A 44,923-nucleotide genomic window follows, 5' to 3' on the forward strand; every position below is an offset into this window, starting at 1 on the left:
GTCAAAGCGGTTATGGTCATATGAGGATGGCGATTCACGTAGCTTACAAGCTCTGCGCCCGCATAACCGCTAGCGCCCACAATCAGCGTATTCAACATCGGGTTCCTTTATGCTCAACGTTAATGTATTTTTATTCACATTTACTGCATGAATATTGATACTATCACGACCTAAGGTGTGTCAACAATGAAAATGAATTTACCGCCATTTATCGAGATCTACCGCGCCCTGATAGCCACGCCATCGATCAGCGCCACGGAAGAAGCGCTGGATCAGAGCAATGCGTCTTTAATCAATCTGCTGGGCGGGTGGTTTGGCGACCTCGGGTTTAACGTAGAGATCCAGCCGGTGCCGGACACGCGCAATAAATTCAACATGCTGGCCAGCATTGGCCAGGGTGCAGGTGGCCTGCTGCTGGCCGGACATACCGATACGGTGCCTTTTGACGATGGCCGCTGGACCCGCGACCCCTTCACTTTGACCGAGCACGACAACAAGCTCTACGGCCTCGGCACGGCGGACATGAAGGGCTTCTTCGCCTTTATTCTTGATGCGCTGCGTGACGTGGACGTAACGAAGCTGAAAAAGCCGCTCTACATCCTCGCGACTGCCGACGAAGAGACCAGCATGGCGGGGGCGCGCTACTTCTCTGAAAACACCGCGATTCGTCCGGACTGCGCCATTATTGGCGAACCGACGTCATTGCAGCCGATTCGCGCCCACAAGGGCCATATTTCCACGGCGGTACGGGTGCTGGGTCAGTCGGGCCACTCCAGCGATCCGGCGCGCGGCGTCAATGCTATCGAGCTGATGCACGATGCCATTGGCCGCCTGATGCAGCTGCGCGACGCCCTGAAAGAGCGCTATCACTTTGAGGCCTTCACGGTACCTTACCCGACGCTGAACCTCGGCAGCCTGCACGGCGGCGATGCCTCAAACCGCATCTGCGCCTGCTGCGAGCTGCATATGGACATTCGTCCGCTGCCGGGGATGACGCTAAACGATCTCAACGGTCTGGTGAACGACGCGCTGGCACCGGTGAGCGAGCGCTGGCCGGGGCGTCTGAACGTCGCCGAGCTGCATCCGCCCATCCCGGGCTACGAATGCCCGCCGGATCACCAGCTGGTGCAGGTGGTGGAGAAGCTGCTCGGCACAAAAACCGACGTAGTGAACTACTGTACCGAAGCGCCGTTTATCCAGACGCTCTGCCCGACTCTGGTGCTCGGCCCTGGCTCCATTAATCAGGCACACCAGCCGGATGAGTATCTGGAGACGCGTTTTATTAAGCCTACCCGGGAGCTGATTACCCAGGTTGTGCACCACTTCTGCTGGCACTAACGCGCTGCCCTCTCCTGCGGGAGAGGGTAAAAAATCGCTCTTACCATAAGTTCTACTTATTTACTTCAAAGCGAATTAAATTTCGTAAATTACGCACGTTTATTCGTTTGCTGAACCGATTTCGCCGCAATTGACGCACGGGTTTTTACGTGGCTTTATAAAGAACAACTGAGAAAAATGTCCGGCAGGTTTCAGATACAGGGCATTTAAAATTGAGATGGGGTGTCTGGGTTAACATGAACGAACAATATTCCGCTTTGCGTAGTAATGTCAGTATGCTCGGCAAGCTGCTGGGAGAGACCATCAAAGAGGCGCTGGGAGAGAACATTCTCGATCGCGTTGAAACGATCCGTAAGCTGTCTAAATCCTCACGCGCTGGCAACGAAGCTAACCGCCAGGAGCTGCTCACCACGCTGCAAAATCTGTCGAATGACGAACTGCTGCCGGTGGCCCGCGCCTTTAGCCAGTTTCTGAATCTGGCAAATACTGCCGAGCAGTACCACAGCATTTCGCCGCAGGGCGAAGCGGCCAGCAACCCGGAAGTGATTGCCCGCACCCTCAGGAAGCTGAAGGATCAGCCCGATCTCAATGAAGCCACCATTAAAAAAGCGGTGGAGTCGCTGTCGCTGGAGCTGGTGCTGACCGCGCACCCGACAGAGATCACCCGCCGCACTCTGATCCACAAGATGGTCGAGGTCAACAACTGCCTTAAGCAGCTGGATAACAAAGAGATCGTCGATTACGAGCGCAACCAGCTGATGCGCCGCCTGCGCCAGCTGATTGCCCAGTCCTGGCATACCGACGAGATCCGTAAGCACCGCCCAAGCCCGGTTGACGAAGCCAAGTGGGGTTTTGCGGTGGTGGAAAACAGCCTCTGGGAAGGCGTGCCGAACTACCTGCGCGAGCTGAACGAGCAGCTGGACGAGAACCTCGGCTATAAGCTGCCGGTGGATTTTGTCCCGGTGCGCTTTACCTCCTGGATGGGTGGCGACCGCGACGGTAACCCGAACGTCACTGCAGAGATCACCCGCCACGTGCTGCTGCTGAGCCGCTGGAAAGCCACCGATCTGTTCCTGAAAGATATTCAGGTGCTTATCTCCGAGCTGTCGATGGTGGAGTGTACCGATGAACTGAGCGAGCTGGTTGGCGAAGCGGGCGCAAGCGAGCCGTACCGCTATCTGATGAAGGGCCTACGTGGCCAGCTGATGGCGACCCAGACCTGGCTGGAAGCGCGCCTGAAGGGCCAGCGCCTGCCGAAACCGGCTGGCCTGATTAGCCAGAACGAGCAGCTGTGGGAGCCGCTCTACGCCTGCTATAAATCACTCCAGGCCTGCGGGATGGGCATCATCGCCAACGGCGAGCTGTTGGATACCCTGCGTCGTGTGAAGTGCTTTGGCGTGCCGCTGGTGCGTATCGACGTCCGTCAGGAGAGCACCCGCCACACCGAAGCGCTGGGCGAGCTGACCCGCTATCTCGGCATTGGCGACTACGAAAGCTGGTCTGAAGCCGACAAGCAGGCATTCCTTATCCGCGAACTGAACTCTAAGCGTCCGCTACTGCCGCGCAGCTGGGAGCCAAGCAACGAAACCCGCGAAGTGTTCAACACCTGTAAAGCGATCGCTGATGCGCCGCAAGGCTCCGTTGCCGCCTATGTCATCTCAATGGCGAAAACCCCGTCCGACGTGCTGGCCGTGCATCTGCTGCTGAAAGAGGCCGGAATTACCTTTGCTCTGCCGGTTGCGCCGCTGTTTGAAACCCTCGACGACCTGAATAACGCCAACGATGTGATGACCCAGCTGCTGAATATCGACTGGTATCGCGGCTTTATTCAGGGCAAGCAGATGGTGATGATCGGCTACTCCGACTCGGCGAAAGACGCGGGCGTGATGGCAGCTTCCTGGGCGCAGTATCAGGCGCAGGATACGCTGATCAAGACCTGTGAAAAAGCCGGCATTGAGCTGACGCTGTTCCACGGTCGCGGCGGGTCCATCGGCCGCGGCGGCGCACCGGCCCACGCGGCGCTGCTCTCTCAGCCGCCGGGCAGCCTGAAAGGTGGCCTGCGCGTAACCGAACAGGGCGAGATGATCCGCTTTAAGTACGGTCTGCCGGAAGTCACCGTCAGCAGCCTGTCGCTCTACACCAGCGCCATTCTGGAAGCCAACCTGCTGCCGCCGCCGGAGCCGAAAGAGGAGTGGCGCCACATCATGGACGAACTGTCGGATATCTCCTGTGAGATGTATCGCGGCTACGTACGTGAAAATGAAGATTTCGTTCCCTACTTCCGTTCCGCCACCCCGGAGCAGGAGCTGGGCAAGCTACCGCTCGGCTCGCGTCCGGCGAAGCGCCGTGCCACCGGCGGCGTTGAATCTTTACGCGCTATTCCGTGGATCTTCGCCTGGACGCAGAACCGTCTGATGCTGCCTGCCTGGTTAGGCGCGGGTGCCGCGCTGCAAAAGGTGATGAAAGAGGGTAAACAGAGCGATCTGGAGACCATGTGTCGTGACTGGCCGTTCTTCTCCACGCGTTTGGGGATGCTGGAGATGGTCTTTGCCAAAGCCGACCTCTGGCTGGCCGACTACTACGACCGCCGCCTGGTTAAACAGGAGCTCTGGCCGCTGGGTAGCGAGCTGCGCCAGCTGCTGGAAGAGGATATCAAGGCGGTGCTGGCCATCGCCAACGACTCGCATCTGATGGCCGATCTGCCGTGGATTGCCGAGTCTATCCAGCTGCGTAACATCTACACCGATCCGCTCAACGTGCTGCAGGCCGAGCTGCTGCACCGCTCGCGCCAGGCAGAAGAGGAAGGTAAAGAGCCGGATCCGCGCGTGGAGCAGGCGCTGATGGTGACCATTGCCGGCGTTGCGGCCGGTATGCGTAACACCGGTTAACGCCTGCCCTCTCCGCTTCCCCTGCAATCGGGTGGGGGAAGCGGCTATTTTGTTATCCCCGCCTCGTTAAGGTTAACTTAAGCAACGCTGCTTAATCTCTGCGCGCTACTCCAGCGACTTTGATAAGGCACGTTTTTGTTATGCTCCCCACATCCTCTCCGGCGAAGGCCGCTTTTAGCTGGGCTGCCCTGTTATGGGCCTTGCTTTACGTCTGCTACTTCTCTTCCGTCCTGCAGGTAGCCATTATCATCACGGGTTATAGCGGCACCACGGGTCTGCGTGACTCGCTGCTCTTTAGCTCCCTGTGGCTTATTCCGCTGCTGCTTTTCCCCCGACAGATCCGCATCACGGCGGCCGTCATTGGCGTGCTCCTGTGGCTTCCTTCGCTTGCTGCGCTGGGCTATTACGTTATTTACGGCCAGGAGTTCTCTCAGAGCGTCCTGTACGTCATGTTTGAGTCCAACGCCAGCGAGGCCAGCGAGTTCCTGAGCCAGTACTTTAGCCTGAAGCTGGTGCTGGTGGCGCTGGGCTATACGGCGGTGGCTATCTTCCTGTGGACACGCCTGCGCCCGGTCACGGTTCCGACGCCGTGGCGCTGGCTGGTCTGCGTTGCCATCCTCTATGGGCTGATCGTTAACCCACTCGCACATAAGGTGCTGGTTCAGAAGAAGAGCGTCAAACGCGCGTTGATCAGCCTCTCGGGCCGTCTTGAGCCCGCCGCCCCATGGCAGTTTGTCTCGGGCTACGTTGAATATCGCCACCAGCTGGCGAGCCTGACCAGGCTGTTAACCAGCAACAGCGCCCTGCCGCCGCTGGCGAACCTGCAGGACAGCTCCGGCAACGCGCCACGTACGCTGGTGCTGTTGATTGGCGAGTCAACGCAGCGTAACCATATGAGCCTCTACGGCTACCCGCGTGAAACCACGCCGGAGCTGGATAAGATGCATAAAACCGACAAGAACCTGACGGTCTTCAATCACGTAGTGACGTCGCGCCCCTACACCATTGAGATTTTGCAGCAGGCGTTGACCTTTGCCGACGAGAAAAACCCGGATCTCTACCTGACCAAACCGTCGCTAATGAACATGATGAAGCAGGCCGGGTACAAGACGTTCTGGATCACCAATCAGCAGACCATGACCGAACGCAATACCATGCTGACGGTGTTCTCACAGCAGACGGACAAGCAGTTCTATATGAACCAGCAGCGCACCCAGAGCGCGCGCGAGTACGACACCAACGTGCTGGATCCGTTTAAGAAGGTGCTGGCCGATCCTGCACCGAAGAAGTTCATCATCGTGCATCTGCTGGGTACCCATATCAAATACGCCTACCGCTATCCGCAACAGTGGAACACTTTTGATGGCAAAACCGAGGGCGCACCGGCAGGCCTAAGCCCGGAGCAGCTGGCGTCGTATAACGACTACGACAACGCTAACAGCTTCAATGACCACGTGCTGGCCAGCCTGATCGACGACTACAAAGCCACCGATCCCAACGGCTTCCTGCTCTACTTCTCCGATCATGGGGAAGAGGTCTACGACACGCCGCCGCATAACATTCAGGGGCGTAATGAAGAGGCCCCGACGCGGCATATGTACACTATCCCGTTTATTCTGTGGACCTCGTCGTCCTGGCAGGAGGCGCACCCGCGCGACCTGGCCGCCGACGTTGACCGCAAATACAGTAGCTCGCAGCTGATCCACACCTGGTCCGATCTGGCAGGGCTGCGCTACGACGGCTTTGATCCCACCCGGTCGATCGCCAGCCCGCAGTTTGTGCAGGCCACGCGCTGGATTGGTAATCCGTATAAGAAAAACGCCCTACACGACTATGATGCCCTGCCGTTAGACGTACAGCAGAGTAATTAAAAAGGCACACAACCAATGGTTGAATAGCGCTGTATTGTACAATACACTGGATACTGTAATGAGTGACGCATGGAAAATCGCCGATGCCATGCAGACCGCCGTAAGGCGGACCGATGAGGAGAACGCTGGACAAGGGATTTATTCGCATTGAGTTGCGGAGAGTCGTCCAGGGTGGCGTACCTCCATTTATTACATGCTATTTTTTCTTAATAGCTTTGATCTTGGCCTCGGTTGCGTGATACGCAGTTACCGGGGCCAAATCATTTTCAGAGACCTGTAAAATTGCCATGCCGTAGTATGCCTGCCCTTTAATACTCGACAGCCTTTTGGAAGCGTTCAACATCACGCTCTGCATGTTTCGGTCTTTATTCAGAGCAATCTCGCTGCACGTGCTAAACGATGCGCTAATTAGCTCTGCTACCTGTACCCAGTTCAACCCATCTCCAGCGCGCGATGCCAGTATATGCTGGATGTGACGCGGATAGATCGTGATACCCTGACATGTCTGGTGCGGCCATCCGTTTACCTTGCAAATGACATTAAGCTGGTTGAATTGCTTTCTGGTTAGCAGATAGGTAAACAGCGGACGATCCCATTCCTCCTGCATGATTTTCTTGCCAGCACTGGCGATACGGTAGATCTGCTGAGTGTAAAACCCGATCGCATCCTGCAAGGCGTCATCTCCCTTCGCCATAAGACTCTCCATCGAAAATGATGGGCATATCTTAATTTCCCGAGGGGTCTTTCTTTTAGATGCAGCGCAATAAGATGAAGAAGAAGGCATTCACAGAGGAGGGTTTCTTTTGTAGGCCCGTGCCAGCGTAGCGCCGCCGGGCAAAAAAATCCCCGCTTTTGCGGGGATTGTCATACGTAGCGTTTAGCGCAGATCGAAACGGTCGAGATTCATCACCTTCACCCATGCGGCGACAAAATCCTTCACGAACTTCTCGTGGCCGTCGTTGCTGGCATACACTTCCGCCAGCGCCCGCAGAATGGAGTTAGAACCAAACACCAGGTCGGCACGGGTAGCGGTATGTTTCACCTCACCGCTCAGGCGATCGCGCCCCTCAAACAGCTCAGAGCTATCATCGGTCGCCTTCCACTCGGTGCGCATATCCAGCAGGTTAACAAAGAAGTCATTGGTGAGAACGCCTACGCGCTGGGTAAAGACGCCGTGCTGGCTGCCGTCGAAGTTAGCTCCCATCACGCGCAGGCCGCCTACCAGCGCCGTCAGCTCCGGCGCGGTCAGCGTCAGCTGTTGCGCTTTATCAATCAGCAGCGACTCCGTGGTCGAGGTGTCGAGCGCCGTGCGGTAGTTACGGAAACCGTCGGCAATCGGCTTCATCAGCTCAAACATATCGATATCGGTCTGATCCTGGCGAGCATCCACGCGACCCGGTGCGAACGGCACATCAATAGCAACGCCTGCCTCTTTTGCCGCCAGTTCAACGCCGACCACCCCAGCCAGAACGATAATATCCGCCAGCGACGCCTTGTTTGCCGTGCGCTGAATCGCCTCCAGTACCGGCAGGACACGAGCCGCCGTTGCGTTGACTTCCCAGTCACGCTGCGGAGCCAGCGCCAGACGCGCACCGTTCGCACCGCCGCGCTTATCGCCACCGCGGAAGGTCGAGGCAGAAGCCCAGGCAACCGACACCAGCTCGCTTACCGAGAGGCCAGAGGCGGCAATCTCAGCCTTCAGGCTGGCAATATCGTCCTGTGAAGGGTTAAAGATTGCCTGCGGCAGCGGGTCCTGCCAGATCAGATCTTCTTTTGGCACTTCCGGGCCGATGTAGCGCGCTTTTGGCCCCATATCACGGTGCGTCAGCTTGTACCAGGCCCGGGCAAAGGCTTCGTTGAAAGCCTGCGGATCGTTCAGGAAGCGACGGGAGATCTTCTCGAACTCGGGATCGAAACGCAGCGTCAGGTCGGTCACCAGCATGGTGGGCTTACGCTTTTTCGCCGGGTCGAAGGGATCGGGAATAATTTCCGGGGCATCCACCGCTTCAAACTGGATCGCGCCCGCCGGACTGCGGGTCTGCACCCACTCATACTTGAACAGGTTCTCAAAGAAGTAGTTGCTCCACTGAGTTGGCGTCTGCGTCCAGACCACTTCCAGCCCGGAGGTGATGGCATCCGCACCGCTGCCGCTGCCGTAGCTGCTGCTCCAGCCCAGACCCTGCGCTTCGATAGGCGCGGCTTCAGGATCGACATCGACGTGCGTGGCCGCCGCCGCACCGTGGGTTTTGCCCAGCGTGTGACCGCCTGCAATCAGCGCCACGGTCTCCTCGTCATTCATCCCCATGTTGCCGAAGGTGGCACGAATGGCCGCAGCGGCCGAGATCGGCTCGCCGCTATGGTCCGGACCTTCCGGGTTAACGTAGATCAGACCCATCTCGGTTGCGCCCAGCGGCGCTTTTGCCAGCGCTTCGGGGTGACGATGCTTCAGCCAGGTTTTTTCATCGCCCCAGTTAACGTCCAGATCCGGCTCCCATACATCTTCACGCCCGGCACCGAAACCAAAGGTGCGGAAGCCGGAGTTCTCCAGCGCCACGTTACCGGCGAGGATAAAGAGGTCGGCCCAGGAAATTTTCTGGCCATACTTCTGCTTAACTGGCCACAGCAGACGACGGGCCTTGTCCAGACTCACGTTATCAGGCCAGGAGTTGAGGGGTGCAAAACGCTGCTGGCCCCGGCCTGCGCCGCCGCGACCGTCGATAGAGCGGTAGGTTCCCGCGCTGTGCCATGCCATACGAATAAACAGGCCAACGTAGCTACCCCAGTCCGCAGGCCACCACGGCTGTGAATCGGTTAGCAACGCTTTGAGATCGCCTTTTAGCGCGGAGTAGTCGAGTTTGCTGAACTCGTTGCGGTAGTCAAAGTCTTCGCCCAGCGGATTAGAGCGGTTTGAGTGCTGACTCAGAAGGTCAACGCGGAGCTGTTTCGGCCACCAGTCGCGGCTGGTTGTCCCCGCCCCGGCGCTGCGATCGGCGCCGCCCTGGTGAAACGGACATTTGCCTGTGGAAAGTGTGTTGTGGATATCGTCTGATGCACTCATCTATCTGCTCCCAATATGGTTTTACCGTTACGATATACACCACTCTTGATGAGAGATAGTTGAATTCATCCACAGATTTGATAGTTAAATCCGACTGTTTTTATTAGTAATTAAGTGGCAGATATGGATGCTGACAATAGCATTCATCACCCATATCAATTGGACAATAAAAAACCGCCGAAGCGGTTTTTACAGTGCCGGACGCACGCCCAGCGTGTGGCAGATAGCGTAGCTCATTTCGGCGCGGTTTAGGGTATAAAAGTGGAAATCCTTCACCCCTTCGCGGCTGAGGATTTTCACCATGTCCATGGCGATGCTTGCCCCTACCAGCTTGCGGGTTTCGGCATCGTCATCGAGGCCATTAAACATCTGCGCCATCCAGGAAGGGATACGCACGTTGGTCATGTCGGCAAACTTCTTCGCCTGCTTGAAGTTAGAGACCGGCAGAATGCCTGGAATGATCTCGACATCAATGCCGGTTGCCGCGCAGCGGTCGCGAAAGCGCAGATAGCTCTCAACGTCGAAGAAAAACTGGGTGATCGCCCGACTCGCACCGGCGTCGACTTTACGTTTCAGATTCAGCAGATCCGCCTGGGCGCTTTTTGCCTCCGGATGCACTTCAGGATAGGCAGCCACAGAGATATCAAAATCGGCGACCTCTTTAAGCAGGGCAACCAGATCGGCAGCGTACATATCCGGTTTGCCGCCGTTTGGCGGCAGATCGCCGCGCAGAGCCACAATATGGCGTATACCGTTGTTCCAGTAGTCCTGGGCAATAGCGCGCAGTTCGTTACGGGACGCGTCGATACAGGTCAGATGCGGCACGGCCTCAAGCCCGGTACGATCTTTAATGCCCTTGATGATGCTATGCGTGCGGTCGCGCTCGCCGGAGTTTGCACCGTAGGTCACCGAGACAAACTTCGGCTTCAGGCTGCTTAAGCGATCGATGGAGTGCCATAAGGTCTGTTCCATTTCACTGGTGCGCGGCGGGAAAAATTCAAAGGATACGTTAATCTGCCCCTGCACTTCTGCCAGGCTCTGATTCAGGGCTTCCCGCTGGTTGGCGTGAAAAAAACTCATACCTTACCTCATCAATCGCGTGTCTTGGTTGTTGCGTTGTAAACATCTATCCATTTAGACGTCTGGATGTAAAAATGCCGCAAAAGCGGGCAGGCGTCAACAGAAAAATCAGCACAAAAAGTGAGTAATAATCAGGAGAGGTGAAAAAAATTCAACTTATGCTCTGAGCGCATTTTGCCTAATGCCTGACCATTTATGACCTGTATGGCTCCAGATATTTGTTTGAATAATGTGGAAACCAGCGGGGCAGCATCTCTCTCAGCCCTGTCTTTACCGACCACACCATTAAACAAGGATCTATTATGTCTACTGTAAGAAGGTTACGTTCTGATATTGCTCCACATAATAATCAACTTTCAGCGCTTATCTATTATGTAGCTGATACCGACCTGATGGTTAGCTATACGGTTCACGGTAAAACAGAAGATGCCAGCGGAGATTTTAATTACGTTGGTAATACGCTCTATAACCATACTAAACCCATAGAGGTTCCTGTTATCGGCTTATACCCACAGTGGAACAATCAGGTAACCTGCCGCTTCTATGATGAGAGTGGCAATCTTATTGCTACAGATGAGATCTCTATCAGTACCGAGCATCAACACTATCGCGATGATACTGTCTTTAATATTACCTTGCAGGAGCAATCGGCCGGAGCGATTAATAACGTCTGGGGTAATAGCTGGATGGTCACGTCTGAATTTAACGCCTACGACAGAAACGGCGATCTGCGTATGTATTTTATGCAGCCCTACAGCAACGAGATGCTCCAGGCCATTGATGGTTACCTGTATATCGGCAGCCATGAGGATGAGGCGTGGTATGGCCGTCGATTCTTTAAAATTGATATCCTTGGCCGTATTGTTTACGAATTTAACCTCTCTGATAGCGATGGTAATCGTTATGCCAATACCCATGAGGTGATCAATGATACAGAAGGGTTTATCTATATGCTCGCCACTGATAACCCTAATCGTTCAACCAATACCGCGAAGCAGGATGCCAGCCTGCTTAAATACAATAACTACACGGGTGAGATAGTCTGGAGCCGTAATTACAGTCAGCAGTTTATGGGAACCACCATCATCGATAATGGCTATACCAACGATGTGCATCTGAACTCACTCAGCTATCTTCCCGAGCTGAATCAAATTGTGGTCCATTCACGCGCCTGTAGCGTAACGTTTGGCGTTTCGCCCGATAACGGCGATATTTTATGGACGATCAACTCATCCTACAACCCTGACTTTGGCGGGATCGTGCCCCATTTAGCTTGGCCAACGGACGGCTCTTTAGAATATGAAAACGGGGCGCATACGGTATTCCTGACCACTAACGCTGCATTTAGTGAATATACCGATCTGGCAAAGGGCAAATTTGTCCTATCGATGCTCAATAATAAAGCCAGCCTCGACGCCAACGGCAACCCTGTTGTTCGCCTGATGGAAGCTCCTGAAGATAAAAACACCTGGGAATATACGCCTCTGGACGTTCTGTTTTACGCCGTCGATCTTCAGGCGCAAACCGTTAGCCAAGTGGCGAAATACAGTTTCGGTGAGGATCAGGTCACTCAGTGGATGGGAGGCGTTTTTGAGTATGGTGATAACTACACGCTATTCACGAACGAATCAAAAACATTTTTTGTCTTCACCCCGTCGGGAGAGATACTTATTAAGGCCAATGATACGCTTGCCGCAGGCGTATTAAGCTATCGCGCCCGCCTATTTAGCTCAGACGAGCTTACCTGTCTTATCGCGACAGCCCAACGTTAGCGAGAAAAAAGCCGGCCTCTTTTCAGGCCGGCAACCTATCATGATTTTTTTATATCTTTGACGCGCATACCTTTGAGCTGCTCGTCAGTCACCGTGTGGCCTGCTTTAAAGTAGTCTACGACGGCATTAGAGACGTAGTAGCCTCCAGATGTATTCCGCGCTTTGCCCTCGGTAAATGCTGCGAAGCCGTCGCCGCCGTCGGCCAGGAAGCTATTGGTGGCAATATGGTAGACGGCGGCATCCTCTATTGGCTTGCCGTTTAGCGTCAGAGCTGTTACCCGCTGACCTACCGGTTTACTGCTGTCGTACTGCACCTCCAGCCCTTTAGAAACCTGTAATATGCCGTTGCTCAAACCAGCGCCGTGCTCCATTAAACTGCGCAGTTGTTGTCCGGTTAGATCCATTGTTACCAGCTCATTAGGGAATGGGAAAGTGCTAATAATGCCTCCCATCGTTACCGCGCCCGCTGGAATTTCGTTGCGTATCCCACCCGAATTGGTTAATGCCAGTTGGGTATTTTTGCCAGCAGCATCCATAAGCGCGTCAGCGGCCAGGTTGCCCAGAGACGAGGACTCGCCATAGGCTCGGGTCAGTTCAACCGGCGCCTCGGCTACCGTCTGCTGTACAACGTTATCAAGCTGTTTATTCCAGCCATCAATGACCTGCTTCGTTTGTGGATCCGGCGTCCACTCATCAGCATAGATAGTCTTTAGCGTAAAATCCTTCACCGTAAACTGATGTGGCTTCTCTTTGTAATCCAGCACCAGCTTGCCGACATCAATCCCCCCACTATCGGTTGAAAGGATCAGCGTCTTGCCGACTTTTATCGGCTCAGGCGTTCCGACGTGGGCATGTCCGGTAATAAGAATGTCCAGCCCTTTCACCTGACCTGCGGTCTGAACGTCTTTATCCAGTGCCCGACGCACATCGGTGCTGCCATAGCTGGATTGGCGCGCTGGTACGCCTTCATGAATCAGTGCCACGGTGAGATCGACTTTACCCTTCAACTCATTCAGATAACGCTGCAGATATTTAATCTCATCCCTCGCTTCAATGCCGACGCGCGTTGAAGCAGACACCGTATCGTTAAATGCAAATTTACCGTGCAGGCCGATAACGCCTATTTTCACGCCATCTTTTTCAATGATGGTATAAGGTTTATCCCACAACATCTTACTGCTGTTCTGATAGAAGATATTACCCTGCACCACCGGGAATTTCGCCTGGCTAAGCTGTAATAGCGTGTTGTCCCAGCCATGGTCAAATTCATGATTGCCCATTGTAACGGCATCAAACTGCATGGTATTCATTATATCGATAATAGCCTTGCCCCTGGTCAGGCTGCTGATATACGGGCCGGTAAAATAGTCGCCAGCATCAAAGAACCATGTCGCTCTGTTTTTGGCTTTCTCCTGCTTAACCAGCGTAGTGATATTAGCCCAACCACCAATATCACGTTGACCATTGGCAATCCACGGTACTTTATAGGGTTCGACATGAGCATGGAGATCGTTGGTATAGATAATGGTGACATCTTTAGCGCATGCCCACAGGGGCAGCGTCAGCAAAACACCGGCAGCAATTACGTTGACTTTCATAAACAGCTCCTTTCTGTCATATAAAGCACCGCTACATTACGTTGTGAAGCGCTTTTTTATGTGAAAGCAGTCACACCCATTCTTGATAGTTACGCGAGAAAATCAACAATGCTTTTAAATCGTTGGTGGCGCTATGTTCTCTTTATTTACTATTAATACCTGTAAAACCGCTGGCTGTCGTAATTTAGGGCTGGCATCCTCGCCGGATTATATTTGGCCTGATTATCGATTGGGTTATCCCGCTCTCCATTGCCGGGCATGCGGGAGTTACTCTCCGTTATTTAACGGTAACGCATTCCAACGCTGGGTATCAGTCTGTTTATCGCGATATGCCAAAGAGCACGGCCATTTTTGCCCGCGCTGCTATCAAACCGCTATTATTCACTATGGGCATAACCCCAAAGGGACACAGCGCATTCAATGCCAACACTGTAAAAAAGTCTGGACGCCTAAAAAGCAGCGTCTGAAATCAGCGCCTGCGCCAGAAGCCATATGCACCATTCCGCTTATCGTCCCTTTTCAGGGCGCGCGCGCCAATCAACAACTCTATTTTTTGTTAAGCTTCGATTCTGTAAGCGGCAACGTTATTCATACTTCCAGTAATTTCACTCCCCATCAGGCAGGCTTATCCCTGCACTACCGCTGGCAAGGGACCCTATGCGCTCAGCCTGAATATAAAGATATTATTCAGCGCGTTTCGCTAAGAGAAAGGCAATTTTTACAGCGCAGCCAGTTTGATGAAATCCAGTACGGAGCAGCATCCATGAAGCGCAATGCTCATGGCGCCATCCTCCGCCCGGTTATTACTGCGCATGGTCATTTTCGTGTCTTACGGCTCCTGTTTCCGGACGTTAAAACACACCTCGTTGCCCACGAATGTTTTTTGCGCGGCGCAGCGATCACCGCATGGGCAGAGCTGTTTCGTTATCGTCTCGCATCGCTGTGGTTTATTGATGAGGAGATAGATGACGAGGCGTGTCCGGCATGTTGGCAGCTATTGGGCAAAATAAATCAAGGATGGTGGCAAAACCAGTGGCAGATCTGGGGGCAGGAAAATAATCGGAAAATGGTCTGCCTGCTGGCAGGTGGCGCTCAGGATAAGGGCGCGACGCTAAACCTGGCGGCCAGCCGACGTTTTACTGCCTGGCTACAGCAGCAGCCGGCGTTTCAGCAGAGCGCTCAGTTCTCTGCGGCCCGCGTCACCGACATCATAAGCGTTTTGGCCAGCAAATATAATTCACTCCTGCGTTGAGTGCGGTAAAACTTCGTTTCACCGCATTCAACGATTAATGACTACAGCAGCTGCGCCAGACGGTTAATGTCCGACTGAATAGCGCCCGCAGTGACGTCACGACCCGCACCCGGCCCACGGATCACCAGCGGGTTGTCGCGGTACCAGCGGCTCTCAATGGCGAAAACGTTGTCGCACGGCAGCAGCGCCGCCAGCGGATGTTCGGGACGCACCGCCTCTACGCCGACGCGCGCTTTGCCGTTGGCGTCAAAGCGTGCCACGTAGCGCAGCACCAGGCCCATCTCCCGTGCCGCTTCCAGACGCTGTACCATCTGCTCGTTCAGTACATCGCCGTTTTCAAAGAAGTGATCCACCGACCCCTCTTCACACCCGGCAGGCACCAGCGACTCAACGCGCACCTGATCCGGCTCGATATCGTACCCCGCCTCGCGGGCGAGGATCACCAGCTTGCGCATCACGTCCTTGCCAGCAAGGTCGACACGCGGATCCGGTTCGGTCAGCCCCTGCTGCCAGGCCTGATCGACCAGGTCAGTGAAGGGCACCGTGCCGTCAAACTGCAGGAACAGCCAGGAGAGCGTGCCGGAGAAGATGCCGCTGATAGAGAGAATCGAGTCACCGCTGTCGATCAGATCGCGCACGGTGTGGTTCACCGGCAGGCCTGCGCCCACGGTAGCGTTATAGAGCCAGCGGCGGCCTGTTTTCTCGAAGGCATCGTGGATCTGGCGATACTTGTCGCTGGTGCTCGCGCCGGCCAGCTTGTTAGCGCTGATAACGTGGAAACCGTGGCTGGCAAAGTCGAGGTACTGATCGGCCAGCTGCTCGCTGGCGGTGACGTCCAGCACCACCAGATCGTCATAGGGATGCGCGCGCATCCACAGGAAAAGGGATTCCTCTTCATGCGCCACCGCCTCGTCATTAAAGAAGGCCAGCGCACGGCTGGCGTCCAGCCCATCATAGCTCAGCAGACTGCGGCGGCTGTCCACTACCCCGGCCAGCACAAACTCAAAGCCGGTGCGGGCGGAAAGCGCACTCTGCTCGCGGGCAAACAGCTCCAGCCAGCGTGAACCAATGTTGCCCTTGCCGAACAGCACCAGGCCGATACGCTTCTCGGCGCGGAACAGCGACTGGTGCAGGCCCTGGATCAGGCTTTCGGTGGGGCCAACGCGCAGCACCGCCACCAGGCTGATGCTGTCATCGGACTGCCAGATAAACTCCACCGGCTGACCCTTGAGCTGCTGCCAGAAGCGGTGGCTGTGCAGCGGATTACGGCATACCCCCGCGCCAACCAGCGCCACCAGCGCTAATCCCTGGCGCAAGCGCAGCTCGCCCGGCAGCCCGGCTTCGTCGAGCAGCTTAAGGGCGCTGTCGACCACTTCCGAGGTGTAGCAGAGCTGAAGCAGGTTGCGGTCGGTATGCACGCCTACCGCTAACGGACGCAGCTGGGCGCGCTTCAGGATCAGGTCGATCTCCTTATGCGCCAGCTTGAAGTCCTGGCTCGGCGGCACCTGAAACTCAATCAGGCAGACGTCATCATGGCTGGTGACGATGCGTGCGCCCGTTCCGGATGCCAGCACGCGCTCGATGCGGGTAGAGCCTTGCTCCGGGTTGTAACTACAGCGCAGCTGAAGATCGATATCGCTTCCGGAGACCGGCTGGAGCGTGCGGGCATGGAGTACCGGTGCCGCCAGGCGGGCCAGCTCGCTGGCTTCGTCCAGACGCAGCAGCGGCAGCAGACAGGCATCTTTGACCTTACGCGGGTCAGCGCTGTAGACCCCGGCCACGTCGCTCCAGATAGTCACGCGGGAGACACCGCCCAGCGCGCCAATCTGCGTCGCCGAGTAGTCGGAGCCGTTACGGCCCAGCAGTACGGTTTCGCCCGCATCATTGCGGCAGATAAAGCCGGTCACCACCAGCCGTTTGCCAGGGTGCTGCACCATCAGCTGTTGCAGCAGCGGATAAGAGAGGCCTTCGTTAACCTGCGGCTGAGCAGAGCGCTCGGCGCGCAGAAACTCCCGCGCATCCAGCCAGGCGCCATTCAGCCCCTGCTGATTAAGCACGGCGGACATCAGGCGCGCGGACCAGATCTCGCCGTGCCCTACTACCTCGGCATAGACCGCATCGGTAATGCCGCCGTCGAGCAGGCCTGCAAGACGCTCCAGATCGTGGATAAACTCGCTTATCAGCCCATCCGCCTGCTCCGGCGGCAGCAGGCCACCGATCAGCTCGGACTGGTAGCGGCGCAGCGCCTGTTGAACCTGATGCGCAGAGAGCCTGTCGGTCTGGCTGAGCTTCAGCCAGCTGATCAGCTGGTTGGTGGTGCTGCCGGCGGCCGAGACCACCATCATATCGCCAGGCTGCGAATACTCCGCCATGATACCGGCGACACGCAGGTAACACTTCACATCCGCCAGACTACTACCACCAAACTTATGCAGTTGACGACCCTTCGCCCCTGCCTGCGCAATCACACTCATGTTTACCCCTTGGCTGCGATCCGGAATGCATTTTCCAGATCGGCAATTAAATCTTCACCATCTTCAATACCGGTCGAGATGCGTAGCAGCGTCTCGGAGATGCCAGCAGCAGCGCGCGCTTCGGCGGCCATGCCCGCGTGCGTCATGGTGGCAGCATGAGAGATCAGGCTCTCAACCCCGCCCAGCGACTCCGCCAGCGTAAACAGCGACAGGCCGCTTAAGAAACGACGCAGCGTCTGCTCATCGCCGTCCAGCTCGAAGCTCAGCATCGCGCCGAAGCCTTTCTGCTGGCGGGCTGCAATCTCGTAGCCCTGGTTCTCCGGCAGCGACGGGTGATAGAGCTTCTTCACCAGCGGCTGCGTCTTCAGGAACTCGACGATCGCCTGGGCGTTACGCTGGGCCACTTCCATGCGCGGCGACAGCGTACGCAGACCGCGCAGCAGCAGGTAGCTATCAAACGCGCTGCCGGTTACGCCAATATTATTCGCCCACCATGCCAGTTCGGTGACGGTCGCTTCCTCTTTGGCAATCACCACACCCGCTACCACATCGGAGTGGCCGTTGAGGTACTTGGTGCAGGAGTGCAGCACCAGATCCGCCCCCAGCGCCAGCGGGTTTTGCAGCGCCGGGCTGAGGAAGGTGTTATCCACCACGCTCACGGCACCGGCTTCACGAGCCAGCTGACAGATTTTCGCAATATCCACGACGCGCAACAATGGATTACTTGGACTTTCGATCAGCACCAGCTTCGGCTGCTCAGCCAGCGCCGCCTTCAGGGCCTGCTCATCGTTCTGATCGACAAAGAGAACGCGGTAGCAGCCGCGCTTCGCCAGGCTGTCAAACAGACGGTAGCTACCGCCGTAGCAGTCGTGCGGGGCCACCAGCAGATCGCCAGGCTTCAGGTAGACCGTGGTCACCAGGTGGATAGCGGACATGCCGGTATTGGTCAGCACCGCACCCGCACCGCCTTCCAGCTCCGCCAGCGCACGCTGGACGACATCGCGCGTCGGGTTGCCACGGCGGGAGTAGTCATGAGCGCGCGGCTCGTTGAAATCAGTGAAATTATAGGTGCTGGAGAGATGAATCGGCGGGACAACGCAGCCGTACTGCTCGTCATCATTCAATCCGCTACGCACTGCAATGGTGGCCTGTTTACGCGTCATGTGAAGGCTTCCTGGCTTAATGGATGAAAAATCAGGCCACAGAATAGCATTGTGACAATGGACGTCAATACATCTGGACATCTAAACTTCTTTGCGTATAGATTGAGCAAACCGGGAATAGCCGTTAAAATTATCTGCATTAGCGCACATCTACGGAGCCAATACTCCGTGTCACGGTGGCGTCTCTACGGTAAACTACGCGAGATTACGGCCCTGTCCCTGCGTTTAGTCGGGTTTTGGCCATTTATTAATGAGAAAGAGGATTAAGGTATCTCATGGCTGAATGGAGCGGCGAATATATCAGCCCCTACGCTGAGCACGGTAAGAAGAGTGAGCAAGTAAAAAAAATTACGGTTTCCATTCCTCTGAAGGTGTTAAAGATCCTCACCGATGAACGCACCCGTCGTCAGGTCAACAACCTGCGTCACGCCACGAACAGCGAGCTGCTGTGCGAAGCGTTCCTGCATGCGTTCACCGGCCAGCCTTTGCCAAATGATGAAGACCTGCGCAAAGAGCGCAGCGACGAAATCCCAGAAGAGGCAAAGGTTATCATGCGCGAGCTGGGCATCGACCCGGACACATGGGAATACTAATAGCATGATACGCCGGGTGGCGGCTGCCGCCTGACCCGGCCTACAAAATCACACTCTCTCTTAAGCCCGGCAAGTGGAATGCCGCCGGGCTTATGTCGGCTGCAACAGCACCTTGATTAAGGTATCAATATCCGCCAGCGCCTGCTGACGGCTGCGCGCATTGGGTTCAAGTGAGACCATATCGGCATAGCCGTTAATGGCGCCGCCAAGCAGCCGGGCTGTCTGCGCCACGCTGTGGCAATGAAACACGCCTACGTCACATCCCCGGGTAATAACCTGCTCAATCAGGCTATTCCACTCCACGGTGACTCTTTGCGCCAGCGCCTTGTACGCCTCGTCGCGGGCAGCAATTTGCCAGGCATCGCCATAGATCAGCCAGTCGGGATCAACATCGTCCGGTAAAAACCACTCGGTGAGTCGTTTCAAAGCAGCTTCCGGTTGCATTGCAGCAAGCTCCGCTTCCGCCTCATGCAGATCCTGGCGCATATAGTGCTCCAGCGCGGCCAGACACAGCGCCTGCCAGTTAGGGAAGTAGTGATAGATATGGCTGCGTGAGATCCCCAGCGCCTCGGTCAGGTCCCGGGTCGATGTTTGCAGCAATCCTTTGCTACGAAAAAGCGCGATAGCCGTAGAGAGAATTGCCTCACGTCGCTGTTCAGTTGGTTGTCGGGTCATACTCACCTTGTTGACTTTGAGCGACTGCTCAAGTAAGTTTGTCGCAAATAGAGCGATCGCTCTATTTCCTATGTTATCCGAGAAACGCCATGCTGCAAACATCATCCTCAACGGCCTGGGGCACCCTGCGCCAGCTCACCGTTCTCCATGCGAAAAAGCTGATCTGGACCTTTTCCCTTGTGCTCGCCGAGAACATCTTACTCATCACCTATCCGCTGTTTGCTGGCTTTGCCATCAATGCCATGATGGCGGGCAACCTGCATAAGGCGCTGGTCTATGCCCTCATCGTACTCGGCATGTGGGCGGTGGGCGCGGCCCGGCGCAGCGTGGACACGCGCACCTTCTCGCGTATCTACGCCCAGCTTGCCGTGCCGGTCATCTTGCATCAGCGCAGTCATCAACAGGCGCACTCCACCGTAGCGGCTCGCGTCACCCTCTCCCGCGAGTTTGTGGATTTCTTTGAGACCCATATGCCAGTGCTGGTGACCTCGGCGATCTCTATCGTCGGCGCGGCGCTGATGCTGTTCGCCCTGGAGCCCGTGGTAGGCGCTGGCGCACTGCTGATGGTGGCGCTGTTTGCTGCGCTGCTTCCCCGCTACGTTGAGGTTAACGATGCGCTCTGGTTCCGGCTCAATAACCGGCTGGAAAAAGAGGTGGGGTTTGTCGGGGTGGCGAAAGAGCAAACGCTAACGCGCCACTATCTATTGATGGCCCGGCTACGCATTCGCCTTTCAGACCGGGAAGCCTGGGGCTACCTTGCTATCGGTATCGGCAGCGCGGTGCTGTTCGGGATGGCGATAACCATGTTAACCCTCAGACCCCATCTTGAAGCGGGCCACATCTACTCGGTGATGACCTACCTGTGGATGTTCGTGATGAGCCTGGACGACGCGCCGCAGCTGCTTGAGAAGTACTCGAAGCTGAGCGATATTGGGAAGCGGGTTAACACGGGGCTGGTTTGATCTATGATAAATGAGGGGCTTGCGCCCCCTTTTATTAAACCGTTGGCCTTGCATTCCATGCATCTGTATATTGAATATTTCCGTCTACGATTTTCCAGGTGATTTTTTCATAGCGTAACGCTACGCTTTCAATATGCCCCGTGCCAGGACTATTTCGGGTATCAAACATCATAGGACTTATAGAAATAACTTTTACCCCTTCAAGAAGGATATTAAAGTACTCAGCCTCCTGCCCAGCATAATTAATGTGATACCATTTAAATTCCGCACTCTTTAACGTTTTTCCTGTAGCAACAGCTTGATAAAGGTAAGGAGACGAAGAATCAATCTCTTTTTCAAACTGAAATGGGGCATGCTGCCTCGTCCCAGTAAGTTTTCCTGTGCTATCGTCAGTGGGAATAGTCAAATTATGATGTATAGACCTAAGTTCAATGCTTCCTTCGCGATCTTTAACATCGGATGCGCCATTGATAGCAGCACCCCCATCGTCTTTAAGCCATAAATGTACAGGAACAGACATAATACTACCCCTTTTTTTTAACTATAAATCCAGCGGCCCGCCTTTGCAGACGCTATTAACATCCCAAGCGTAAAATCTGGGATATCGATAATCTTTTTCTTGAAGGGATTAAATGAAACAGGAAAATCAGGGTAATAACTTTCAATATTAAACGTACCTCGCAGCACCTTCAATTCAGTAAAGAAATCATCCATTAGATCTTCTGCTTCATCACGATCAAGCTGTAAATCAAAATAGATGCTAGATTCTGGCGTTAACTCTCTATTCTTGAGTAGATAAAACCCATCGTGCCGCTTCGCCAACGCCAGCACTTTTCTCTCAATATCATCTACCATAATTTATCCTTGTTTCTTGCTATAATATTATAATCACGAATGCTACGGTAAGTAATTTGAGATACGTCTGAAGCCAGAATCAACCACCCAAATACGGGGACAGTACGTCCGACAAACGTACCAATTCTGGCTACCATGCGGATTTTTATAGTAGAAGGTGTATAACCTCCAATAAAAGTTGGTAATCTAATATTGAATGGGAATTTGGCCTGTTTGAATATTTTTCTGGCTGCTTTAGATGAATAAGATGTTCCTTTAATTGCCCCCTGGGGTTTAGTACGTGTCGTTAAATTATTCACCCCAGAAAAAAGAGCAACAACGGCACCGAAATCTACTACTCCAAGACCCAATTGAGAAACTACGTTCTCACAAAATATCATAAAGAATAATTCGCTGGCTGTCAGGTTAGATTTTCCAGCATAAAAGTATGTCCCATTTAACTCCTCTACCGTATCCATATAATCCTCAGGGTTTGCTCTCGACACACCTGAAGATTACAACCTATTGGCATTTATCAGTATCCGAAATGTACTATTAAGCCTCTGAAATAATGTGCTTTATTGATTTGCATCATTTTATATAGACGGGAGCGCTTTTTATTATAAGTAATATTAATGAATTATAGTAATTTATATAAACATATATAATGTTGTTGCCTATAAAAGGGCACAAAAAAACCGCCCGGAGGCGGTTTTTTCTAAGCAGCGACTTACTTGCTGCCTGGGATGCTGAAGCGCTTGTTGAAGCGGTCAACACGGCCACCGGTAGCAACGTCACGCTGCTTGCCAGTGTAGAACGGGTGGCATGCGCCGCACACGTCCAGGTTCAGATCGTGACCCACGGTGGAGTGAGTTTTGATCACGTTACCGCAAGAACAGGTTGCAGTAATCGCAGTGTAATTCGGGTGAATACCTTTTTTCATGGGAGAAACCTCAGTTAAGGCCGCATCGCTCTTCCGACCCTAACGCCGGACACCATGCGAGATAATTAATTTTAGCTTTGGCGGCAGAATGCAACACCAAAGGCGGCGAATCATACAGAAATTAACCGCCGGATGCAAACAGATCCGCATCTGCCTTCTCACAATGTGTATACTATCCCGCCAGTTTCAAGTGCATGGATAAAAAAATGCCCGTTGCTCACGTTGCCCTACCCGTCCCGCTGCCCCGCACCTTTGACTATCTGCTGCCCGCCGATCTGTCTGCCCGTGCGGGCTGCCGCGTGCGCGTGCCGTTCGGCAAGCAGCAGCGGGTGGGCGTCGTGGTCTCGGTAAGCGACAGCAGCGAATTGCCTCTGGCCGAGCTAAAGAGCGTGGTGGAGGTACTGGACAGCGAGCCGGTGTTCTCTCCTTCGGTCTGGCGACTGCTGCTGTGGGCGGCGGAGTATTACCATCATCCGCTGGGCGACGTGCTGTTTCACGCCCTGCCCGTGCTGCTGCGCCAGGGGAAACCCGCCAGCGCCGCACCGCTCTGGTACTGGTTCGCGACAGAGCAGGGCCAGGCGGTGGATATCAACAGCCTCAAGCGCTCGCCAAAGCAGCAGCAGGCGCTCTCCGCCCTGCGCCAGGGGAAGATCTGGCGGCATCAGGTGGCCGAACTCGAATTTAACGACGCGGCGCTACAGGCGCTGCGCAGCAAAGGACTGTGCGAGCTGAACAGCGAAGCGCCCGTCCCCCGCGACTGGCGTGAAGGCTATGCCGTCAGCGGCGAGCGCCTGCGGCTCAACACCGAGCAGGCCACGGCCGTGGGAGCCATTCACAGCGAGGCCAACACCTTCTCCGCCTGGCTGCTGGCGGGCGTTACCGGCTCCGGGAAGACCGAGGTCTACCTGAGCGTGCTGGAGAATATCCTTGCCCAGGGCAAACAGGCGCTGGTGATGGTCCCGGAGATCGGCCTGACACCACAAACCATTGCCCGCTTCCGGGAGCGGTTTAACGCCCCGGTAGAGGTGCTCCACTCCGGGCTGAACGACAGCGAACGCCTGAGCAGCTGGCTGAAGGCCAGCAACGGCGAAGCGGCGATTGTGATTGGTACCCGCTCGTCGCTGTTCACGCCGTTTAAAAATCTTGGCGTCATCGTGATCGATGAGGAGCACGACAGCTCCTACAAACAACAGGAAGGCTGGCGCTACCACGCCCGCGATCTGGCGGTCTACCGCGCCCACAGCGAGCAGATCCCGATTATCCTCGGCTCGGCTACTCCCGCGCTGGAGACGCTGCACAACGTGCGGCAGAAGAAATACCGCCTGCTGCGCCTCACTCGCCGGGCAGGCAACGCCCGACCGGCCAACCAGCACGTGCTCGATCTCAAGGGCCAGCAGCTGCAGGCGGGCCTCTCCCCGGCATTAATTAGCCGGATGCGCCAGCACCTGCAGGCCAATAACCAGGTGATCCTGTTCCTCAACCGTCGCGGCTTTGCTCCGGCGCTGCTCTGCCACGACTGCGGCTGGATAGCCGAGTGCCCGCGCTGCGATCACTACTACACGCTGCATCAGGCCCAGCACCAGCTGCGCTGTCACCACTGCGACAGTCAGCGTCCGGTGCCGCGCCAGTGCCCCGCCTGCGGCTCCACGCATATGGTCCCGGTGGGGCTGGGCACCGAGCAGCTTGAGCAGGCGCTAACCCCCCTCTTTCCCGGCGTGGCGATCTCACGTATCGATCGCGACACCACCAGCCGCAAAGGGGCGCTAGAGCAGCATCTGGCAGAAGTGCATCGCGGCGGCGCGCGTATCTTGATCGGCACGCAGATGCTGGCAAAGGGACACCATTTCCCGGACGTCACCCTGGTGGCGCTGCTCGACGTCGACGGAGCGCTCTTCTCGGCCGACTTCCGCGCTGCCGAGCGTTTCGCCCAGCTCTACACTCAGGTCTCCGGGCGTGCCGGACGGGCGGGCAAGCAGGGCGAGGTGATTTTACAGACGCACCATCCTGAGCACCCGCTTCTGCAAACGCTGCTTTATAAAGGCTACGACGCCTTTGCCGAGGAGGCGCTGGCAGAGCGGCAGACGCTCCAGCTGCCGCCGTGGACCAGCCACGTCATCATCCGCGCGGAAGATCATAACAACCAGCAGGCCCCGCTCTTTTTGCAGCAGCTGCGCAATCTGCTCCAGGCCAGCCCGCTGGTGGATAGCCACCTCTGGTTGCTCGGTCCGGTGCCTGCCCTTGCCCCGAAGCGCGGCGGCCGCTACCGCTGGCAGCTGCTGCTTCAGCACCCCTCGCGTATTCGCCTGCAGCATATCGTCAGCGGCGCGCTGGCGCTGATTAATACGCTGCCGGAGGCGCGCAAGGTGAAGTGGGTGTTAGACGTGGATCCCATTGAGGGTTAACGGGGTCAGGGATGCGAGTGGGATCGAAAAATTTAGCCTTCATCACAATTTTCCTGAAAATACTGTAACCGTACTGATAAACGATCTGCTAAAAATGTGGGTAATGTCGCACATAAGGGATGCGCCTGCGCTTATGCCAGGCATGCGAGGAGAAAAGGTGAAGGTTAAGAAAGAGGTTGCTGCGGCGACCATGAAAGATGTTGCCCAGAAAGCGAAGGTTTCGACGGCAACCGTGTCCCGGGCGTTGATGAACCCGGATAAAGTCTCCCAGGCGACCCGTAACCGCGTTGAGCAGGCGGCGCTGGAGGTAGGCTATTTGCCGCAGGCGATGGGGCGCAACATTAAGCGCAACGAGTCGCGCACGCTGCTGGTCATCGTGCCGGACATCTGCGATCCCTTTTTCAGCGAAATCATTCGCGGTATTGAAGTGACGGCGGCCGAGCAGGGTTATCTGGTTCTGATTGGCGACTGCGCCCACCAGAATCAGCAGGAGAAGACGTTCATCGATCTGATCATCACCAAGCAGATTGACGGTATGCTGCTGCTCGGGTCGCGTCTGCCGTTCGACGCCAGTATTGAGGAGCAGCGTAACCTGCCGCCGATGGTGATGGCCAACGAGTTCGCGCCGGAGCTGGAGCTGCCTACGGTGCACATCGATAACCTGACGGCATCATTTAACGCCGTTAACTACCTGCTGGAGCAGGGGCATCAGCGGATTGGCTGCATCGCCGGGCCGGAGGAGATGCCGCTGTGTCACTACCGTCTGCAGGGTTACGTCCAGGCACTGCGCCGCTCCGGTATTACCGTCGATCCGCACTATATCGCCCGGGGCAACTTCACCTACGAGGCGGGAAGCAGCGCCATGGAGCAGCTGCTGGCGCTGCCGAAGCCGCCTACGGCGGTATTCTGCCACAGCGATGTGATGGCGCTCGGTGCGCTCTCCTGCGCAAAACGGCAGGGTCTGAAGATTCCTCAGGATCTGTCTATCATTGGTTTCGATAATATTTCGCTCTCCCAATTCTGCGATCCGCCGCTGACGACGGTCGCCCAGCCGCGCTTTGAGATTGGCCGCGAGGCGATGCTATTGCTTCTGGATCAGCTACATGGCCAGACAGTGAGCAGCGGATCCCGCCTGCTGGAGTGCGAATTAATCGTCCGAGGGTCGACACAGGCGCTTACGTAACAGCGTCGGCTTTCAGACTTCCGTGTCTGGTCAAAGTCCCGTCGCTTAAGTAACATGACGGACCAATAAACGAATGAATACAGCGAAACGATAGTGGCACAACGAGATTATGTACGCCGCAGCCAGTCGGCTCCTTCGCGGCGAAAAACGAGCACCTCAAGGAAGAAGCAACGTAATACGCCTGTTGTGCTGGTCGCCTTTCTCGGTGGCCTGTACTTTATTACCCATCATAAAAAAGAGGAGTCCGAGACCCTGCAAAGCCAGAAGGTCCCGGGCAACGGCCTACCGCCGAAGCCGGAAGAGCGCTGGCGCTATATCAAAGAGCTGGAGAGCCGTCAGCCAGGCGTGCGTGCGCCAACCGAACCTTCTGCGGGCGGCGAGGTGATGAACCCGGATCAGCTGACTAACGAGCAGCGTCAGCTGTTAGAGCAGATGCAGGCCGATATGCGCCAGCAGCCGACCCAGCTCAACGAGGTGCCCTGGAACGAGCAGACGCCAGCCCAGCGCCAGCAGACCCTGCAACGCCAGCGTCAGGTGCAGCAGCTCCAACAGCAGCAAACTCAGCAGCAGCAAGCCCAGCCGCGTCTGACGGAGCAGCCGCAGACCCGCACGGTGCAGAGCGCGCAGGCACCGCGCCAGAGCCAGCAGCCGAAATCTGCCGCCAATAACCAGCCGTATCAGGATCTGCTGCAAACCCCGGCACATACCGCCGCCGCGCCGAAAACGCAGCAGGCTGCCCCCGTCACGCGTGAGCCGGAAGCGGCGAAACCTGCCGCTGAGAAAAAAGATGAGCGTCGCTGGATGGTGCAGTGCGGTTCGTTTAAAGGCGCAGAGCAGGCGGAGACCGTTCGCGCCCAGCTGGCGTTCGAAGGCTTTGATTCGCGGATCACCACCAACAATGGCTGGAATCGCGTCGTGATTGGTCCGGTCAAAGGCAAAGATAACGTCGATGGCACCATCAATCGCCTGAAGCTGGCCGGCCACGCAAACTGCATTCGTCTCGCCTCCGGGGGTTGAAACCCCCAAAATCTCCCCCATCTATAATTGCATTCTGCCCCGTACACCGTGCGGGGCGACTCATCTGATTGCAACAAAGGGGTCTGCTCGTGACAACAATTGTAAGTGTTCGCCGTAACGGTCAGGTAGTGATTGCCGGTGATGGCCAGGCCACGCTGGGCAATACCGTAATGAAAGGCAACGTGAAAAAAGTACGCCGTCTGTACAACGATAAAGTTATCGCAGGTTTTGCCGGCGGTACCGCAGACGCCTTCACGCTGTTTGAACTGTTTGAGCGCAAGCTGGAGATGCACCAGGGCCACCTGGTGAAAGCCGCCGTTGAGCTGGCAAAAGACTGGCGTACCGATCGCATGCTGCGCAGGCTCGAAGCGCTGCTGGCTGTGGCGGATGAAAACGCCTCGCTGATTATCACCGGTAACGGCGACGTTGTGCAGCCTGAAAACGACCTGATTGCTATCGGCTCCGGCGGCCCGTATGCCCAGGCCGCCGCCCGCGCTCTGTTGGAAAACACCGAGATGAACGCGCGCGACATTGCGGTGAAGGCGTTGGATATTGCAGGTGATATCTGCATCTATACCAACCATAACCACACCATTGAAGAATTAAACTCTAAAGCGTAAGGATCTCCCATGTCTGAAATGACCCCACGCGAAATTGTCAGCGAACTGAACAAACACATTATCGGTCAGGACAATGCCAAGCGCTCTGTTGCGATTGCCCTGCGTAACCGCTGGCGTCGTATGCAGCTCGACGAAGAGCTGCGCCATGAAGTCACGCCGAAAAACATTCTGATGATCGGCCCAACCGGCGTCGGTAAAACTGAAATCGCCCGCCGTCTGGCGAAGCTTGCCAATGCACCTTTCATCAAGGTGGAAGCGACTAAATTCACCGAAGTCGGCTATGTCGGTAAAGAAGTTGACTCGATTATCCGCGATCTGACCGATGCCGCCGTGAAGATGGTGCGTATGCAGTCGATCGAGAAGAACCGCTACCGTGCGGAAGAGATGGCGGAAGAGCGCATTCTCGACGTGCTGATCCCGCCAGCGAAAGATAACTGGGGCCAGTCTGAACAGTCTCAGGAGCCATCTGCTGCCCGCCAGGCGTTCCGCAAGAAACTGCGTGAAGGCCAGCTGGACGACAAAGAGGTAGAGATTAACCTCGCCGCTGCGCCGATGGGCGTGGAGATCATGGCACCTCCGGGCATGGAAGAGATGACCAGCCAGCTGCAGTCGATGTTCCAGAACCTGGGCGGCCAGAAGCAGAAGGCGCGTAAGCTGAAGATCAAAGACGCTATGAAGCTGCTGATTGAAGAGGAAGCGGCCAAGCTGGTGAACCCGGAAGAGCTGAAGCAGGACGCTATCGACGCCGTTGAACAACACGGTATCGTGTTTATCGATGAGATCGATAAAATCTGTAAGCGCGGCGAATCCTCCGGCCCGGACGTCTCCCGTGAAGGCGTACAGCGCGACCTGCTGCCGCTGGTGGAAGGCTGCACCGTATCCACCAAGCACGGCATGGTGAAAACCGATCACATCCTGTTTATCGCCTCCGGTGCGTTCCAGGTAGCGAAGCCGTCGGATCTGATCCCTGAACTGCAGGGTCGTCTGCCGATCCGCGTTGAGCTGCAGGCGCTGACCACCGAGGACTTTGAGCGCATCCTGACTGAGCCAAACGCCTCCGTAACCGTGCAGTACAAGGCGCTGATGGCTACCGAAGGCGTCAACATCGACTTTACCGACGACGGTATCAAACGTATTGCCCAGGCTGCATGGCAGGTGAACGAGACCACGGAAAACATTGGTGCCCGTCGTCTGCACACCGTTCTGGAGCGTCTGATGGAGGATATCTCCTATGACGCCAGCGATCTGAACGGCGAATCGGTGACAATCGATGCCGCTTATGTGAGCAAGCACCTGGATGAGCTGGTAGCAGATGAAGACCTGAGCCGTTTTATTCTATAATCGCGCTCAGCACGTTTTCATTACTGTTGATGGGGCTATATAGCCCCATTTATATTGGCAGAATCCTATGACTGAATATACCCTGACGCGTACTCAGGCCTGGCTGGAAAGCCTGCGTCCGAAGACCCTTCCCCTTGCGTTTGCCGCGATTGTGGTCGGCACCGCCCTCGCCTGGTGGCAAGGCCACTTTGATCTGCGGGTGGCCGTGCTGGCCCTCGTTACCGCCGGACTGCTGCAGATCCTCTCCAATCTGGCTAACGACTACGGTGACGCGGTTAAGGGCAGCGACAAACCGGACCGTATCGGGCCGCTGCGGGGAATGCAGAAAGGGGCCATCAGCCAGAGGCAGATGAAACTCGCCCTGATGGTGACCGTCACGCTCAGCTGCCTCTCTGGCCTGGCGCTGGTACTGGTTGCGTATCAGACGGTAGCGGATTTTATTGGCTTCATGGCGCTGGGCGGACTGTCGATTGTCGCCGCCATCACCTACACCATTGGCCGCCGCCCGTATGGCTATCTCGGCCTTGGGGATATTTCGGTGCTGCTCTTTTTTGGCTGGCTCAGCGTAATGGGTAGCGGCTACTTGCAGGCGCATACCCTGATCCCGGCGATGTTCTTACCGGCTACCGCCTGCGGTCTGCTGGCGACGGCGGTGCTCAACGTCAACAACCTGCGCGATATCGACAGCGATCGCGCCAACGGCAAAAACACGCTAGTAGTGCGTCTGGGACCGGTGAACGCCCGCCGCTATCACGCCTGTCTGCTGCTCGGCGCACTGCTCTGCCTGGGGCTGTTTAACCTGCTCTACCTGTACAGCCTGTGGGGCTGGCTGTTCATTCTGGCTGCACCGCTGCTGGTGCGTCAGGCGCGCTATGTGCTGCGGGAGCAAGACCCTGCCGCGATGCCGCCGATGCTCGAACGCACCGTTAAAGGCGCGCTGCTGACTAACCTGCTGTTTGTGGTCGGGATTGTGCTCAGCAAGACGCTGCTTTAGCTGACAAATATCAATTAACAATTGATGATTTTGCCAACAATGCATTATGCGCGATATACTGTGAGTTCTCGCAGCAACTAAACGTAAATCCTATGAAATACGATACTTCCGAGCTTTGTGACATCTACCAGGAAGATGTCAACGTCGTGGAACCGCTGTTCTCCAACTTTGGTGGGCGGTCGTCGTTTGGCGGACAAATCATCACGGTGAAATGTTTCGAGGATAACGGGTTGCTTTACGATCTGCTCGAACAGAATGGTCGTGGTCGCGTTCTGCTGATTGACGGCGGCGGTTCCGTTCGTCGCGCACTGATCGATGCTGAACTGGCACGCCTTGCCGCCCAGAACGAATGGGAAGGCATTGTGGTCTACGGCGCGGTGCGCCAGGTGGACGATCTTGAAGAGCTGGACATCGGTATCCAGGCGATTGCCGCGATCCCGGTGGGGGCAGCAGGGGAAGGCATTGGGGAAAGCGATATCCGCGTTAACTTTGGCGGCGTCACCTTCTTCTCTGGCGACCACCTCTATGCCGATAACACCGGCATCATCCTCTCCGAAGATCCGCTCGATATCGAGTAATAAAAAGCCGGGTAGCGCTTCGCTTACCCGGCCTACTTAATATTGATCATTACGCGAAAGATAAAGCGTAATTAGACTTCTTCCATGCGGCCTAAGAGCGCCTGGAGGCGATCCTGCCAGCCGTTCTGCTGTTCGCGTAGCTGATGATTTTCACGCTCCAGCTCTTCGCGGTGGTGGTGCGCATTCTGCACTTCCTGCGACAGGCCGTTGTTTTTCTCTTTCAGCTCTTCGATTTCCATCTGCAGCAACGTGATGGTGTCAATCGCCTGCTGTACTTTTGCTTCCAGTTTCTCAAATACTTCTAATGACATGGTCATACCTCTCCTGAATTGCAAGGCGACGCTTTAATATAAACGCGCACAACATAGCCCCGATTGTATGAAGCCCCGTCGCCCCTGTCCAGCGCCAGGGCACGTAGTTTGCGGTTTGCAACACTTTTCATCCTTCGCCTGGTTTACACCCTTCCGCAGCGTATGATTTGTTAATCGATTCGTTAAAGAAATGATTCATCCTCAAATTATCCCCTGGAAAAAATCTGCGCTCTATGGCGCGAAAACGCTCATTTTATTGACACAGTACACACATTTTGATTTCGATATTTCTCGTTTTTGCTCGTTAACGATAAATTAACACTATGTCTACAGACATCATGGCTGTCTCTGCTCGCCATGCTAACAATAACCATTACACACACTTTAGGATCCGATTATGAGTCAAACATCGACCTTAAAAGGCCAGTGCATCGCCGAGTTCCTCGGTACCGGGTTGTTGATTTTCTTCGGGGTTGGCTGTGTTGCGGCGCTGAAGGTGGCTGGAGCCTCCTTCGGCCAGTGGGAGATCAGTATCATCTGGGGTCTGGGCGTGGCGATGGCCATCTACCTGACCGCCGGGGTCTCCGGGGCGCATCTCAACCCGGCGGTGACCATTGCCCTGTGGCTGTTCGCCTGCTTTGACGGGCGCAAAGTCGCGCCGTTTATCGCCTCGCAGTTTGCCGGCGCGTTTTGTGCCGCCGCGCTGGTCTACGGCCTCTATTACAACCTGTTTTATGATTTTGAACAGACGCATCACATGGTACGCGGCAGCGTCGAGAGTCTGGATCTGGCCGGAATATTTTCAACCTATCCGAATCCGCACATCAATTTTGTGCAGGCCTTCGCGGTTGAAATGGTGATTACCGCTATCCTGATGGGCGTGATCATGGCGCTCGGCGATGATGGCAACGGTATTCCACGCGGCCCGCTGGCTCCGCTGCTGATTGGCCTGCTGATTGCGGTAATTGGTGCCTCTATGGGGCCGCTGACCGGTTTTGCGATGAACCCGGCGCGTGATATCGGGCCAAAAGCCTTCGCCTGGCTTGCAGGCTGGGGCGACGTCGCCTTTACCGGCGGCAAAGAGATTCCTTACTTCCTGGTGCCGCTGTTCGGACCGGTAGCAGGTGCAGCGCTCGGCGCGTTTGGTTATCGTAAGCTGATTGGCCGCCACCTGCCCTGCGATATCCGCGAGGAAGAAGTGAAAGAGCCAGCTGCCACTGCCGCACAACACAAAGCGTCGCTGTAATGTGACTACGGGAAAAAATGATGACTGAGAAAAAATATATCGTTGCGCTGGACCAGGGGACGACCAGCTCTCGCGCCGTGGTAATGGATCACGACGCCAATATCATCAGCGTTTCACAGCGCGAATTCGAACAAATCTATCCTAAGCCAGGCTGGGTCGAGCACGATCCAATGGAGATCTGGGCCAGCCAAAGCTCAACGCTGGTGGAAGTGCTGGCGAAAGCCGACATTAGCTCCGATCAGATTGCCGCCATCGGCATCACTAACCAACGTGAAACCGTGGTGATCTGGGATAAAGAGACCGGCAAACCCATTCACAACGCCATCGTCTGGCAGTGCCGTCGTACCGCCGATATCTGCGAGCACCTGAAGCGCGACGGCCTGGAAGATTACATCCGCGCCACCACCGGTCTGGTGATCGACCCCTACTTTTCCGGCACCAAGGTGAAGTGGATCCTCGACCACGTTGACGGCTCCCGTGAGCGCGCTAAGCGCGGCGAGCTGCTGTTCGGCACCGTCGATAGCTGGCTGATCTGGAAGATGACTCAGGGACGCGTCCACGTTACTGACTACACCAACGCCTCTCGTACCATGCTGTTTAACATCCACACCCTCGAGTGGGATGAGAAGATGCTGGAGGTGCTGGATATTCCGCGCGCCATGCTGCCCGAGGTGCGTAAATCCTCTGAGGTCTACGGCCAGACCAACATTGGCGGCAAGGGCGGCACGCGTATTCCTATCGCCGGGATCGCCGGTGACCAGCAGGCGGCGCTCTTCGGCCAGCTCTGCGTCAAACAGGGGATGGCGAAGAATACCTACGGTACCGGCTGCTTTATGCTGATGAACACCGGCGAGAAAGCAGTGGCCTCCGAGCACGGCCTGCTGACCACCATCGCCTGCGGTCCGCGTGGCGAGGTGAACTACGCCCTGGAGGGCGCGGTATTTATGGCGGGGGCATCCATTCAGTGGCTGCGCGACGAGATGAAGCTGATCAGCGACTCGTTCGACTCCGAGTATTTTGCCACCAAGGTGAAAGATACCAATGGCGTGTACGTGGTACCGGCCTTTACCGGCCTCGGCGCGCCCTACTGGGATCCCTACGCCCGCGGCGCAATTTTCGGCCTGACCCGTGGCGTCAACTCGAACCACATTATCCGCGCGACGCTGGAATCTATCGCCTATCAGACCCGTGACGTGCTGGAAGCCATGCAGGCCGACTCCGGCATTCGTCTGCATGCCCTGCGTGTGGACGGTGGCGCGGTAGCCAACAATTTCCTGATGCAGTTCCAGTCCGATATCCTTGGTACCCGCGTTGAGCGTCCGGAAGTGCGCGAAGTCACGGCCCTGGGTGCAGCCTATCTGGCTGGCCTGGCGGTGGGCTTCTGGCAGAACCTCGACGAACTCCAGGAGAAAGCGATTATCGAGCGCGAGTTCCGTCCGGGCATCGAAACTACCGAGCGTAACTACCGCTATAGCGGCTGGAAAAAAGCCGTGAAACGCGCCATGGCGTGGGAAGAACACGACGAGTAATAAAATTATAGCGGCCTATAAAAATTATATTATAGGCCGCTACTTATATTATCCTATTTCAGGGAAAACCTTTCCAATATATGCTTGTGAAACTTTGTCTTCGATTTCTTGATAGCTATCAAGAAATTGGATATCGACATGATTATTATATTTTGTTGTGAACTTTAAAGCGTTACCAGAATTATCTTTCCGATCTGCCGTTGAAAAAAAGAATTTAGTGTACCTCCGTGGAGAGATGCCCTCAAACTGAATAAAATTAACTTTTAAACCATCACTTATGTTTACATCACTAATCGAATCATCATGCAAATCTAAAGCTAAACTTTTCTCATAGGGTTCAATGTAATAAACTTTATTAATCCCTGCTGCTACTATATGCCTGGCACAATTATGGCAAGGATATGTTGTAGTATACATAACTTTATTTAAAGTAGATGCCTCCCCTGTCCTTGCCAGTGTAGTTATTGCATCCATTTCTGCATGAATAGCTCTTGAATATTCTATTAACGATCTTATAGGCGAATTATTATATATATCATCAGTTAATGATTTTATGAAGTTGTCTGTAAAGCTTCCGTAAAGAGTCTTTGCTGAACTTTCATCGCTCTCACCTGAACCATTATTAATTGTATCCATTTTAAGCCTAATCTGCGCTTCAATCTTATCTTTTATTTTTAGCTTATGAATATCATTGTAACATTTACCGCCTTTATGAATGCATCGATAGTCTCTGTTTTCATCTTCAAATGTGTATAGTCCTCCTCCCGGCCTGGGAACATCATTTCGGCCAGTGGACAATATATTGCCATTCTTATCAGCAATAGCTGCACCTACCTGACGAGATAAGCAAGCTGACTGAAGTGATGCGCTAAAAGCATTAAACATACCTTTTTCATGTAAGGAAGGCGTTAATCCATTTCTTCCATGAATCAAGCCAAGAAAGCGTTCAACTTTTGTATTTAGCTGAGTTGAGTGACTTTGGTTGTTTCTGATAAAAAAGTCAGCATCTAAGATAGTTTTTTCAACTTGCTGCCCTGAATTTCCACCACTTTTACGATCTCGATGAATAAGATCGTCTATATGTTGAGGAGTAATATCTTCATCTCTTAAATTTCTTTTACGCTCCGTTTCATTTCTGACAACACCAACTAAATAAAAATTGTGCTGATAAACTAATCGAAGTAACTCTACTTCAGCAGGGTTTTTAAGTTGATCAATAAGATATGCATATTTACCGTTAAATCTTGCCTCTTCCTGCGCAGGAGGCTTAGCTTTTTGTTTAATTTTAGCCATTTCATATATTGCTGCCTCCGCTAAAATTTGAGAAGAGTATTTTTTCCGTAAACGATTTCCTTGATCCTGTCTTTTTATATATCGATCATAAGCATCGGTAGTTCTCAGTTTTTGCTTATCTATTTCATCCATTAATGCGCTGATATGTATATGCTCAACTTTATAACCGAAATCTACCAGATTTTTTTCAAAAGCTAATCTTACAGATTTGATGCCTGCACCAATTGGTCCACAGAAAGCAATAATCAATTCATTAGATTGTCTCTGTACTATGCTGTCTATAGTATCGCGGCTATTGGAAATGCTTGAGGTGGGTATGGTGCTGCTTGATTTTTTTACTGCATTGCTAGCCATAAAAATGCTCTCATTAGCATGAAAGCATTAAATATATAGCATCTATTTTTTAATCACCACTTGAGAGACTTTGCTCTTTTAAGGATTGCAGCGGTTGCTTGATCATTATCAATATTTTTATCCCTTTTTGTAAAAGGAAATGCTAGAACTTGGGCATTGCCCTTTGGGTATGCTTCATTAGCCTGCTCGCTGCCTGAGGTATTATTATCATTTTTTTTATTTCTTAAATCAATAATCATGGCTTTTACCCTCATTTCAATCTGTACGCATTTTACGCGAATAGACTTTGTCGTCAATACACGTTAATCCCTTATTTCAAAGATAGCGCATTAATTGCGCCTTACGCTAAATAACAGTTAACTCATTGAATCTAATAAAAAAACAACCTGAACTCATTAAGGGTATCTCTGTGTTAAACTTTGCATAATTCCTTTAATGACGAGTGTGCAATGAAACGAGAGCTTGCTATTGAATTTTCCCGCGTGACGGAAGCGGCTGCGCTGGCCGGCTACAAGTGGCTGGGCCGGGGCGATAAAAACGTTGCCGACGGCGCGGCGGTGAACGCCATGCGCATTGTGCTCAATCAGGTCAACATTGACGGCACCATCGTGATTGGCGAGGGGGAGATTGACGAAGCACCAATGCTCTATATCGGCGAGCGCGTCGGCACCGGTCAGGGCGACGCGGTAGATATTGCCGTTGATCCTATCGAAGGCACCCGCATGACGGCGATGGGCCAGGCCAATGCGCTGGCGGTGCTGGCCGTGGGTGACAAGGGCAGCTTCCTGAACGCGCCGGATATGTATATGGAGAAGCTGATTGTCGGCCCTGGCGCCAGGGGCGCTATCGATCTTGACCTGCCCCTGGAAGAGAATCTGCGTAACGTGGCGGCCGCGCTTGGCAAGCCGCTCGACGAGCTGACCGTAACGATCCTGGCGAAACCGCGCCACGATGCGGTCATCGCCCAGATGCAGCAGCTCGGCGTGCGCGTGTTTGCCATTCCCGATGGCGACGTAGCAGCCTCGATTCTGACCTGCATGCCAGACAGCGAAGTGGACGTACTCTACGGTATCGGCGGCGCACCAGAGGGTGTGGTCTCCGCCGCCGCTATTCGCGCGCTGGACGGTGATATGCAGGGCCGCCTGCTGGCACGCCATCACGTGAAGGGCGACAGCGAAGAGAACCGCCGCATCGGCGAGCAGGAGCTGGCGCGCTGTAAAGAGATGGGGATCGAGGCGGGCAGCGTGCTGCAGCTGGGCGACATGGCGCGCAACGATAACGTGATTTTTTCCGCCACCGGCATCACCAAGGGCGATCTGCTCGACGGCATTAGCCGCAAGGGCAATATGGCCACCACCGAAACCCTGCTGATCCGCGGCAAGTCCCGTACTATCCGCCGCATTCAGTCGATTCACTATCTCGATCGCAAAGATGCGGACGTACAGCGCCACATTCTCTAAGGTCATTTGATCAATCGAGCTTTCCGGCCCGCCTGGGCTGGAAAAGTTCGCTTTAAGCGACGAAGATAAGGCTATACAGAACAGGAGACGATCATGGCGGATTGGATTACAGGAAAAGTTACGAAGGTAGAATTTTGGACCGACGCGCTCTTTAGCCTCACCGTTCATGCTCCCATCCACCCCTTCAAAGCGGGCCAGTTTGCCAAGCTGGGCCTGGAGATTGACGGCGAGCGCGTGCAGCGCGCCTACTCCTACGTTAACGCTCCCAGCGATCCTAATCTTGAGTTTTATCTGGTCACCGTACCGGACGGCAAGCTGAGTCCGCGCCTTGCGGCGCTGAAGCCGGGCGATGAGGTGCTGATCGTGAGCGAGGCCGCCGGGTTCTTTGTGCTGGAGGAGATCCCCGAGTGTGAAACGCTGTGGATGCTGGCTACCGGAACAGCCATTGGCCCCTACCTCTCGATTCTGCAGGAGGGGAAGGACCTGGAGCGCTTCAAAAACCTTGTGCTGGTTCATGCCGCGCGCTATGCCGAGGATCTCAGCTATCTACCGTTGATGCTGGAGCTGCAAAAACGCTACGAGGGTAAACTGCGCATTCAGACGGTAGTCAGTCGCGAAACGGTAGCCGGTTCGCTGCACGGACGTGTACCGGCGTTGATTGATAGCGGTGAGCTAGAGCGCGCCGTCGGGCTGACGATGCGAGCGGAAGAGAGCCATGTGATGCTGTGCGGGAATCCGCAGATGGTGCGTGATACTCAGCAGCTACTGAAAGAGACCCGGCAGATGGCCAAACACCTGCGCCGTCGTCCGGGCCATATGACCGCTGAGCACTATTGGTAATTAACGGGCCTGGTGGCTAACGGAACTTAACGTCCAGCGTCGTTTTACCAAACTTGTTTTCGCCCGGCGTGCCAAGAAACGCGCCGAGGTCTACCAGCAGCATGACCAGAATCAGCGTTGGGATAAAGCGCCCTACCGCCCACGTCCAGACGCCCCCTAACACATCCCAGCGTCCGGCCAGCAACATCCACGCCAGGATCAGCAGCAAGGCCCAATAGCCTGATTTACCGCGATCGTGCAGCCGTTTTACCACCACGCAGGTGGTTGGCCAGAGCAGGCTCACCAGCGCAAAGGCAGCCAGCTGTAGATCTACCAGCCCGCTTCCCGCCAGTGAAAAGAGTGCCACCATCGACAGCGCCCAGAGCGCTATCCAGATCCAGAAGTCACGGCGTCCAATACGCCCTTTAAATGAGAATAACCACTGCTGTATGGTCATGTAAGGTTCCTTATAATCGTAGTGCTGCGTAGTTTACCTTAGTCGGGTCAGCTTTTGACAAGCCAGACGGTTATCGTTTTAATCGGGATAGCTAAACAGAGGGAGAGATCATGAAAAAATGGAGCGTATTACTGGCCTGGCTGATGTTTTGTCTGCCCGCGCTGGCGGTAGAGGTTCCCCTTGCCGCCACGGCCCCCTATCTGCTGGCGGGCGCGCCAACCTTCGATCAATCCATTAGCCAGTTCCGGGAGAAGTTTAACGCCGATAACCCTGGGCTGGCGCTAAACGAGTTTCGCGCCATTGAATCACGCAACGACCGCGCCAATTTGACCCGGGCCGCCAGCAAGATCAATGAATCGCTCTATGCCTCCACGGCCCTTGAGCGCGGCACGCTAAAGATCAAGTCGATGCAGATCACCTGGCTGCCCGTTCAGGGGCCAGAGCAGAAAGCGGCGAAAGCCAAAGCGCTGGAGTATATGGCCGCAGTGTTACGCGCCTTTTCACCGCAGCTATCCAAAGCCAATAGCCTGCAAAAAGTGCAAAAGCTGCTGAACAGAGGCAAAGGCAAAGCCTGGTATGCCGAGACGGAAGGCGCGCTGCGCTATGTTGCAGCAGATAACGGCGAAAAAGGGCTGACCTTCGCTGTTGAACCGATTAAGCTGACGCTATCTGATAGTGCTGAAGGTAACAATAAATGATAAAAAGCAAAGCCTTTGCAGGGATGAATCTCTATACTGTTTGACAACCATGCTGCCTGCAAACGGCAGCCATATTCCTTGATTCGCTGACAAAGCGTGGAGAATAAAAATGCGACATCCTTTAGTGATGGGTAACTGGAAACTGAACGGCAGCCGCCAGATGGTAAACGAGCTGGTAGCTAACCTGCGTAAAGAGCTGGCTGGCGTCACCGGCTGCGGCGTAGCAATCGCGCCGCCGGCCATGTATCTGGACCTGGCCAAACAGGCCGCAGCGGGCAGCCACATTATCCTCGGCGCGCAGAACGTTGACGTGAACCTCTCCGGCGCATTTACCGGTGAAACGTCTGCTGAGATGCTGAAAGACGTTGGCGCACAGTACATCATTATCGGTCACTCAGAGCGTCGCACCTACCACGCTGAATCTGACGAGCTGATCGCGAAAAAATTCGCCGTGCTGAAAGAGCAGGGTCTGATCCCAGTTCTGTGCATCGGTGAAACCGAAGCAGAAAACGAAGCGGGTAAAACCGAAGAAGTGTGCGCACGTCAGATCGACGCCGTGCTGAAGACCCAGGGCGCAGCCGCGTTCGAAGGCGTAGTGATTGCCTACGAACCGGTATGGGCTATCGGTACCGGCAAATCAGCGACCCCGGCGCAGGCCCAGGCGGTGCATAAATTTATCCGTGACCACATTGCTAAAGCTGACGCGAAAGTGGCTGAGCAAGTGATCATTCAGTACGGCGGCTCGGTTAACGCCTCTAACGCGGCTGAACTGTTCACCCAGCCGGATATCGACGGTGCGCTGGTTGGCGGTGCATCCCTGAAAGCTGACGCGTTCGCAGTGATTGTGAAGGCAGCGGAAGCGGCTAAACAGGCGTAATCCTGCAGTGACGGGGGATCGTCTCCCCCGTCATACTCTCGTTCTGCCTTACCAGTATCCTAACCAGTGCCACCAGAGGGCACCGGTAACGCCCCAAATCAGCAGATTGACTACCGACATCACCAGCCCCGTTTTCCACCACTCCGCAAGCGTAACGTAGCCAGAACCAAAAATAATGGGTGCCGTGCCCGTTCCATAGTGCGTCAGCGACATCATCAGCGACGAAGAAAAACCGAGCATTAAACCAAGCAGCGCAGGTGGTGCGCCCAATCCCAGCCCCGCAGCGAAGAAAGCGGCAAACATGGCGGTAATATGCGCGGTGGTGCTGGCGAAAAAGTAGTGGGAATAGAAATAGATAAGGATCAAAAGCAGCGTCGCAATACTCCAGTGCAGGCCTAAGTGGCTGATAGCGCTGCCAACGCTCGTCGCCAGCCAGCTCACAAGCCCCAGCTTGCTTAGAAACTCTGCCATCATGACCAATGCGGCGAACCAAACGATGGTATCCCAGGCCCCGCGGCACTTAAGAATATCCTCCCAGCTTAATACCCCAGTGAGTAACAGAATAGAGAGGCCGATTAGCGCTGCGCTGGTCGGGTTCACGCTCCAGCTGCTTCCCATTACCATGGCTGGCACATCAGCCCACAGGCAAAGCAGTAAAATGAAGACCGCCAAAGTAATCTTCTCGGCGAGGGATAGGGGGCCAAGCGCATCCAGCTTTTGCCGGGCAAAACGTGGCGCGTCTGGCGTACGCGTTATCGCAGGCGGATAGATCAGCCAGATAACGATCGGCATGACAATCAGCGATATGACTGCCGGAAGCAGGGCGGCAACGGCCCACATCCCCCAGGTCATATTCAGCACGCCATCGCTACCTTTGGTTAAAAAGCTAACAATCAACGGGTTTGGCGCGGTTGCAGTGATAAACATCGCAGACGTGATGGGGTTAATGTTGTAATTCACCAACGCCAGATAACGCCCCGTCGAGCCGTTTTCACTGTCGCCAGGCTGAGAGCCAAGGCTCTCTGCAATCGCCCGCATAATAGGGTGGATAATGCCGCCGCCGCGCGCAGTATTGCTTGGCGTCACCGGTGCAATCAGCGTTTCCGCCAGGGTTAAGGCCCAGGCGATCCCCATTGTCCGCTTGCCGAACAGGGCAATAAACCCGTAGCCGATACGTCCCCCCAGACCCGTTTTAAGCAAACTTTGCGAAAGCATAATCGACAGGCCAATCAGCCAGATCAGTTGGTTAGAGAAGCCGCTCAGCGCATCGCTAAGCGCCGCCGTAGGTTTACCGGGGTGAGTAACGCCGGTCATCGCCACCAGCATAATCGCCACTATGGCAATAGCGCCAATAGGCATGGCTTTACCGATAATCGCTGCAATGGTGCCGATAAACAGCGCCAGCAGCTGCCACGCCTCAGGCGTTACATCGGCAGGTACGGGAATAACCAACGAGATGGTCAAGGTGATAGCAATAGCAATGATGGCGGGCCAACATCGTACAGGGGTTAAACTGTCCATAAATCCATCCTTGAATGTTCAGCGCGCAGATGCGCGCTGAGGTATTAACCAGCATCATCAAGGATAAATCCCTCTATCACCTCACAAAACTTAAGGATTAAGAGAACGACTTTCGCAGAAGAGGATTAGAGTTTTCCCAATACCTGATACCACAGATAGTCCAGCGGCAGCAGTACCAGATACGTTGCCACCGCCAGTGCCAGACAGAGCAAGATCCCCGCCCGTGCGGGTACCTTGCCTAACGCCATCGCCACCACGATGGGCGAGGCCTGGTACGGCAGCAGCGGCGTCGAGTACCCCAGCACCTGGATCATAATCACCGACAGCAGCGGGAACCCGGTAGCGTCAGAGAAGCTCTTGGCCAGGGTGGTATAGAGTGCCGGAACACCGTTGGCGGTCATAATAAAGTTAAGCGCGGTAGTAATGCCGGTCAGCGCCAGGAAACTGGTAAACGGATTTTGCGGATCGAGCGGCATAATATGCAGCAGGGCGTCGCCCACCGCACGGCCAATACCGGTTTGCGTCACCGTGATCGCCAGGCCTAAAATCCCCGCCACGTAGATGCAGGTCCGGATGTTCACCCCTTTAGAGAACTCCTCCCCGTTAATAAAGCCGATACGCGGCAGCAGCGTCACGCAGGCCGCCACCAGTCCGGTCCAGGCCGGGCCAACTCCATGCCAGCTCTCTGTCACCCACAGGATAAGTACGACTGCCAGCATCCAGGCGAGCCGCTTCTCGTCCCGGCTCATCGGTGCAGCGGGTTCGAGATCGCGCGCCGCGTGGGGCCTGCCGGGAAAGAGCCAGCAGATGAGCGCAATCAGGATCAGCCCCTTCAAAATGCCCAGCACCGGGGTATGCAGCAGCAGATAGGGAACGTAGTTGAGATGGATACCAAACGCCCCTTCCGCCGCGCCGCTCATCACCAGGTTCGGCACGTTAGCCGGCAGAATGGTGGCGGAGAGCTGGAAGGTACCAAAACCCACCGCCAGCGCCAGGCCAAACCATGCCCGCGACCCCTCATTGATCCCGGCCCGCGCCGCCATCGCGGCAACAATGGGCATCAGCAGGGCGATGCGCCCCATGTTCGACGGCATGATAAAGGCCAGGGCATAGCTCAGTAACACGACGCTGCCCACCATCAACAGCCACGAATCCGTCAGTTTCGCCGAGATCGCCCTCGCCGCCCGGTCAGCCAGCCCGGTCTTGCGGATCGCCACGCCCAGCACAAAGCCGCTAAAGACCAGCCAGAATGCCGACGAGGCAAAGCCGCCGAAAATAACGTCCGCCGGTGCGATTTTGGCTACCATGGCAGCGGCAAAGAAGAGCAGCGCGGTAATAAACTCCGGCAGCAGGGAGGCCGCCCACAGCACGATGGTAATACCGATAATCAGTGAGGGAAGGAACAGAGGGTGCGTTAACCAGAGTGACATGCCTGTCTCCTGCTATTTTTTCACCGAGTCTACGGCGACAGGAGGGTTCAGTAAACGCCATTAATAGTGGGACAAAAAAACGGCCCCGCGGGGCCGTTAGTCTTAACGCTTGCTGATTTGGTCGAAGGTACCACCGTTAGAGAAGTGATCCTTCTGGGCTTTTGTCCAGCCACCAAACTCATCATCAATGGTGAACAGCTTGAGTTTCGGGAACTCGCTGTCATATTTCTTCGCTACGTCCGGGTTACGCGGACGGTAGAAGTTTTTCGCCGCGATCTCCTGCCCTTCCGGGGAGTAAAGATACTTCAGATAGGCTTCAGCCACGGCTTTGGTCTCTTTTTTATCGACCACTTTGTCAACCACGGAGACGGTCGGTTCGGCGAGGATAGACTCGCTCGGGGTGACAATTTCAAACTTGTCTTTGCCCAACTCGTTAGTGGCCAGCAGCGCCTCGTTCTCCCAGGCGATCAGCACGTCACCGATGCCACGCTCAACGAAGGTATTGGTCGCCCCACGTGCGCCGGAGTCCAGCACTTCCACGTTCTTGAAGAGCGCTTTCACGAAGTCCTGCGCTTTAGCCTGGTCATTGTTGTTGTGGTGCAGAGCGTAGCCCCACGCCGCCAGGTAGTTCCAGCGTGCACCGCCGGAGCTTTTCGGGTTCGGCGTGATCACCGAGACGCCCGGCTTAATCAGATCGTTCCAGTCGTGGATCTGTTTCGGGTTGCCTTTACGCACCAGGAAAACGATGGTGGAGGTATAGGGCGCGGAGTTATCCGGCAGGCGTTTGATCCAGTTTTTGTCGATGCGTCCACGTTCGGCGATGGCATCAACGTCATAGGCCAGTGCCAGGGTCACCACATCGGCTTCGATGCCATTGATGACGGAGGTAGCCTGTTTGCCTGAGCCGCCGTGCGACTGGCGAACAGTCACGTTATCACCGGTCTCCTGCTTCCAGTGTGCGCTAAATGCTTTGTTGTACTGCTCGTACAGCTCACGCGTTGGATCGTAAGAGACGTTTAAAAGCTGAATGTCCTTTGCCAGAACGCTGCCGGAGGCCAGCAGCAACGTTAACCCTACACCCCATTTGTTCATCGCTCACTCTCTTATGTTGAGTTGTGTTGTGATGGACTCAGCGTGCCAGAAAGTGGATCAATGATTAAAGAATAAAAAAAGATTGGCTATAACGAAGGGGAATAAAGATGGGGTTAGGCGAAAAAAAGCTCGGTGGCGCTACGCTTACCGAGCCTACGGGATGGCGTTGTAGGCCGGGTAAGGCGCAGCCGCCACCCGGCGAAAATTACTGTTAGTAGAGCTTCTTAGCGCAGTCCAGCCAGTCGCCTTTAAACGGACGCTTCATATTTTCGATAGCGTCGATGATGTCATGGTGCACCATCTTCTCGTTCTGAATACCGACGCAGCGGCCGCCGTGGCCCTGCAGGAGCAGTTCAATGGCGTAGGCACCCATACGGGAGGCCAGAATACGGTCGTAAGGGACCGGAGAGCCGCCGCGCTGGATGTGGCCGAGAACGGTGGCACGGGTTTCGCGCTTGGTCTCAGACTCGATGTACTTCGCCAGCTCGTCGATATCGCAGATATGCTCGGTAATCGCCACGATGGCATGCTTTTTACCTTTGGCGATCCCAGCTTTGATCTCGCTCACCAGATCTTCACGGTTAAACTCAACTTCCGGCAGGACGATAAACTCACAGCCACCGGCAATAGCCGCCGCCAGGGTCAGATCGCCACAGTAGCGGCCCATCACTTCCACGATGGAGATACGCTGGTGGGAAGAGGAGGTATCGCGCAGGCGGTCAATCGCTTCAACGACGGTATGCAGCGCGGTGAAGTAGCCGATGGTGTAGTCGGTACCGGCAACGTCGTTATCGATAGTGCCCGGGAGGCCGATACACGGGAAGCCCATCTCGGTCAGGCGTTTTGCCCCCATATAAGAGCCGTCGCCGCCGATGACCACCAGCGCGTCGATGCCGCGTTTTTTCATGTTTTCGATAGCCACGGCGCGGATATGCTCTTCACGGAACTCCGGGAAGCGAGCAGAGCCAAGGAACGTGCCGCCACGGTTGATCATGTCGGAGACGCTGTAGCGGTCGAGTTGCACCATACGGTCTTCATACAGGCCCAGATAGCCGTCGTAAATGCCGCAGACTTCCAGACCTTCAGTCAATGCTGCCCGGACTACGCCACGAATTGCAGCGTTCATGCCAGGCGCATCACCGCCACTTGTCAACACACCGATTTTCTTAATCATGACTACCTCTGAACTTAGGAATGCAA

General features: G+C 55.2%; 40 protein-coding genes. 20 read left to right on the top strand and 20 right to left on the bottom strand.

Annotation, left to right across the window (positions count from 1 at the left end):
* On the bottom strand, positions 1-98 hold a 98-nt coding region (locus tag RTP97_RS16045; RefSeq protein ID WP_312415483.1), incomplete at its 3' end, for a hypothetical protein.
* An 88-nt stretch (positions 99-186) separates the two neighbouring features.
* Between RTP97_RS16045 and argE the strand changes: the two genes are divergently transcribed.
* From argE to RTP97_RS16060, 3 genes are all read left to right on the top strand, one after another.
* Complete coding sequence (gene argE, locus RTP97_RS16050) at positions 187-1,338, top strand: acetylornithine deacetylase (RefSeq protein WP_312415410.1); 1,152 nt, start codon at positions 187-189, stop codon at positions 1,336-1,338.
* A 236-nt stretch (positions 1,339-1,574) separates the two neighbouring features.
* Positions 1,575-4,226, top strand: a complete 2,652-nt coding sequence (gene ppc, locus RTP97_RS16055; RefSeq protein ID WP_312415413.1) for a phosphoenolpyruvate carboxylase — start codon at positions 1,575-1,577, stop codon at positions 4,224-4,226.
* A gap of 140 nt (positions 4,227-4,366) precedes the next feature.
* Positions 4,367-6,097: a phosphoethanolamine transferase CptA gene (locus RTP97_RS16060; protein WP_312415415.1), complete on the top strand. Its 1,731-nt coding sequence runs from the start codon at positions 4,367-4,369 to the stop codon at positions 6,095-6,097.
* A gap of 196 nt (positions 6,098-6,293) precedes the next feature.
* Here the strand turns inward: RTP97_RS16060 and RTP97_RS16065 are convergent, their stop codons facing one another.
* From RTP97_RS16065 to metF, 3 genes are all read right to left on the bottom strand, one after another.
* A complete protein-coding gene (locus RTP97_RS16065) occupies positions 6,294-6,791 on the bottom strand; it encodes a hypothetical protein (RefSeq protein WP_312415416.1) in 498 nt (165 codons plus the stop codon).
* A 183-nt stretch (positions 6,792-6,974) separates the two neighbouring features.
* Complete coding sequence (gene katG, locus RTP97_RS16070; RefSeq protein WP_312415420.1) at positions 6,975-9,155, bottom strand: catalase/peroxidase HPI; 2,181 nt, start codon at positions 9,153-9,155, stop codon at positions 6,975-6,977.
* A gap of 189 nt (positions 9,156-9,344) precedes the next feature.
* Positions 9,345-10,235 carry a methylenetetrahydrofolate reductase gene (gene metF, locus RTP97_RS16075; protein WP_312415423.1) on the bottom strand — a complete coding sequence of 297 codons (891 nt, stop codon included), beginning with the start codon at positions 10,233-10,235 and terminating at the stop codon, positions 9,345-9,347.
* 302 nt (positions 10,236-10,537) lie between these two features.
* On the opposite strand from metF, the gene RTP97_RS16080 reads away from it, so the two are divergent.
* Entirely contained in the window at positions 10,538-12,007 is a 1,470-nt protein-coding gene (locus RTP97_RS16080) for an aryl-sulfate sulfotransferase (RefSeq protein ID WP_312415425.1), read from the top strand.
* Positions 12,008-12,045: 38 nt separating this feature from the next.
* Here RTP97_RS16080 and RTP97_RS16085 read toward each other — a convergent pair whose 3' ends face one another.
* A complete protein-coding gene (locus RTP97_RS16085; RefSeq protein ID WP_312415427.1) occupies positions 12,046-13,605 on the bottom strand; it encodes a bifunctional UDP-sugar hydrolase/5'-nucleotidase in 1,560 nt (519 codons plus the stop codon).
* A 133-nt stretch (positions 13,606-13,738) separates the two neighbouring features.
* Here RTP97_RS16085 and RTP97_RS16090 point away from each other — a divergent pair, with 133 nt between their 5' ends.
* Positions 13,739-14,857, top strand: a complete 1,119-nt coding sequence (locus RTP97_RS16090; RefSeq protein WP_312415429.1) for a cytoplasmic protein — start codon at positions 13,739-13,741, stop codon at positions 14,855-14,857.
* Positions 14,858-14,898: 41 nt separating this feature from the next.
* On the opposite strand, the gene RTP97_RS16095 is transcribed toward RTP97_RS16090, so the two are convergent.
* Both RTP97_RS16095 and metB read right to left on the bottom strand, forming a co-directional pair.
* On the bottom strand, positions 14,899-17,331 hold the full coding sequence (locus RTP97_RS16095; RefSeq protein ID WP_312415431.1) for a bifunctional aspartate kinase/homoserine dehydrogenase II: 2,433 nt from the start codon (positions 17,329-17,331) through the stop codon (positions 14,899-14,901).
* Positions 17,332-17,333: 2 nt separating this feature from the next.
* Positions 17,334-18,494, bottom strand: coding sequence for a cystathionine gamma-synthase (gene metB / locus RTP97_RS16100; protein ID WP_312415432.1), 1,161 nt, complete (start codon positions 18,492-18,494; stop codon positions 17,334-17,336).
* 275 nt (positions 18,495-18,769) lie between these two features.
* Between metB and metJ the strand changes: the two genes are divergently transcribed.
* A complete protein-coding gene (metJ, locus tag RTP97_RS16105) occupies positions 18,770-19,087 on the top strand; it encodes a met regulon transcriptional regulator MetJ (protein ID WP_007369220.1) in 318 nt (105 codons plus the stop codon).
* A 90-nt stretch (positions 19,088-19,177) separates the two neighbouring features.
* Here the strand turns inward: metJ and RTP97_RS16110 are convergent, their stop codons facing one another.
* Entirely contained in the window at positions 19,178-19,762 is a 585-nt protein-coding gene (locus tag RTP97_RS16110) for a TetR/AcrR family transcriptional regulator (protein ID WP_312415435.1), read from the bottom strand.
* Between the two features lie 89 nt (positions 19,763-19,851).
* On the opposite strand from RTP97_RS16110, the gene RTP97_RS16115 reads away from it, so the two are divergent.
* Entirely contained in the window at positions 19,852-20,724 is an 873-nt protein-coding gene (locus RTP97_RS16115; RefSeq protein ID WP_312415436.1) for an ABC transporter six-transmembrane domain-containing protein, read from the top strand.
* Positions 20,725-20,758: 34 nt separating this feature from the next.
* On the opposite strand, the gene RTP97_RS16120 is transcribed toward RTP97_RS16115, so the two are convergent.
* The 4 genes from RTP97_RS16120 to rpmE form a co-directional block, all read right to left on the bottom strand.
* On the bottom strand, positions 20,759-21,244 hold the full coding sequence (locus RTP97_RS16120) for an Hcp family type VI secretion system effector (RefSeq protein ID WP_312415438.1): 486 nt from the start codon (positions 21,242-21,244) through the stop codon (positions 20,759-20,761).
* A gap of 17 nt (positions 21,245-21,261) precedes the next feature.
* Positions 21,262-21,579, bottom strand: coding sequence for a DUF1493 family protein (locus tag RTP97_RS16125; RefSeq protein ID WP_312415441.1), 318 nt, complete (start codon positions 21,577-21,579; stop codon positions 21,262-21,264).
* Complete coding sequence (locus RTP97_RS16130; RefSeq protein ID WP_312415444.1) at positions 21,573-22,037, bottom strand: STM2901 family protein; 465 nt, start codon at positions 22,035-22,037, stop codon at positions 21,573-21,575. Before RTP97_RS16130 ends, RTP97_RS16125 begins: the two co-directional genes overlap by 7 nt.
* 251 nt (positions 22,038-22,288) lie before the next feature.
* Positions 22,289-22,501, bottom strand: a complete 213-nt coding sequence (gene rpmE / locus RTP97_RS16135) for a 50S ribosomal protein L31 (RefSeq protein WP_042394621.1) — start codon at positions 22,499-22,501, stop codon at positions 22,289-22,291.
* A gap of 206 nt (positions 22,502-22,707) precedes the next feature.
* On the opposite strand from rpmE, the gene priA reads away from it, so the two are divergent.
* The 7 genes from priA to rraA all read left to right on the top strand — a co-directional run bounded on the left by priA (position 22,708) and on the right by rraA (position 30,636).
* On the top strand, positions 22,708-24,903 hold the full coding sequence (priA, locus tag RTP97_RS16140; RefSeq protein ID WP_312415447.1) for a primosomal protein N': 2,196 nt from the start codon (positions 22,708-22,710) through the stop codon (positions 24,901-24,903).
* A 157-nt stretch (positions 24,904-25,060) separates the two neighbouring features.
* Positions 25,061-26,086, top strand: coding sequence for a DNA-binding transcriptional regulator CytR (gene cytR / locus RTP97_RS16145; protein ID WP_312213939.1), 1,026 nt, complete (start codon positions 25,061-25,063; stop codon positions 26,084-26,086).
* Positions 26,087-26,179: 93 nt separating this feature from the next.
* Positions 26,180-27,103 (top strand): cell division protein FtsN, encoded by a 924-nt coding sequence (gene ftsN, locus RTP97_RS16150; RefSeq protein ID WP_312415450.1) that lies wholly within the window; start codon positions 26,180-26,182, stop codon positions 27,101-27,103.
* Between the two features lie 89 nt (positions 27,104-27,192).
* Positions 27,193-27,723 (top strand): ATP-dependent protease subunit HslV, encoded by a 531-nt coding sequence (gene hslV, locus RTP97_RS16155; RefSeq protein ID WP_312415453.1) that lies wholly within the window; start codon positions 27,193-27,195, stop codon positions 27,721-27,723.
* A gap of 9 nt (positions 27,724-27,732) precedes the next feature.
* The gene (gene hslU / locus RTP97_RS16160) at positions 27,733-29,064 is read left to right on the top strand and encodes an HslU--HslV peptidase ATPase subunit (RefSeq protein ID WP_312415455.1); all 1,332 of its coding nucleotides are present in this window, start codon (positions 27,733-27,735) and stop codon (positions 29,062-29,064) included.
* Between the two features lie 67 nt (positions 29,065-29,131).
* Positions 29,132-30,058 (top strand): 1,4-dihydroxy-2-naphthoate polyprenyltransferase, encoded by a 927-nt coding sequence (menA, locus tag RTP97_RS16165; RefSeq protein WP_312415457.1) that lies wholly within the window; start codon positions 29,132-29,134, stop codon positions 30,056-30,058.
* Positions 30,059-30,150: 92 nt separating this feature from the next.
* Positions 30,151-30,636, top strand: a complete 486-nt coding sequence (gene rraA, locus RTP97_RS16170) for a ribonuclease E activity regulator RraA (RefSeq protein WP_312213946.1) — start codon at positions 30,151-30,153, stop codon at positions 30,634-30,636.
* 71 nt (positions 30,637-30,707) lie between these two features.
* On the opposite strand, the gene zapB is transcribed toward rraA, so the two are convergent.
* Entirely contained in the window at positions 30,708-30,953 is a 246-nt protein-coding gene (zapB, locus tag RTP97_RS16175; protein WP_103821672.1) for a septal ring assembly protein ZapB, read from the bottom strand.
* A gap of 391 nt (positions 30,954-31,344) precedes the next feature.
* On the opposite strand from zapB, the gene RTP97_RS16180 reads away from it, so the two are divergent.
* Complete coding sequence (locus RTP97_RS16180; protein ID WP_312415459.1) at positions 31,345-32,193, top strand: MIP/aquaporin family protein; 849 nt, start codon at positions 31,345-31,347, stop codon at positions 32,191-32,193.
* Between the two features lie 20 nt (positions 32,194-32,213).
* Positions 32,214-33,722 carry a glycerol kinase GlpK gene (glpK, locus tag RTP97_RS16185; protein WP_312415461.1) on the top strand — a complete coding sequence of 503 codons (1,509 nt, stop codon included), beginning with the start codon at positions 32,214-32,216 and terminating at the stop codon, positions 33,720-33,722.
* A gap of 48 nt (positions 33,723-33,770) precedes the next feature.
* Here glpK and RTP97_RS16190 read toward each other — a convergent pair whose 3' ends face one another.
* Positions 33,771-35,369 (bottom strand): anti-phage dCTP deaminase, encoded by a 1,599-nt coding sequence (locus RTP97_RS16190; protein ID WP_312415463.1) that lies wholly within the window; start codon positions 35,367-35,369, stop codon positions 33,771-33,773.
* 53 nt (positions 35,370-35,422) lie between these two features.
* Positions 35,423-35,608, bottom strand: a complete 186-nt coding sequence (locus tag RTP97_RS16195; protein WP_312415466.1) for a hypothetical protein — start codon at positions 35,606-35,608, stop codon at positions 35,423-35,425.
* Positions 35,609-35,818: 210 nt separating this feature from the next.
* Here RTP97_RS16195 and glpX point away from each other — a divergent pair, with 210 nt between their 5' ends.
* Together glpX and fpr are read left to right on the top strand one after the other, a co-directional pair.
* Entirely contained in the window at positions 35,819-36,829 is a 1,011-nt protein-coding gene (glpX, locus tag RTP97_RS16200; protein ID WP_312415469.1) for a class II fructose-bisphosphatase, read from the top strand.
* A gap of 93 nt (positions 36,830-36,922) precedes the next feature.
* Entirely contained in the window at positions 36,923-37,669 is a 747-nt protein-coding gene (gene fpr, locus RTP97_RS16205; protein WP_312415470.1) for a ferredoxin--NADP(+) reductase, read from the top strand.
* A gap of 16 nt (positions 37,670-37,685) precedes the next feature.
* On the opposite strand, the gene RTP97_RS16210 is transcribed toward fpr, so the two are convergent.
* Entirely contained in the window at positions 37,686-38,105 is a 420-nt protein-coding gene (locus RTP97_RS16210) for a DUF805 domain-containing protein (protein ID WP_312213954.1), read from the bottom strand.
* 110 nt (positions 38,106-38,215) lie between these two features.
* On the opposite strand from RTP97_RS16210, the gene RTP97_RS16215 reads away from it, so the two are divergent.
* Both RTP97_RS16215 and tpiA read left to right on the top strand, forming a co-directional pair.
* A complete protein-coding gene (locus tag RTP97_RS16215; RefSeq protein ID WP_312415471.1) occupies positions 38,216-38,803 on the top strand; it encodes a DUF1454 family protein in 588 nt (195 codons plus the stop codon).
* 109 nt (positions 38,804-38,912) lie between these two features.
* Positions 38,913-39,680: a triose-phosphate isomerase gene (gene tpiA, locus RTP97_RS16220; protein ID WP_312213958.1), complete on the top strand. Its 768-nt coding sequence runs from the start codon at positions 38,913-38,915 to the stop codon at positions 39,678-39,680.
* Positions 39,681-39,728: 48 nt separating this feature from the next.
* On the opposite strand, the gene RTP97_RS16225 is transcribed toward tpiA, so the two are convergent.
* From RTP97_RS16225 to pfkA, 4 genes are all read right to left on the bottom strand, one after another.
* Positions 39,729-41,201, bottom strand: coding sequence for a DASS family sodium-coupled anion symporter (locus RTP97_RS16225; RefSeq protein ID WP_312415474.1), 1,473 nt, complete (start codon positions 41,199-41,201; stop codon positions 39,729-39,731).
* 125 nt (positions 41,202-41,326) lie between these two features.
* On the bottom strand, positions 41,327-42,631 hold the full coding sequence (locus RTP97_RS16230) for an SLC13 family permease (RefSeq protein WP_312415477.1): 1,305 nt from the start codon (positions 42,629-42,631) through the stop codon (positions 41,327-41,329).
* Between the two features lie 102 nt (positions 42,632-42,733).
* Positions 42,734-43,723: a sulfate ABC transporter substrate-binding protein gene (locus RTP97_RS16235; RefSeq protein ID WP_312415480.1), complete on the bottom strand. Its 990-nt coding sequence runs from the start codon at positions 43,721-43,723 to the stop codon at positions 42,734-42,736.
* A 211-nt stretch (positions 43,724-43,934) separates the two neighbouring features.
* Positions 43,935-44,897, bottom strand: a complete 963-nt coding sequence (pfkA, locus tag RTP97_RS16240; protein ID WP_103821681.1) for a 6-phosphofructokinase — start codon at positions 44,895-44,897, stop codon at positions 43,935-43,937.
* Positions 44,898-44,923 lie beyond the last annotated feature (26 nt).

The organism is Pseudescherichia sp. (assembly GCF_031998825.1).
Lineage (GTDB): Bacteria > Pseudomonadota > Gammaproteobacteria > Enterobacterales > Enterobacteriaceae > Pseudescherichia.

Excerpts from the sequence above, each read along its gene's own strand:
- argE (WP_312415410.1), top strand. The coding sequence starts at position 187 with ATGAAAATGAATTTACCGCCATTTATCGAGATCTACCGCGCCCTGATA.
- ppc (WP_312415413.1), top strand. The coding sequence starts at position 1,575 with ATGAACGAACAATATTCCGCTTTGCGTAGTAATGTCAGTATGCTCGGC.
- RTP97_RS16060 (WP_312415415.1), top strand. The coding sequence starts at position 4,367 with ATGCTCCCCACATCCTCTCCGGCGAAGGCCGCTTTTAGCTGGGCTGCC.
- RTP97_RS16065 (WP_312415416.1), bottom strand. The coding sequence starts at position 6,791 with ATGGCGAAGGGAGATGACGCCTTGCAGGATGCGATCGGGTTTTACACT.
- katG (WP_312415420.1), bottom strand. The coding sequence starts at position 9,155 with ATGAGTGCATCAGACGATATCCACAACACACTTTCCACAGGCAAATGT.
- metF (WP_312415423.1), bottom strand. The coding sequence starts at position 10,235 with ATGAGTTTTTTTCACGCCAACCAGCGGGAAGCCCTGAATCAGAGCCTG.
- RTP97_RS16080 (WP_312415425.1), top strand. The coding sequence starts at position 10,538 with ATGTCTACTGTAAGAAGGTTACGTTCTGATATTGCTCCACATAATAAT.
- RTP97_RS16085 (WP_312415427.1), bottom strand. The coding sequence starts at position 13,605 with ATGAAAGTCAACGTAATTGCTGCCGGTGTTTTGCTGACGCTGCCCCTG.
- RTP97_RS16090 (WP_312415429.1), top strand. The coding sequence starts at position 13,739 with ATGTTCTCTTTATTTACTATTAATACCTGTAAAACCGCTGGCTGTCGT.
- RTP97_RS16095 (WP_312415431.1), bottom strand. The coding sequence starts at position 17,331 with ATGAGTGTGATTGCGCAGGCAGGGGCGAAGGGTCGTCAACTGCATAAG.
- metB (WP_312415432.1), bottom strand. The coding sequence starts at position 18,494 with ATGACGCGTAAACAGGCCACCATTGCAGTGCGTAGCGGATTGAATGAT.
- metJ (WP_007369220.1), top strand. The coding sequence starts at position 18,770 with ATGGCTGAATGGAGCGGCGAATATATCAGCCCCTACGCTGAGCACGGT.
- RTP97_RS16110 (WP_312415435.1), bottom strand. The coding sequence starts at position 19,762 with ATGACCCGACAACCAACTGAACAGCGACGTGAGGCAATTCTCTCTACG.
- RTP97_RS16115 (WP_312415436.1), top strand. The coding sequence starts at position 19,852 with ATGCTGCAAACATCATCCTCAACGGCCTGGGGCACCCTGCGCCAGCTC.
- RTP97_RS16120 (WP_312415438.1), bottom strand. The coding sequence starts at position 21,244 with ATGTCTGTTCCTGTACATTTATGGCTTAAAGACGATGGGGGTGCTGCT.
- RTP97_RS16125 (WP_312415441.1), bottom strand. The coding sequence starts at position 21,579 with ATGGTAGATGATATTGAGAGAAAAGTGCTGGCGTTGGCGAAGCGGCAC.
- RTP97_RS16130 (WP_312415444.1), bottom strand. The coding sequence starts at position 22,037 with ATGGATACGGTAGAGGAGTTAAATGGGACATACTTTTATGCTGGAAAA.
- rpmE (WP_042394621.1), bottom strand. The coding sequence starts at position 22,501 with ATGAAAAAAGGTATTCACCCGAATTACACTGCGATTACTGCAACCTGT.
- priA (WP_312415447.1), top strand. The coding sequence starts at position 22,708 with ATGCCCGTTGCTCACGTTGCCCTACCCGTCCCGCTGCCCCGCACCTTT.
- hslU (WP_312415455.1), top strand. The coding sequence starts at position 27,733 with ATGTCTGAAATGACCCCACGCGAAATTGTCAGCGAACTGAACAAACAC.
- menA (WP_312415457.1), top strand. The coding sequence starts at position 29,132 with ATGACTGAATATACCCTGACGCGTACTCAGGCCTGGCTGGAAAGCCTG.
- rraA (WP_312213946.1), top strand. The coding sequence starts at position 30,151 with ATGAAATACGATACTTCCGAGCTTTGTGACATCTACCAGGAAGATGTC.
- zapB (WP_103821672.1), bottom strand. The coding sequence starts at position 30,953 with ATGACCATGTCATTAGAAGTATTTGAGAAACTGGAAGCAAAAGTACAG.
- RTP97_RS16180 (WP_312415459.1), top strand. The coding sequence starts at position 31,345 with ATGAGTCAAACATCGACCTTAAAAGGCCAGTGCATCGCCGAGTTCCTC.
- glpK (WP_312415461.1), top strand. The coding sequence starts at position 32,214 with ATGACTGAGAAAAAATATATCGTTGCGCTGGACCAGGGGACGACCAGC.
- RTP97_RS16190 (WP_312415463.1), bottom strand. The coding sequence starts at position 35,369 with ATGGCTAGCAATGCAGTAAAAAAATCAAGCAGCACCATACCCACCTCA.
- RTP97_RS16195 (WP_312415466.1), bottom strand. The coding sequence starts at position 35,608 with ATGATTATTGATTTAAGAAATAAAAAAAATGATAATAATACCTCAGGC.
- glpX (WP_312415469.1), top strand. The coding sequence starts at position 35,819 with ATGAAACGAGAGCTTGCTATTGAATTTTCCCGCGTGACGGAAGCGGCT.
- fpr (WP_312415470.1), top strand. The coding sequence starts at position 36,923 with ATGGCGGATTGGATTACAGGAAAAGTTACGAAGGTAGAATTTTGGACC.
- RTP97_RS16210 (WP_312213954.1), bottom strand. The coding sequence starts at position 38,105 with ATGACCATACAGCAGTGGTTATTCTCATTTAAAGGGCGTATTGGACGC.
- RTP97_RS16215 (WP_312415471.1), top strand. The coding sequence starts at position 38,216 with ATGAAAAAATGGAGCGTATTACTGGCCTGGCTGATGTTTTGTCTGCCC.
- tpiA (WP_312213958.1), top strand. The coding sequence starts at position 38,913 with ATGCGACATCCTTTAGTGATGGGTAACTGGAAACTGAACGGCAGCCGC.
- RTP97_RS16225 (WP_312415474.1), bottom strand. The coding sequence starts at position 41,201 with ATGGACAGTTTAACCCCTGTACGATGTTGGCCCGCCATCATTGCTATT.
- RTP97_RS16230 (WP_312415477.1), bottom strand. The coding sequence starts at position 42,631 with ATGTCACTCTGGTTAACGCACCCTCTGTTCCTTCCCTCACTGATTATC.
- RTP97_RS16235 (WP_312415480.1), bottom strand. The coding sequence starts at position 43,723 with ATGAACAAATGGGGTGTAGGGTTAACGTTGCTGCTGGCCTCCGGCAGC.
- pfkA (WP_103821681.1), bottom strand. The coding sequence starts at position 44,897 with ATGATTAAGAAAATCGGTGTGTTGACAAGTGGCGGTGATGCGCCTGGC.